51 protein-coding genes and 1 other RNA gene (1 of these 52 running past the window's edge) are annotated in these 55635 nt (G+C 64.6%); 30 read left to right on the plus strand and 22 right to left on the minus strand.

The window, feature by feature from the left end; genetic code table 11:
- The 3 genes from der to D3880_RS06030 all read left to right on the plus strand — a co-directional run.
- Positions 1-819 carry the 3' portion of a ribosome biogenesis GTPase Der gene (der, locus tag D3880_RS06020; protein ID WP_119892583.1) on the plus strand. 651 nt of this gene lie to the left of the window's left edge, so 819 of the gene's 1470 nt are visible here — the last part of the coding sequence; the start codon falls outside the window, past its left edge; its stop codon occupies positions 817-819.
- Positions 820-982: 163 nt separating this feature from the next.
- Complete coding sequence (locus D3880_RS06025; protein WP_119892584.1) at positions 983-2131, plus strand: pyridoxal phosphate-dependent aminotransferase; 1149 nt, start codon at positions 983-985, stop codon at positions 2129-2131.
- A 92-nt stretch (positions 2132-2223) separates the two neighbouring features.
- Positions 2224-3009, plus strand: coding sequence for an amidohydrolase (locus D3880_RS06030; protein ID WP_119892585.1), 786 nt, complete (start codon positions 2224-2226; stop codon positions 3007-3009).
- A gap of 125 nt (positions 3010-3134) precedes the next feature.
- Here D3880_RS06030 and leuA read toward each other — a convergent pair whose 3' ends face one another.
- The 3 genes from leuA to xseA all read right to left on the minus strand — a co-directional run bounded on the left by leuA (position 3135) and on the right by xseA (position 7399).
- Positions 3135-4805: a 2-isopropylmalate synthase gene (leuA, locus tag D3880_RS06035; protein ID WP_119892586.1), complete on the minus strand. Its 1671-nt coding sequence runs from the start codon at positions 4803-4805 to the stop codon at positions 3135-3137.
- A gap of 329 nt (positions 4806-5134) precedes the next feature.
- A complete protein-coding gene (locus D3880_RS06040) occupies positions 5135-5965 on the minus strand; it encodes a peptidoglycan DD-metalloendopeptidase family protein (protein WP_119892587.1) in 831 nt (276 codons plus the stop codon).
- Between the two features lie 54 nt (positions 5966-6019).
- Positions 6020-7399 (minus strand): exodeoxyribonuclease VII large subunit, encoded by a 1380-nt coding sequence (gene xseA / locus D3880_RS06045; protein ID WP_119892588.1) that lies wholly within the window; start codon positions 7397-7399, stop codon positions 6020-6022.
- Positions 7400-7499: 100 nt separating this feature from the next.
- On the opposite strand from xseA, the gene D3880_RS06050 reads away from it, so the two are divergent.
- From D3880_RS06050 to tadA, 5 genes are all read left to right on the plus strand, one after another.
- Positions 7500-8069, plus strand: coding sequence for a sugar ABC transporter ATPase (locus D3880_RS06050; protein ID WP_119892589.1), 570 nt, complete (start codon positions 7500-7502; stop codon positions 8067-8069).
- A 259-nt stretch (positions 8070-8328) separates the two neighbouring features.
- Positions 8329-9798, plus strand: a complete 1470-nt coding sequence (gene guaB / locus D3880_RS06060; protein WP_119892590.1) for an IMP dehydrogenase — start codon at positions 8329-8331, stop codon at positions 9796-9798.
- Positions 9799-9878: 80 nt separating this feature from the next.
- On the plus strand, positions 9879-11459 hold the full coding sequence (gene guaA / locus D3880_RS06065; protein WP_119892591.1) for a glutamine-hydrolyzing GMP synthase: 1581 nt from the start codon (positions 9879-9881) through the stop codon (positions 11457-11459).
- Between the two features lie 204 nt (positions 11460-11663).
- On the plus strand, positions 11664-13034 hold the full coding sequence (locus D3880_RS06070; protein WP_119892592.1) for a multicopper oxidase family protein: 1371 nt from the start codon (positions 11664-11666) through the stop codon (positions 13032-13034).
- A 78-nt stretch (positions 13035-13112) separates the two neighbouring features.
- The gene (gene tadA, locus D3880_RS06075; RefSeq protein ID WP_119892593.1) at positions 13113-13592 is read left to right on the plus strand and encodes a tRNA adenosine(34) deaminase TadA; all 480 of its coding nucleotides are present in this window, start codon (positions 13113-13115) and stop codon (positions 13590-13592) included.
- 5 nt (positions 13593-13597) lie between these two features.
- On the opposite strand, the gene mltF is transcribed toward tadA, so the two are convergent.
- Positions 13598-15061 (minus strand): membrane-bound lytic murein transglycosylase MltF, encoded by a 1464-nt coding sequence (gene mltF, locus D3880_RS06080; protein WP_119892594.1) that lies wholly within the window; start codon positions 15059-15061, stop codon positions 13598-13600.
- 163 nt (positions 15062-15224) lie between these two features.
- On the opposite strand from mltF, the gene purL reads away from it, so the two are divergent.
- The 3 genes from purL to D3880_RS06095 all read left to right on the plus strand — a co-directional run bounded on the left by purL (position 15225) and on the right by D3880_RS06095 (position 20039).
- Positions 15225-19121 (plus strand): phosphoribosylformylglycinamidine synthase, encoded by a 3897-nt coding sequence (gene purL / locus D3880_RS06085; RefSeq protein WP_119892595.1) that lies wholly within the window; start codon positions 15225-15227, stop codon positions 19119-19121.
- Between the two features lie 178 nt (positions 19122-19299).
- Complete coding sequence (locus tag D3880_RS06090; protein ID WP_119892596.1) at positions 19300-19548, plus strand: CDGSH iron-sulfur domain-containing protein; 249 nt, start codon at positions 19300-19302, stop codon at positions 19546-19548.
- A 173-nt stretch (positions 19549-19721) separates the two neighbouring features.
- Complete coding sequence (locus tag D3880_RS06095; protein ID WP_119892597.1) at positions 19722-20039, plus strand: YqfO family protein; 318 nt, start codon at positions 19722-19724, stop codon at positions 20037-20039.
- Positions 20040-20092: 53 nt separating this feature from the next.
- On the opposite strand, the gene D3880_RS06100 is transcribed toward D3880_RS06095, so the two are convergent.
- Positions 20093-20596, minus strand: coding sequence for a L,D-transpeptidase family protein (locus tag D3880_RS06100; protein WP_119892598.1), 504 nt, complete (start codon positions 20594-20596; stop codon positions 20093-20095).
- 39 nt (positions 20597-20635) lie between these two features.
- Positions 20636-21190, minus strand: a complete 555-nt coding sequence (locus D3880_RS06105; protein WP_119892599.1) for an NUDIX hydrolase — start codon at positions 21188-21190, stop codon at positions 20636-20638.
- A 170-nt stretch (positions 21191-21360) separates the two neighbouring features.
- Between D3880_RS06105 and D3880_RS06110 the strand changes: the two genes are divergently transcribed.
- The 5 genes from D3880_RS06110 to D3880_RS06130 all read left to right on the plus strand — a co-directional run bounded on the left by D3880_RS06110 (position 21361) and on the right by D3880_RS06130 (position 24684).
- Entirely contained in the window at positions 21361-21963 is a 603-nt protein-coding gene (locus D3880_RS06110) for a CoA pyrophosphatase (protein WP_119895679.1), read from the plus strand.
- Positions 21964-22000: 37 nt separating this feature from the next.
- Entirely contained in the window at positions 22001-22525 is a 525-nt protein-coding gene (locus D3880_RS06115) for a gamma carbonic anhydrase family protein (RefSeq protein WP_119892600.1), read from the plus strand.
- Positions 22525-22713, plus strand: a complete 189-nt coding sequence (locus D3880_RS06120; RefSeq protein WP_119892601.1) for a DUF1289 domain-containing protein — start codon at positions 22525-22527, stop codon at positions 22711-22713. The genes D3880_RS06115 and D3880_RS06120 overlap by 1 nt, the downstream gene beginning before the upstream one ends.
- A 70-nt stretch (positions 22714-22783) precedes the next feature.
- A complete protein-coding gene (gene purT, locus D3880_RS06125) occupies positions 22784-23965 on the plus strand; it encodes a formate-dependent phosphoribosylglycinamide formyltransferase (protein ID WP_119892602.1) in 1182 nt (393 codons plus the stop codon).
- A complete protein-coding gene (locus tag D3880_RS06130; protein WP_119892603.1) occupies positions 23962-24684 on the plus strand; it encodes an SGNH/GDSL hydrolase family protein in 723 nt (240 codons plus the stop codon). The genes purT and D3880_RS06130 overlap by 4 nt, the downstream gene beginning before the upstream one ends.
- 15 nt (positions 24685-24699) lie before the next feature.
- Here the strand turns inward: D3880_RS06130 and D3880_RS06135 are convergent, their stop codons facing one another.
- Both D3880_RS06135 and D3880_RS06140 read right to left on the minus strand, forming a co-directional pair.
- Positions 24700-25533 carry a transporter associated domain-containing protein gene (locus tag D3880_RS06135; protein WP_119892604.1) on the minus strand — a complete coding sequence of 278 codons (834 nt, stop codon included), beginning with the start codon at positions 25531-25533 and terminating at the stop codon, positions 24700-24702.
- On the minus strand, positions 25530-26330 hold the full coding sequence (locus D3880_RS06140) for a cytochrome C assembly family protein (protein ID WP_119892605.1): 801 nt from the start codon (positions 26328-26330) through the stop codon (positions 25530-25532). The genes D3880_RS06135 and D3880_RS06140 overlap by 4 nt, the downstream gene beginning before the upstream one ends.
- A gap of 157 nt (positions 26331-26487) precedes the next feature.
- On the opposite strand from D3880_RS06140, the gene ffh reads away from it, so the two are divergent.
- The 5 genes from ffh (at position 26488) to rplS (ending at position 29937) form a co-directional block, all read left to right on the plus strand.
- On the plus strand, positions 26488-27861 hold the full coding sequence (ffh, locus tag D3880_RS06145) for a signal recognition particle protein (protein ID WP_119892606.1): 1374 nt from the start codon (positions 26488-26490) through the stop codon (positions 27859-27861).
- Between the two features lie 116 nt (positions 27862-27977).
- A complete protein-coding gene (rpsP, locus tag D3880_RS06150) occupies positions 27978-28229 on the plus strand; it encodes a 30S ribosomal protein S16 (protein WP_119892607.1) in 252 nt (83 codons plus the stop codon).
- 5 nt (positions 28230-28234) lie between these two features.
- Complete coding sequence (gene rimM, locus D3880_RS06155; protein ID WP_119892608.1) at positions 28235-28771, plus strand: ribosome maturation factor RimM; 537 nt, start codon at positions 28235-28237, stop codon at positions 28769-28771.
- Positions 28772-28791: 20 nt separating this feature from the next.
- Positions 28792-29544 (plus strand): tRNA (guanosine(37)-N1)-methyltransferase TrmD, encoded by a 753-nt coding sequence (gene trmD, locus D3880_RS06160; protein ID WP_119892609.1) that lies wholly within the window; start codon positions 28792-28794, stop codon positions 29542-29544.
- A 42-nt stretch (positions 29545-29586) separates the two neighbouring features.
- Positions 29587-29937 carry a 50S ribosomal protein L19 gene (rplS, locus tag D3880_RS06165; RefSeq protein ID WP_119892610.1) on the plus strand — a complete coding sequence of 117 codons (351 nt, stop codon included), beginning with the start codon at positions 29587-29589 and terminating at the stop codon, positions 29935-29937.
- Between the two features lie 102 nt (positions 29938-30039).
- Here rplS and D3880_RS06170 read toward each other — a convergent pair whose 3' ends face one another.
- Together D3880_RS06170 and D3880_RS06175 are read right to left on the minus strand one after the other, a co-directional pair.
- Positions 30040-30720, minus strand: a complete 681-nt coding sequence (locus D3880_RS06170) for a cyclic di-GMP-binding domain-containing protein, MshE-related (RefSeq protein WP_119892611.1) — start codon at positions 30718-30720, stop codon at positions 30040-30042.
- A 116-nt stretch (positions 30721-30836) separates the two neighbouring features.
- Positions 30837-32669: a cation:proton antiporter gene (locus tag D3880_RS06175; RefSeq protein WP_119892612.1), complete on the minus strand. Its 1833-nt coding sequence runs from the start codon at positions 32667-32669 to the stop codon at positions 30837-30839.
- An 84-nt stretch (positions 32670-32753) separates the two neighbouring features.
- Between D3880_RS06175 and xerD the strand changes: the two genes are divergently transcribed.
- The 4 genes from xerD to thrC all read left to right on the plus strand — a co-directional run bounded on the left by xerD (position 32754) and on the right by thrC (position 37340).
- Positions 32754-33650, plus strand: a complete 897-nt coding sequence (xerD, locus tag D3880_RS06180) for a site-specific tyrosine recombinase XerD (RefSeq protein WP_119892613.1) — start codon at positions 32754-32756, stop codon at positions 33648-33650.
- Between the two features lie 122 nt (positions 33651-33772).
- Complete coding sequence (locus D3880_RS06185; protein ID WP_119892614.1) at positions 33773-34498, plus strand: DsbC family protein; 726 nt, start codon at positions 33773-33775, stop codon at positions 34496-34498.
- Positions 34499-34614: 116 nt separating this feature from the next.
- Positions 34615-35919, plus strand: a complete 1305-nt coding sequence (locus D3880_RS06190; RefSeq protein WP_119892615.1) for a homoserine dehydrogenase — start codon at positions 34615-34617, stop codon at positions 35917-35919.
- A gap of 11 nt (positions 35920-35930) precedes the next feature.
- Positions 35931-37340, plus strand: a complete 1410-nt coding sequence (thrC, locus tag D3880_RS06195; RefSeq protein WP_119892616.1) for a threonine synthase — start codon at positions 35931-35933, stop codon at positions 37338-37340.
- Positions 37341-37403: 63 nt separating this feature from the next.
- Here the strand turns inward: thrC and D3880_RS06200 are convergent, their stop codons facing one another.
- The 3 genes from D3880_RS06200 to D3880_RS06210 all read right to left on the minus strand — a co-directional run bounded on the left by D3880_RS06200 (position 37404) and on the right by D3880_RS06210 (position 40433).
- Positions 37404-38204: a substrate-binding periplasmic protein gene (locus D3880_RS06200; RefSeq protein WP_119892617.1), complete on the minus strand. Its 801-nt coding sequence runs from the start codon at positions 38202-38204 to the stop codon at positions 37404-37406.
- A 222-nt stretch (positions 38205-38426) separates the two neighbouring features.
- On the minus strand, positions 38427-39122 hold the full coding sequence (locus D3880_RS06205; protein WP_119892618.1) for an endonuclease: 696 nt from the start codon (positions 39120-39122) through the stop codon (positions 38427-38429).
- Positions 39123-39236: 114 nt separating this feature from the next.
- Positions 39237-40433, minus strand: a complete 1197-nt coding sequence (locus D3880_RS06210) for a CaiB/BaiF CoA transferase family protein (protein WP_119892619.1) — start codon at positions 40431-40433, stop codon at positions 39237-39239.
- 216 nt (positions 40434-40649) lie between these two features.
- Here D3880_RS06210 and D3880_RS06215 point away from each other — a divergent pair, with 216 nt between their 5' ends.
- The 4 genes from D3880_RS06215 (at position 40650) to D3880_RS06230 (ending at position 45192) form a co-directional block, all read left to right on the plus strand.
- Positions 40650-41795, plus strand: coding sequence for a GGDEF domain-containing protein (locus D3880_RS06215; RefSeq protein WP_119892620.1), 1146 nt, complete (start codon positions 40650-40652; stop codon positions 41793-41795).
- A gap of 118 nt (positions 41796-41913) precedes the next feature.
- On the plus strand, positions 41914-42453 hold the full coding sequence (locus D3880_RS06220; RefSeq protein ID WP_119892621.1) for a YaeQ family protein: 540 nt from the start codon (positions 41914-41916) through the stop codon (positions 42451-42453).
- A gap of 147 nt (positions 42454-42600) precedes the next feature.
- On the plus strand, positions 42601-44316 hold the full coding sequence (gene recJ / locus D3880_RS06225; RefSeq protein WP_119892622.1) for a single-stranded-DNA-specific exonuclease RecJ: 1716 nt from the start codon (positions 42601-42603) through the stop codon (positions 44314-44316).
- A 78-nt stretch (positions 44317-44394) separates the two neighbouring features.
- Positions 44395-45192, plus strand: coding sequence for an NUDIX hydrolase (locus tag D3880_RS06230; protein WP_119892623.1), 798 nt, complete (start codon positions 44395-44397; stop codon positions 45190-45192).
- Positions 45193-45465: 273 nt separating this feature from the next.
- On the opposite strand, the gene D3880_RS06235 is transcribed toward D3880_RS06230, so the two are convergent.
- Complete coding sequence (locus D3880_RS06235; protein WP_119892624.1) at positions 45466-45942, minus strand: ester cyclase; 477 nt, start codon at positions 45940-45942, stop codon at positions 45466-45468.
- Between the two features lie 211 nt (positions 45943-46153).
- On the opposite strand from D3880_RS06235, the gene D3880_RS06240 reads away from it, so the two are divergent.
- Positions 46154-46954, plus strand: a complete 801-nt coding sequence (locus tag D3880_RS06240) for an SDR family oxidoreductase (protein WP_119892625.1) — start codon at positions 46154-46156, stop codon at positions 46952-46954.
- Between the two features lie 314 nt (positions 46955-47268).
- On the opposite strand, the gene D3880_RS06245 is transcribed toward D3880_RS06240, so the two are convergent.
- The 8 genes from D3880_RS06245 to D3880_RS06280 all read right to left on the minus strand — a co-directional run bounded on the left by D3880_RS06245 (position 47269) and on the right by D3880_RS06280 (position 55621).
- Positions 47269-48693 carry a gamma-aminobutyraldehyde dehydrogenase gene (locus tag D3880_RS06245; protein WP_119892626.1) on the minus strand — a complete coding sequence of 475 codons (1425 nt, stop codon included), beginning with the start codon at positions 48691-48693 and terminating at the stop codon, positions 47269-47271.
- A 162-nt stretch (positions 48694-48855) separates the two neighbouring features.
- Complete coding sequence (locus D3880_RS06250) at positions 48856-49662, minus strand: ABC transporter permease (protein ID WP_119892627.1); 807 nt, start codon at positions 49660-49662, stop codon at positions 48856-48858.
- Positions 49652-50599 carry an ABC transporter permease gene (locus D3880_RS06255; protein WP_119892628.1) on the minus strand — a complete coding sequence of 316 codons (948 nt, stop codon included), beginning with the start codon at positions 50597-50599 and terminating at the stop codon, positions 49652-49654. The genes D3880_RS06250 and D3880_RS06255 overlap by 11 nt, the downstream gene beginning before the upstream one ends.
- Position 50600: 1 nt before the next feature.
- Positions 50601-51641: an ABC transporter ATP-binding protein gene (locus D3880_RS06260; protein ID WP_119892629.1), complete on the minus strand. Its 1041-nt coding sequence runs from the start codon at positions 51639-51641 to the stop codon at positions 50601-50603.
- 87 nt (positions 51642-51728) lie between these two features.
- Positions 51729-51803, minus strand: a non-coding RNA gene (locus D3880_RS06265) — sX9 sRNA.
- A 61-nt stretch (positions 51804-51864) separates the two neighbouring features.
- Positions 51865-53025, minus strand: coding sequence for a putative ABC transporter substrate-binding protein YdcS (gene ydcS, locus D3880_RS06270; RefSeq protein ID WP_119892630.1), 1161 nt, complete (start codon positions 53023-53025; stop codon positions 51865-51867).
- Positions 53026-53105: 80 nt separating this feature from the next.
- Positions 53106-54572, minus strand: coding sequence for a gamma-aminobutyraldehyde dehydrogenase (locus D3880_RS06275; protein WP_119892631.1), 1467 nt, complete (start codon positions 54570-54572; stop codon positions 53106-53108).
- 137 nt (positions 54573-54709) lie between these two features.
- Positions 54710-55621: a LysR family transcriptional regulator gene (locus tag D3880_RS06280; protein WP_119892632.1), complete on the minus strand. Its 912-nt coding sequence runs from the start codon at positions 55619-55621 to the stop codon at positions 54710-54712.
- Positions 55622-55635 lie beyond the last annotated feature (14 nt).

A 55635-nucleotide genomic window follows, 5' to 3' on the forward strand; every position in this document is an offset into this window, starting at 1 on the left:
GAGCGGGTGATCGTTTATGACCATCCCGGTACCACCCGCGACAGCATCTACATCCCCTTCGAGCGCGAGGGCGAGAAATACACCCTGATCGATACCGCCGGTGTGCGCCGGCGCGGCAAGATCAACGAGGCGGTTGAGAAGTTCTCGGTAGTCAAGACGCTGCAGGCGATCCAGGACGCCAACGTGGTGATCTTCGTCATGGATGCCCGTGAAGGGGTGGTCGACCACGACCTCAACCTGCTCGGTTTCGCCCTGGAAACCGGCCGCTCGCTGGTCATCGCCCTGAACAAGTGGGACGGCATGGAACCGGGTGAGCGCGATTACGTGAAGACCGAGCTGGAGCGCCGGCTGTTCTTCGTCGACTTCGCCGATATCCACTTCATTTCCGCGCTGCACGGCACCGGCGTCGGCCATCTGTACAAGTCGGTGCAGGCTGCGTTCAAGTCGGCGATCACCCGCTGGCCGACCAGCCGCCTGACCCAGATCCTCGAGGACGCGGTGCAGGAGCACCAGCCGCCGCTGGTCAATGGCCGGCGCATCAAGCTGCGCTACGCCCACCTCGGCGGTGCCAACCCGCCGCTGATCGTGATCCACGGCAATCAGGTCGAGGCGGTGCCCAAGTCCTACTCGCGCTACCTGGAGAACACCTACCGGCGCGTGCTCAAGCTGGTCGGCACGCCGATCCGCATCGAGTACAAGGGCGGCGATAACCCCTACGAGGGCAAGAAGAACACCCTCACCGACCGCCAGGTGAACAAGAAGCGCCGGCTGATGAGCCACCACAAGAAGGCCGAGAAGAAGCGCCGCGACAAACGCTGAGCCGCACGCGGCGACACCTGAAAAGGCGCAGAGGCTTAAGCTTCTGCGCCTTTTTCATATCCGTTGTGGTGCCGGCGGATGAGCCGATCGGCTATCCTCCGGCTTCGTGCCAGCCGCTGCCATGCGGCTCCGTCGTGGCGCGCGTCAGTGCAGGAAGGCCACCATGATTCGCAGCAAACTCCCCAACGTCGGCACCACCATCTTCACCCGCATGTCCCAGCTCGCCGCCGAAACCGGCGCGCTGAACTTGTCCCAGGGCTTCCCCGACTTCGACAGCCCGGCGGCGCTGCGCGAGGCGGTGAGCCGGCATATCGCCGCCGGCCACAACCAATATGCGCCGATGAGCGGCTTGCCCGGCTTGCGCCAGCAGGTGGCGGCCAAGGTGCAGGCCTTGTATGGCCGTGCTGCCGATGCCGACAGCGAGGTGACCATAGTGCCGGGCGCCACCGAGGCGATCTTCTGTGCGGTGCAGGCACTGATCCATGCCGGCGACGAGGCCATCGTCCTCGATCCCTGCTATGACAGCTACGAACCCTCGGTGGAGTTGGCCGGCGGCCGCTGCGTGCATGTGCCGCTGGCCCTGCCGGACTTCAGCATCGACTGGCAGCGCCTGGCCGATGCCATCACCCCGCGCACCCGGCTGATCTTCATCAACTCGCCGCACAACCCCAGCGGCGCGCTGCTCAGTCGTGCCGATCTGGATCGCCTGGCGGCGCTGATCCGCGACCGCGATATCCACCTGATCAGCGACGAGGTTTACGAGCATCTGGTGTTCGATGGCGTGCAGCACGCCAGCGTGTTGGCTCACGAGGAACTGTACCGGCGCGCCTTCGTGGTCAGCTCGTTCGGCAAGACCTACCACGTCACCGGTTGGAAGACCGGCTATGTGGTGGCGCCGCCGGCGCTGACCGCCGAGCTGCGCAAGATCCACCAGTACGTGACCTTCTGTGGAGTGACGCCGCTGCAATACGCGCTGGCCGACTTCATGGCCGAGCACCCCGAGCACATCCGCGAGCTGCCGGGCTTCTACCAGAGCAAGCGCGACCTGTTTTGCGACCTGCTGCGAGGCTCGCGTTTTCGCTTCACCCGCGCCGCCGGCACCTATTTCCAGCTGGCCGATTACTCGGCGATCCGCGCCGACCTCAACGACGTCGAGATGGCCGAATGGCTGACCCGCGAGCATGGCGTGGCGGCGATTCCGGTGTCAGTCTTCTATCAGAGCGCGCCGCAGGACCTGCGCCTGGTGCGCTTCTGTTTCGCTAAGCGCGAGGAGACGCTGCGTCAGGCGGCGGAGAAACTCTGCGCGATATAGCGCTATAGGGTGGAAAACCGCGAAGCGTTTTCCACCAGAAGTCGGTGGATGTGAAAAGCGACATCCACCCTACGACTTGCAATGGAGTCGAGATGAGCGACAAATCTGACCTCGAACTGGCCTTGGTGCAGACCACCCTGACCTGGCACGATCCGGCGGCCAACCACGCGCACTTCCATGTGCTGCTCGAGCAGGCGCGCGGCGCCGATCTGATCGTTCTACCGGAAATGTTCACCACCGGCTTTTCCATGGATTCGGCGGCCCTGGCCGAGCCGGAGGATGGGCCGACCTATGCCTGGTTGCGCGAACAGGCGCGCCGGCTCGATGCGGTGGTGACCGGCAGCATCATCATCCAGGCCGCCGATGGCAGCCATCGCAACCGCCTGCTGTGGGCGCGCCCGGATGGCGAAGTGCTGCACTACGATAAGCGCCACCTGTTCCGCATGGCCGGTGAGCACAAGCATTACACCCCGGGTGAGCGCCAGGTGCTGCTGGAGGTCAAGGGTTGGCGGGTGCGCCCGCTGATCTGCTACGACTTGCGCTTTCCAGTGTGGAGCCGCGATCCGCACGATACCGACCTGCTCTTATACACCGCCAACTGGCCGGCCGCGCGCCGCCATCACTGGAACAGGCTGCTGCCTGCGCGGGCGATCGAGAACCTCTGTTATGTGGCGGCGGTGAACCGGGTCGGCACCGATGGCAAGGGCTATCCCTATAGCGGCGACAGCCAGGTGCTGGATTTCCAGGGCGAGACCCTGCTGAACGCCGGCGAGGGCGACGGGGTGTTCCGCATTTGCCTCGAAGCGCGGGGACTGACGGACTATCGCGAGCGTTTCCCGGCGCACCTCGACGCCGACGGCTTCACGCTGAAACCGTAGGATGGGTTGGGCCTGCGTACCCATCAATCCGTACCGCATGGGTATCGCTGTGCTCAACCCATCCTACAAAAGCAAAAAGCCGCTTACCCGAAAGGTAAGCGGCTTTTTCGTTGCCAGGAATCGGCTTAGGCGGCTTGCGCCTCGCCCTGGCTGAGGGCGCGGTTCAGCGCGCTGAACAGGGCGCGGAAACTCGCCGTGGTGATGTTTTCGTCGATGCCAATGCCGTGCAGGGCACGACCGCCGTCGACGCGCAGCTCGATGTAGGCCGCGGCCTTGGCATTGGTGCCGGCGCCGATGGAATGCTCGGAGTAGTCCATGATCTCGACTTTCTCCGGCAGGCTGGCCACCAGTGCTTCCAGCGGACCGTTGCCCATGCCGCGCCAGTGCTGGGTTTCACCCTGGACACTGACTTCGATATCCACCGCGCTAGTGCCGTTCTCTTCCTGCAGGCGATGCCCCTTCAGGGCGTACGGCGCGGTGGCCTTCAGGTACTCGTTCTCCAGCAATTCGTAGATCTGCTTGGCGCTCATTTCCAGGCCGAGACGGTCGGTTTCGCGCTGGACCACCTGGCTGAACTCGATCTGCGTGCGCCGCGGCAGGCTGATGCCGTATTCCTGTTCGAGCAGGAAGGTGATGCCGCCCTTGCCGGACTGGCTGTTGACGCGGATCACCGCCTCGTAGCTGCGGCCGATGTCGGCCGGGTCGATCGGCAGGTACGGCACTTCCCAGATGCCATCGTCTTTCTGCTGGGCGAAGCCCTTGCGGATCGCATCCTGGTGCGAGCCGGAGAAGGCGGTGTGCACCAAGTCGCCGACGTACGGATGACGCGGATGTACCGGCAGCTGGTTGCATTCCTCGACCACCTTGCGTACGCCGTCGATGTCGGAGAAGTCCAGTTGCGGGTGCAGGCCCTGGGTGTACATGTTCAAAGCGACGGTCACCAAGTCGACGTTGCCGGTGCGCTCGCCGTTACCGAACAGGCAGCCCTCGACACGGTCGGCGCCGGCCATCAGGCCCAATTCTGTGGCGGCCACGCCGGTGCCACGGTCGTTGTGGGTGTGCAGGCTGATGATCACGCTGTCGCGGCGGCTGATATGGCGACCGAACCACTCGATCTGGTCGGCGTAGATATTCGGCGTGGAAACTTCCACGGTCGCCGGCAGGTTGAGGATTACCTTGTTCTGCGGGGTCGGTTGCCAGACGTTGAGCACGGCGTCGCAGACCTGCACGGCGAACTCCAGCTCGGTGGAGGTGAAGATTTCCGGCGAGTACTGGAAGGTCCACTGGGTTTCCGGCTGCTGCGCGGCGAGCTTCTTGATCAGCTTGGCGGCGTTCACCGCGATATCGACCACGCCCTGCTTGTCCTGGTTGAAGACGATGCGGCGGAATGACGGCGCGGTGGCGTTGTAGACGTGAACGATGGCCTTCTTGGCGCCTTTCAGCGACTCGAAGGTACGGGTGATCAGGTCGTCACGGGCCTGGGTCAGCACCTGGATGGTGGTGTCGTCGGGGATATGGTTGCCTTCGATCAGCTCGCGGACGAAATCGAAGTCGGTCTGCGATGCGGATGGGAAGGCCACCTCGATTTCCTTCACACCCACCTGCACCAGGGTCTTGAAGAAGCGCATCTTCTTTTCGGCATCCATCGGCTCGATCAGCGACTGGTTGCCATCACGCAGGTCGGAGCTGCACCAGATCGGCACTTCGGTGATGGTCTTCGATGGCCAGGTGCGGTCCGGCAGGTTGATGGCCGGGAAGGCGCGGTATTTGGTCGACGGGTCGTTCAACATGCTCATGGGGGAATCCTTTTCTTCGGGCCGTACGGGTGGCCAGCCGGGTATAGGGCGACGGTAGGCGATGAAGTGTGCGTTCAGCTTCGCAGTCGCGGGCTGACCAAGGTCAGGCAAGCGTACTGGCGCAACAAAATCAGGGTATGGGTGATAGTCATGGGTAAACCCTAAGCTGTGAGGTTAAAGCTGGCAAGCATTGCGATAAAATTGGCAGGAGTACGCAGGTTTTAATTATTGATGAGCTTTTATTGCGCATAAGCCCGGTTGGCTTTGTATTTGTTGCGGCGGTTTTTGCTCTCATGTCTCGCTGTTTAACCCGATTGCCCGCCAGCGCATTAGGGCTGGAACGCGCCGATAAAGATCGCCGGATCGACCCGGGCGTCGTTGAGGCTGACGTTCCAGTGCATGTGCGGCCCGGTGGCGCGGCCGGTGGCGCCGACGCGGCCGAGCACGGTGCCGCGCGGCAGTTGCTGGCCGAGTCGCACATCGACCTTCGACAGATGGCAGAACATGCTGATCAGGCCCTGGCCGTGGTCGACGAACACCGTCCGGCCGTTGAAGAAGTAGTTGCCGATCAGGATCACCTTGCCGGCGGCCGGCGCCTTGACTGGCGTGCCGGCCGGCACGGCGAAGTCCAGCCCGGCGTGCGGGTTACGCTCCTCGCCGTTGAAGAAACGGCGCACGCCGAAGCGGCTGGACAGCGGGCCGCTGACCGGTTTGTCGAACAGTAGATTGCTTGGCGTGGCGGGGCTGAAGGTTTGGTAGGCGCGGGTCTGCTCGGCCAGTTCGCGTTCGATGCGCTTGAGGTCTGCGGGCAGCGGGTTGACCTGGCGCTGGTTGGCCAGGCGGATGTGCTGCTCCGGGTAGTGCTTCGCTTTGACCATGAAGCTCAGCTGCTGGCGTCCACTCGCCGAGTCGACCGCCAGCTGTTGCTGACCGGGTTTGATCGTGAGCGGAATGCCGACGATGGCGATCCAGCGCTGGCCGTCTTCCTTGACCACCAGCACCGGCTTGTCCTGATAGCGCGCCTGGGGCGCGGCTTGGTCGCTGCCAAGCGGCAGCACGGCGACGCCGCCCGGCACCGGCTGGTTCAGCAGGCGGCTGAGAAAGCCTTCGGCGTGGGCGGGCAGGACGAGGCAGAGCAACAGGGCGGCGAACAGGCGCATTGAGGGTTCCGATATAAACGTAGGGTGGATGACGCTTCACCCATCCACCTTGGGTTAATCCAGCAGAGAAAGAGTCACCGGCGCCAGATGGTTGTCTTCGACGCGCACGTCCAGCTCGCCTTCGCCGAGCTTGGCGGTGAGCTTCTGCCCGGGGCGGGTCTGGGCGGCGCGGCGGATCGCCTGGCCGCGTTCATCGAGAAGGATGCTGTAGCCACGTCCGAGGGTCGCCAGCGGGCTGACCACGTGTAGCGTCTGCATCTGGCTGTGCAGCTGCAATCGGCGCGCCTTGAGGCCTTCGCGCATGGCCCGCGGCAGGCGTTCGCCGAGGCTGTCGAGGCGCTGGCGCAGGAGGGCGAGGAGGCGCCCCGGATGCTGGGCGGCGAGGCGGCTGTCGAGGCGCATCAACAGTTCGCGGCGCTGGCTGTGCTGGCGCTCGAAGGCGCGGCGCAGACGCATGTCCAGATCGTCGAGGCGCTGCGCGTGCTGGCGCAGGCGCTCGCCGGGGTGACGCAGGCGGCGGCTCAGGCCCTCCAGGCGCAGGCGCTCGCGGGCCAGGCGGTCCTGAATGCGCAGCCGCAGGCGGCGGTGCAGGCCGTCCAGGCGTTGCTGCAGGTCGCCGCTGTCCGGCGCCAGCAGTTCGGCGGCGGCGGAGGGCGTCGGCGCGCGCACGTCGGCGACGAAGTCGCTGATTGACACGTCGGTTTCATGGCCGACGGCGCTGACGATCGGCGTCTTACAGGCGGCCACGGCACGGGCCACGGCTTCCTCGTTGAAGCACCAGAGGTCCTCCAGCGAGCCGCCGCCGCGGGCCAGGATCAGCGCATCGAAGCCACGCGCGTCGGCCAGTTGCAGGGCGCGGACGATCTGCGCCGTGGCCTCGCGGCCCTGCACGGCGGTGGGGATCAGGGTCAGGCGCACCTGCGGGGCGCGGCGGCGGAACACGCTGATGATGTCGCGGATCACCGCGCCGGTCGGCGAGCTGACGATGCCGATATGTCGTGGATGGGCGGGCAGGGCGCGCTTGCGCTCGGCGGCGAACAGGCCCTCGGCGGCGAGTTTGTCCTTCAGCGCCTCGAACGCCAGGCGCAGGGCGCCGTCGCCGGCGGGTTCGACACTGTCGAGAATCAGCTGGTAGTCGCCGCGGCCCTCGAACAACGAGACCTTGCCGCGCACGCGCACGGCCAGGCCGTCTCTCAGGGCCTGGCGTACGCGGGTGGCGTTCTGCCGGAACAGCGCGCAGCGCACCTGGGCCTGGCTGTCCTTCAAGGTGAAATAGATGTGCCCGGAGGCGGGGCGGGCGAGGTTGGAGATCTCGCCTTCGACCCACACCTGGGCGAACACGTCCTCCAGCAGCACGCGGGCACGGCCGTTGAGCTGGCTGACGGTGAGGACCTCGCGTTCGAGGCCGAGTCTTTCAAAGGAGTCCTTGCGCATGGCGGCATGATAAAGGCTTTACCGGCCGAGCCAAAGGACGCATCCACTGGAGAGGCGGTTTAAGCTACACGCCTGTCCCGGCAAAAGTTGTGTGCACACCATGAGTCAGCAGCAGAGCATCATCGTCCCGCAAATCTCCACTTTCCCTGGGCACGAAGCCAAGGCGCGGGCCATTCTGCGCTGGCTGGTGCAGCAGGCGATCGTGCAGCCGCAGTTGAGCCATTGTGGCCGCGGGGGCGATGGGCTGGGCTATGGCATCGCCGTGGGTGCCAGCAAGGTGATGCATGTGCCGGCCGGCGCCGCAGTGGCCGACTACCTACCGTTTGGCCAGGCGTGCAATGGTCTGGAGGTCGTCACCAAGCGTTGCATCTTCACCCCGATGCAGGGCTTCGACGGTCTGGCGCGCTGCCCGGAATGCCGGACGGAGATTGGCGAGGTGCTGCTAGACCACCTGGAGAACTGGATGCCGGCGGATACCGACAACTTCATCTGCCCCGAGTGCGGGCATGAGGACGATATCAACGGTTTTCCGTTCAGCCAGCCCTGCGGATTTTCCAACCTGGGGTTCATCTTCAACAACTGGCCGGCGGCGTCGTTCAAGCAGAGCTTCCTCGACGAGTTCGCCCAGCGTCTGGGTCGGCCGATCGTGCTGGTGCAGGTCACGCTTTAGGTTCTGTACGAAAACTGCCTGCGCTTGGTGATGCTGCGTTAAAAAGCGGCTCGGAATGCTCATTTACAGCTCGTAAACTCCGCTTCCTCGCCACTTTTTGCCTTGCCTGACCTTCGCTCGGCGACTTTTCGTACAAAACCTAGCGCTCTGAGTGTCGGCAACTGCGCGGGTGCAACTGAGCCGACGGTTTGCGTTGAGCCAGCAGGCTTGCATGGGTATAATGGCGCGCTTCCATTTTTCCCGTCTGGGAGCCCCCGCCATGCTGCGTATCAGTCAAGAAGCCCTAACCTTCGACGACGTTCTTCTCATCCCCGGTTACTCCAACGTTCTGCCCAAAGACGTCAGTCTCAAGACCCAGTTGACTCGCGGCATTTCGCTGAATATCCCGCTGGTTTCCGCGGCGATGGACACCGTGACCGAGGCCCGTCTGGCCATCGCCATGGCCCAGGAAGGCGGCATCGGCATCATCCACAAGAACATGAGCGTCGAGCAGCAGGCCGCCGAAGTGCGCAAGGTCAAGCGCTTCGAGGCCGGCGTGGTGAAGGACCCGATCACCATCGAAGCCGACGCCACCGTGCGCGATCTGTTCGAGCTGACCCGGCAGAACAACATTTCCGGTGTACCGGTGCTCGCCAATGGCGATCTGGTCGGCATCGTCACCTCGCGTGACGTGCGTTTCGAGACCCGCCTGGACGCCAAGGTGCATGAGGTGATGACGCCTAAAGAGCGTCTGGTCACCATCAAGGAAGGTGCCGACAAGCAAGAAGCCCGCGAGCTGCTGCACAAGCACCGCATCGAGCGGGTGCTGATCGTCGATAACGCCTTCAACCTGAAAGGCATGATGACTGTCAACGACATCGAGAAGGCCAAGGCCTATCCGCTGGCCAGCAAGGACGACCAGGGTCGCCTGCGCGTCGGTGCGGCCGTCGGTACCGGTGCCGATACCCATGATCGCGTCACCGCGCTGGTCGCCGCCGGGGTCGACGTAATCATCGTCGACACCGCCCACGGTCACTCCCAGGGCGTGATCGATCGGGTGCGCTGGGTCAAGCAGACCTATCCGCAGGTCCAGGTGATCGGCGGCAACATCGCCACCGGTGAGGCGGCCAAGGCGCTGGCCGAAGCCGGCGCGGATGGCGTCAAGGTCGGTATCGGTCCGGGCTCGATCTGCACCACGCGGATCGTCGCCGGCGTCGGTGTGCCGCAGATTTCCGCCGTCGCCAACGTCGCCGCGGCGCTGGCCGGCTCCGGCATCCCGCTGATCGCCGACGGTGGCATCCGCTTCTCCGGTGACCTGGCCAAGGCCGTGGTCGCCGGTGCCTATTGCGTGATGATCGGCTCGATGCTGGCCGGTACCGAAGAGGCGCCGGGCGAGGTCGAGCTGTTCCAGGGCCGTTCCTACAAGGCCTATCGCGGCATGGGTTCGCTGGGGGCCATGGCGCAGGCGCAGGGCTCGTCCGACCGTTACTTCCAGGACTCCTCGGCCGGCGCCGAGAAGCTGGTGCCGGAAGGCATCGAAGGCCGCGTGCCGTACAAGGGCGCGATGAGCGCCATCGTCCACCAGCTGATGGGCGGCCTGCGCGCCTCCATGGGCTACACCGGCTGCGCCAGTGTCGAAGAGATGCGCACCAAGCCGGAGTTTGTGCGCATCACCGGCGCCGGCATGGCCGAGTCGCATGTGCATGACGTGCAGATCACCAAGGAAGCCCCGAACTACCGCGTTGGTTGATTCCAGGCAGTTGAGATAAAGAGACACGGGGCTGCTATTCAGCCCCGTGTCATTTGTGAATTCCGCTACGAGAGACGGCCATGGTTCATCACGACATCCACGCCCACCGCATCCTGATCCTCGACTTCGGTTCCCAGTACACCCAGCTGATCGCCCGCCGTGTGCGCGAGATTGGCGTGTATTGCGAGCTGCACCCGTACGACATGAGCGACGAAGAGATCCGCGCCTTCGCCCCGCGCGGGATCATCCTCGCCGGTGGTCCGGAATCGGTGCACGAGGCCAATAGCCCGCGCGCGCCGAAGGCGGTGTTCGATCTCGGCGTGCCGCTGCTGGGCATCTGCTACGGGATGCAGACCATGGCCGAGCAATTGGGCGGCAAGGTCGAAGGCTCCAATTTGCGTGAGTTCGGCTATGCCCGCGTCGATGTGGTCGGCAAGTCGCGCCTGCTCGACGGCATCGAAGACCACGTCGACGCCGACGGCCTGTTCGGCCTCGACGTGTGGATGAGCCACGGCGACAAGGTCACCACCTTGCCGCACGGCTTCCACATCCTCGCCAGCACCCCGAGCTGCCCGATCGCCGCAATGGCCGACGACGGGCGCGGCTACTACGGCGTGCAGTTCCACCCGGAAGTGACCCACACCAAGCAGGGCGGGCGCATCCTTTCGCGCTTCGTGCTGGATATCTGCGGCTGCCAGGCGCTGTGGACTCCGTCCAACATCGTCGAAGACGCCATTGCCCAGGTGCGCGCTCAGGTTGGTTCGGCCAACGTCCTGCTCGGCCTGTCCGGCGGCGTCGACTCCTCGGTGGTCGCGGCGCTGCTGCACAAGGCGATCGGCGACCAGCTGACCTGCGTGTTCGTCGACAACGGCCTGCTGCGCCTGCACGAAGGCGAGCAGGTGATGGCCATGTTCGCCGAGAACATGGGCGTCAAGGTGATCCGCGCCAATGCCGAAGAACAGTTCCTCGGCAACCTCGCCGGCGTCAGTGATCCGGAGCAGAAGCGCAAGATCATCGGTCGCACCTTTATCGATGTGTTCGATGCCGAGGCGTCCAAGCTGGAGAACATCAAGTTTCTCGCCCAGGGTACCATCTACCCCGACGTGATCGAGTCGGCCGGCGCCAAGAGCGGCAAGGCCCATGTGATCAAGTCGCACCACAACGTCGGCGGCCTGCCGGAGGATATGAACCTCAAGCTGGTCGAGCCGTTGCGCGAGCTGTTCAAGGACGAGGTGCGCAAGCTCGGCCTGGAATTGGGCTTGCCCTACGACATGGTCTACCGCCACCCGTTCCCGGGCCCGGGCCTGGGCGTGCGCATCCTCGGCGAGGTGAAGAAGGAATACGCCGACCTGCTGCGTCGCGCCGACCACATCTTCATCGAAGAGCTGCACAAGGCCGACTGGTACCACAAGACCAGCCAGGCCTTCGTGGTGTTCCAGCCGGTGAAGTCGGTCGGCGTGGTCGGTGACGGCCGTCGCTACGCTTGGGTCGTGGCCCTGCGCGCGGTGGAAACCGTGGATTTCATGACTGCCCGCTGGGCGCATCTGCCCTACGAGCTGCTGGAAACCGTCAGTGGTCGGATCATCAACGAGATCGACGGCATCTCCCGCGTCACCTACGACGTGTCGAGCAAGCCGCCGGCCACCATCGAGTGGGAATGATCTGAACGACAAGGGCAGCCATGGCTGCCCTTGTCGTAGGGTGGATGTCGCTTTTCACATCCCCCGGTTTTTTGTGGTGGAAAACGCTTCGCGGTTTTCCACCCTACGTCGTTCCCGCCCTCGGTGCGGCGATCTGTCGGCTCGCCTGTATCGGCTTTAAGTGAGAAGATCTCTCATCCTTGCGGCTCATCCTCGGAAGTACATATGGCGTTCACCCGCAGACAGATTCTTGCCGGCCTGGCCGGCCTCGGCGTGGTCGGTCTCGGTGCCGGAGGCGCCCGTTACTGGCTGGGGCGGCCGCTGCACGCCACGACTCACGACTACGAGCTGATCGCCGCGCCGCTCGATCTCGAACTGGTGCCCGGGCACGCCACCCCGGCCTGGAGCTACGGCGGCCAGGCGCCGGGCGTCGAATTGCGTTCGCGCCAGGGCGACTGGCTGCGCGTGCGCTTCATCAACAAGCTGGACGAGCCGACCACCATCCACTGGCATGGCATCCGTCTGCCGCTGGAGATGGACGGCGTGCCCTATGTCTCGCAGTTGCCGGTGCTGCCGGGCGAGTACTTCGACTATCAGTTCAGGACCGAGGATGCCGGCAGCTTCTGGTACCACCCGCACCTCTCCAGCGCCCACCAGCTCGGCCGCGGGCTGGTCGGTCCGCTGGTGGTCGAGGAGCGTGAGCCGAGCGGCTTCCGCCATGAGCGCTCGCTGTGCCTGAAGACCTGGCATGTCGATGAGCTGGGCGCCTTCACCGCTTTCAGTGTGCCGCGCGAGGCGGCGCGCGAGGGCACGCGTGGGCGGCTGTCGACGATCAACGGCCAGCCGCTGCCGACCCTCGAGCTGCCGGCCGGGCAGGTGGTGCGTCTGCGCCTGTTCAACCTCGACAGCACGGTGACCTACCGCCTCAACCTGCCGGGTGCCGAGGCGCGCATCTATGCCCTCGACGGCCACCCGGTGCAGCCGCGGCCGCTGGGTAAGGACTACTGGCTGGGGCCGGGGATGCGTCTCGAGCTGGCGCTCAGGGTGCCCGAGGCCGGCCGCGAGCTGCCGCTGCGCAACGGTCCGCTGCGTCTGGCGACGATCAGAAGCGTGGCCTCCAGCGAGGCGCCCGGCGGCTGGCCGGTGGCGCTGCCGGCCAATCCGGTGGCCGAGCCGGATCTGGCGAGCGCCGAAACCCTGAGTTTCCGCTTCGAGTGGGCGGCGACCCTGGTGGACAACGTCGCCCAGGGGGCTAGCTACCAGTACTGGCAGATCAACGGCCAGGCCTGGGACATCAACGACAAGACCTGCGCCGAGCGGCCGATCGCCACCCTCAAGCGGGGCGGCCACTACATCTTCGAGCTGCGCAACATGGCCCAGTACCAGCATCCGATCCACCTGCACGGCATGGCCTTCAAGGTGCTCGATTCGGATCGCAAGGACATCATTCCGTACTTCACCGACACCTACCTGCTGGGCAAGAACGAGACCGCGCGGATTGCTCTGGTGGCGGATAACCCGGGGGTGTGGATGTTCCACTGCCACGTCATCGACCATATGGAAACCGGCCTGATGGCCGCGATTGCGGTGGTGTAGGGTGGATGGCGCTTTTCACATCCACCGGGTTTTCTGGTGGAAAACGCTTCGCGGTTTTCCACCCTACGGATGGTGGCAATGAGCAGAGTACAGATCATCGACCGTAGCCAGGACGAGCGTTTCATGCGCGAGGCGCTGGCCATGGCCACGCAAGGGGCGGAACTGGGCGAGGTGCCGGTGGGTGCGGTGCTGGTGTATGAGGGCGAGATAGTCGGGCGCGGCTTCAACTGCCCAATCTCCAGTCGCGATCCCAGCGCCCATGCGGAAATGGTCGCCATTCGCGGCGCCGCCGAGGCCCTCGACAACTACCGCCTGCCCGGCAGCACGCTGTACGTGACCCTGGAGCCCTGCAGCATGTGCGCCGGGCTGATCGTCCATGCGCGTATCCAGCGCGTGGTCTACGGCGCCAGCGAGCCGAAGGCCGGGGTGGTGGAGAGTCGCGGGGAGTTCTTCGCCCAGGAGTTTCTCAACCACCGGGTACTGGTCGAGGGCGGCTTGCTCGCGGCGGAGTGCGGGGCGACGCTCAGTGCCTTCTTCAAGGCCCGTCGCGGCGCTTGAGCCGCTCAGAGCTGCGGCGCTGCCTCTGCGGGTGGTTTGCGTTTGTCGATGGCGGGTAGATGCAGGCCGCTTTCGGCAATCTTGCTGCCTTCCAGCTGCGGCTGGGTGACCCAGGTGAGGATGTCGTAGTAGCGGCGGATGTTCTGCACGAAGTGCACGGTCTCGCCGCCACGCGCATAGCCGTAACGGGTCTTGCTATACCACTGCTTCTGCGACAGGCGCGGCAGCATCTTCTTCACATCCAGCCACTTGTTCGGGTCGAGGCCCTCGGCCTCGGCCAGCTTGCGCGCGTCGCCCAGGTGGGCGATGCCGATGTTGTAGGCGGCCAGGGCGAGCCAGGTGCGATCCGGCTCCTTCAGTTCTGCGGCCAGGCCGTCCTTGATTAGGGCGAAATATTTGCTGCCGCCGACGATGCTCTGCTTGGCGTCCAGGCGGTTGGCCACGCCCATGGCCTGGGCGGTGTTCTGGGTCAGCATCATCAGGCCGCGCACGCCGGTTTTCGAGGTCGCCTCGGGTTGCCACAGCGACTCCTGATAGCCCACTGCGGCGAGCAGGCGCCAGTCCTGCTGGCCATTCTGGGCGGCGGCGCGGAAGTGCTTCTCGTAGCGTGGCAGGCGCTGCTGCAGGTGTTTGGCGAAGGTGTAGGCGCCGACATAGCCGAGGACGTCGACATGGCCGTAGTAGCGGTCCTTCAGGCGCTGCAGGGTGCCGTTCTGCTCGGCGCGCTGGAGAAACGCATTGGCTTCCTTGAGCAGGCTGTCGTCTTCGCCGGAAGCCACCGCCCAACTCAGACTGCTGGCGTCGCCGACGTCGAAGGCCACCCGCACGTTGGGAAAGTACACCTGGTTCATGGCCAGTTCGTTGGAGTCGACCAGGGTCAGGTCGATCTGCCCCTCGTCGACCATGTTCAGCAGGTCGACCACCTCCACCGCGTCGGATTCTTCGAATTGCAATGCCGGCAACTGGTTCTGCAGTTCGCGCAGTTGCTCGGCATGGCTGCTGCCCTTGAGCACCAGGATGCGCTGCCCGACCAACCCCTCCGGGCGAGTCGGGCGGCGCTGGCCGTTGCGGTAGACGACTTGCGGAGTGACTTCCAGGTAGGAGGCGGAGAAGCGCGCCTGGGTCTGCCGGCCATGACTGGCGGTCAGGCCGGCGGCCGCCAGTTGCGGGCCGTCGAGCTGGCCCAGGCGGGCATAGAGCTCGTCGAGGTTGTCGGCGGTTTCGATCTGCAGCTTGACGCCCAGGTCGTCGGCGAAGCGCTTGACCAGTTCATATTCGAAGCCGGTTTCGCCGTTGCGATCCTGGAAGTAGGTGGCCGGGCTGTTGCGGGTGATCACCCGTAGCACGCCATCTTTCTTGACCCGCTCGAGGCTGCTGGACTCGTCGACGCAGCCGGAGACTGGCAGAAGGAGTCCGACCGCCAGCAGCCAGAGCGCGCAGCGCTTGCGGAACAGGGTGTGTGCGAACATCGGCGCAGTATACGCAAAGCGCCTCTGTCGCCATATCTCGACAGCCATGAGCATCTCTGTTAGTGAAAGCGCGGCCGCCAACGCCCGTCACGGGTGTCTTGGCATGCGCTTTAAGCTAGAATGCACCGCCTCAAAGCTCCCCTTCTCCGAGGCTGTCCCGAAGATGTTGATCCTGCGCGGCGCTCCCGCCCTTTCTGCCTTCCGCCACGGCAAATTACTCGCGCAACTGACCCAGAAGGTCACCACCGTCAGCGGTGTGTACGCCGAGTTTGCCCACTTCGCCGAGGTCACCGGTGTCCTCACCGAGGAAGAGCATAGCGTCCTGGTACGTTTGCTCCAGTATGGTCCAAGTGTGCCGGTGCAAGAGCCAAGCGGTCGGCTGTTCCTGGTGGTGCCGCGTACCGGCACCATCTCGCCGTGGTCGAGCAAGGCCACCGACATCGCCACCAACTGCGGTTTGGCCAAGATCGAGCGTCTCGAGCGCGGCATTGCCTTTTACGTTAGCGGAGAATTCGACGACGCCGAGGCCGAGTTGATCGCCGCCGGCCTGCATGACCGCATGACCCAACAAGTGCTGGCGGCCATGGAGCAGGCCGCAGCCTTGTTCAGCCATGCGCAGCCCGCGCCGCTGACCGCCGTGGACGTGCTCGGCGGCGGCCGTGCGGCGCTGGTGCAGGCCAACATCGAGTTGGGCCTGGCGCTGGCCGAAGACGAGATCGACTACCTGGTGGCGAGCTTCACCGAACTGGGGCGCAACCCGCACGACATCGAACTGATGATGTTCGCCCAGGCCAACTCCGAGCATTGCCGGCACAAGATCTTCAACGCCAGCTGGGACATCGATGGCGAAAGCCAGGAAAAATCCCTGTTCGGCATGATCAAGAACACCCACGAGCTGCACCGCGAGGGCGTGCTGTCGGCCTACAAGGACAACGCCGCGGTGATCGTCGGCAACGTCGCCGGGCGTTTCTACCCGAATCCTGAGACCCGCGAGTACGTGGCCAGCCAGGAGCCGGTGCACATCCTGATGAAGGTGGAAACCCACAACCACCCGACTGCCATCGCCCCGTTCCCCGGCGCCTCCACCGGCTCCGGCGGCGAGATCCGTGACGAAGGCGCCACGGGCCGCGGCGCCAAGCCGAAGGCCGGGCTGACCGGCTTCACCGTCTCCAACCTGCAGATCCCCGGCTTCCAGCAGCCTTGGGAAGTGCCCTACGGCAAACCCGAGCGCATCGTCACCGCGCTGGACATCATGATCGAAGGCCCGCTGGGCGGCGCGGCGTTCAACAACGAGTTCGGCCGGCCCAATCTGACCGGCTACTTCCGTACCTTCGAGCAGGCAGTGAGCTCGCCGCGCGGCGAAGAGGTGCGCGGCTACCACAAGCCGATCATGCTCGCCGGCGGCATGGGTAACATCCGCGATGAGCATGTGCAGAAGGCCGAGATCAGCGTCGGCGCCAAGCTCATCGTGCTCGGCGGCCCGGCCATGCTGATCGGTCTGGGCGGCGGTGCGGCGTCCTCGATGGCCACCGGTACCAGTTCCGCCGACCTGGATTTCGCCTCGGTGCAGCGCGAGAACCCGGAGATGGAGCGCCGTTGCCAGGAAGTCATCGACCGCTGCTGGCAGCTGGGCGAGCACAACCCGATCAAGTTCATCCATGACGTCGGCGCCGGCGGCCTGTCCAACGCCTTCCCGGAACTGGTCAATGATGGCGGTCGCGGCGGCCGTTTCGAGCTGCGCGCGGTGCCCAACGACGAGCCGGGCATGAGTCCGCTGGCCATCTGGTGCAACGAATCGCAGGAGCGCTACGTGCTGTCGGTGGATGCCGCCGATTTCGAGCGTTTCAAGGCCATCTGCGAACGTGAGCGCTGCCCCTTCGCGGTGGTCGGCGAGGCCACCGAAGAGCGCCATCTGACCGTCGCCGACAGCCACTTCGGCAACAAGGCGGTGGACATGCCGCTCAATGTCCTCCTCGGCAAGGCGCCGCGCATGCACCGTTCGGCGCTGCGCGAGGCCGAGCAGGGCGACGACTTCGCCGCAGCCAGCGTCGACATCGCCGAAGCGGTGAGTCGCGTGCTGCGCCATCCGGCGGTGGCCAGCAAGAACTTCCTGATCACCATCGGCGACCGCACCATCACCGGCCTGGTCGCCCGCGACCAGATGGTCGGTCCCTGGCAGGTGCCGGTGGCCGACTGCGCCGTCACCGCCACCAGCTTCGACGTCTACAGCGGCGAAGCCATGGCCATGGGCGAGCGCACCCCGCTGGCGCTGCTCGATGCGCCGGCCTCGGGGCGCATGGCGATCGGCGAGACCATCACCAACCTGGCCGCCGCGCATATCGGCAAGCTGTCCGACATCAAGCTGTCGGCCAACTGGATGGCCGCCGCCGGCCACCCCGGTGAAGACGCGCGCCTGTATGACACGGTGAAAGCGGTCGGCATGGACCTGTGCCCGGCGCTGGGCATCACCATCCCGGTCGGCAAGGACTCGATGTCGATGAAGACCCGCTGGCAGGAGCAGGGCGCCGAGAAGAGCGTCACCTCGCCGCTGTCGCTGATCGTCAGCGGCTTTGCCCCGGTGGTCGACATTCGCAAGACTCTGACCCCGCAACTGCGCATGGATCGCGGCGAGACCGACCTGATCCTCATCGACCTCGGCCGTGGCCAGAACCGCATGGGCGGCTCGATCCTCGCCCAGGTCTACGGCAAGATCGGCAAGCAGGGCCCGGACGTCGACGACGCCGAAGACCTCAAGGCCTTCTTCGCCGTGATCCAGGGCCTCAGCGCCGACGGCCACCTGCTGGCCTACCACGACCGTTCCGACGGCGGCCTGCTGGCCACCGCACTGGAAATGGCGTTCGCCGGCCACTGTGGCCTCGACCTGCAACTCGATGCCCTCGCCGACGGTCGCGCGGATGTCGCCGCGGTGCTGTTCAACGAAGAACTCGGTGCGCTGATCCAGGTGCATCAGGACGTCACCCCGGAAGTCCTGGCACAGTTCAGTGCCGCCGGTCTGGGCGACTGCGTGGCGGTGATCGGTCAGCCGGTCAACAACGCCGAAGTGCTGATCAGCTTCGAAAGCCAGCCGGTGTTCAGTGGCGAGCGGCGCCTGCTGCAGCGCCAATGGAGCGAAACCAGCTACCAGATCCAGCGTCTGCGCGACAACGTCGAGTGCGCCGAGCAGGAGTTCGACCTGCTGCTGGACGAGGACAACCCCGGTCTTAACGTCAAGCTCGGCTTCGACGTCAACCAGGATATCGCTGCGCCTTACATCAAGAAGGGTGTGCGGCCACAGGTGGCGGTGCTGCGCGAGCAGGGCGTCAACGGCCAGGTGGAAATGGCCGCCGCCTTCGACCGCGCCGGCTTTGCCGCCATCGACGTGCACATGAGCGACATCCTCGCCGGGCGCGTCAGCCTGGAGGAGTTCAAGGGCCTGGTGGCCTGTGGCGGCTTCTCCTATGGCGACGTGCTCGGCGCCGGCGAAGGCTGGGCCAAGTCGATTCTGTTCAACAGCCGCGCACGGGATGCCTTTAGCGCCTTCTTCGCACGCAAGGACAGCTTCACCCTCGGTGTGTGCAACGGTTGCCAGATGCTCTCCAACCTGCATGAGCTGGTGCCCGGCAGTGAATTCTGGCCGCACTTCGTGCGCAACCGCTCGGAGCAGTTCGAGGCGCGTGTGGCGATGGTCCAGGTGCAGGAATCGGCGTCGATCTTCCTTCGCGGCATGGCCGGTTCGCGCCTGCCGATCGCCATCGCCCACGGAGAAGGGCATGCTGAGTTTGAGAGTGAAGAGGCGTTGCTCGAGTCCGATCTGTCCGGCTGCGTGGCGATGCGCTTCGTCGACAACCACGGCAAGGTCACCGAAACCTATCCGGCCAACCCCAACGGTTCGCCGCGCGGGATCACCGGCCTGACCAGTCGCGACGGCCGGGTGACCATCATGATGCCGCACCCGGAACGGGTATTCCGTGCCGTGCAGAACTCCTGGCGCCCGGACGAGTGGCAGGAAGACGGCGGCTGGATGCGCATGTTCCGCAACGCCCGCGTGTGGGTCGACTAAGAGCCGGCCAGAGGCCGTTCTGCTGACCCTCTCCCGCTTGCGGGAGAGGGTGCCCGAAGGGCGGGAGAGGGTGCGCCGATCCAGGCGGTCCTTTCTCCACGAAAGAGAACTGCTCGGTTCCATACCGCGACTCCTTACTGGGACTGTTGCCGTGGCAGATGCCGATCAGGCGCTCCCCATGCTTCCCGAGGTGCGCCAAGTCCAGCCTGGCGACACCGTGCATCTGTGTGTCTGCGGTCGCTCGCCACAGGCGCCGGACTGTCCCGATACCTGTCCACAAGGCACAAGCCTGACAATCGTCCGCGAGCAGCGTTTGCTGCTGTGTCGCTGCGGGCGCTCGCGCGACTTGCCATATTGCGACGGCAGTCACAACCCGCCCGCGCCGGGTTGGCGGGGCAAGTGGCAGCGTTTCTGGCTAGGCCATTAACTGCCGGTTGGTTATGCCAAACTGCTCTATGTGGTCGGCAAACAGCTGGGAGTTTTTTCAGTCCAATGCCCGAGTTGTGAACCACTTACAGTAGATCCAAGGCAATGTGCCATTACGCTGTTCGTGGCATTCTAAACGCCTGCGATGGGCTGTCTTTTGTTGCGGAGATCTTGATGTACAAGCTGTGTTTTTATGTCCCGGAATCCCATCTGGACGTGGTTAAGAACGCTATTTTTGCCGTGGGTGCCGGCCGCATCGGCAACTATGACAGCTGCTGCTGGCAGGTGCTGGGGCAGGGACAATTTCGCCCCTTGTCGGGCAGTCAGCCGTTTCTCGGGCAGGCCGGGCGGGTCGAGCAGGTGGCGGAGTGGAAGGTCGAACTGGTGGTCGCCGATGAGCTGATCCACGACTCGGTCAAGGCGCTACGCAAGGCGCATCCTTATGAAGCGCCGGCCTTCGAGGTTTGGCGCTTGTCGGATCTGCAGTTCTGAACGGCTTGCAGAAAAAAGGCGCCAAGCGGCGCCTTTTTTGTCGCTCGCCCCGGTCAGGGGCGAATCTCGATCAGCGTGCCGTCTTTGACCAGGGTCCAGATCTCCTGCATGTCGGCGTTCTTCATGGCGATGCAGCCTTCGGTCCAGTCCAGGCTGCTGAAGTACCACTCCGGGTATTCCTCGTCGATCGGGGTGCCGTGGATCATGATCATGCCACCGGCCGGCACCCCTTCCTTGCGGGCGTTTTGCTGGTCGCGAATGTTGGGGTAGGAGATATGCATGGCCAGGTTGTAGTTGTCGCTGGTTTTGCGCCAGTCGATCCAGTAGAAGCCTTCCGGGGTGCGCTGGTCGCCTTCGCGTTGCTTGGCGCCTTGCGGCTTTTTACCCAGGGAAACCTTGTAGGACTTGAGCACGCTGCCTTTGCCCATCAGGTGCAACTTGCGCTCGGATTTGATCACCAGCACTTTGTCCACGGTCTGACCGGCCAGCGTCGGTGCGGCGTTGGCGTGAGAGAGTGCGGCAAAAGACAAACATAGAGCGGCTAGCAACCAGCGCATCGGAACAATTTCCCCGGGTCGACAGGACCGCCTTGGCGGTCAGGTTTTTTTATAGTGCGCACGCAAGGCCTCGAGTGGCTCATTGCGCACGGGGTAGGTCTGCGCTACCCGGTCGGCAAAGTAGCATTCTAAGGTACGCCCGACAGTCGGAAAAGCCAGCTCGGACCAAGGGATGTCGTCCTCACGGAACAATTGTACTTCCAGGCTCTCGTCGCCGGCGGCGAAGTCCAGATCCACCAGCTGGGCGCGGAAGAACACATACACCTGGCTGATGTGCGGTAGATCGAACAGGGTGTAGAGCTTCAGGTGCTGGACGCGGGCGTGGGCCTCTTCGAGGGTTTCGCGCATTGCGGCCTGCGCCATGGTTTCGCTGTTTTCCATGAAGCCGGCCGGCAGGGTCCAGTAGCCGCGCCGCGGCTCGATGGCGCGGCGGCAGAGCAGCACCCGGTCTTCCCATACCGGCAAGCACCCCGCAACGATGCGCGGGTTCTGGTAGTGAATGGTCTGGCATTGGGAGCAGACATAGCGCAAGCGATTGTCGCCGGGCGGAATGTACTGGCTCACCGGGCTGCCGCACAGGCTGCAGAATTTCATGCCGATTCCTCGTGGTTCATGACGCATCTTGGCGCGATCCAGGCTGTGCCAGCAAGTCGCCAGCGTCTGCTGATTAGTGTGACGAATGATGCGAGCAACGGGCGCAGGGCTTGGGCGGGCCGTTGCTTTCGTGCCATGATGCCTAACAGAAGAAAAGACCGAGAATGTTCATGCTGGATGAGCTGCTCCACCGTGTGCGCAGCTATACGCCGCGCGTTCTGGAGACCGAACAAGGCTTTCCCGAAGCGGCGGTGCTGGTGCCGATTACCCGTTCCGACCAACCCGAGCTGGTGCTGACCCTGCGCGCCAGCGGCTTGTCGACCCACGGCGGCGAGGTGGCGTTCCCTGGTGGGCGGCGCGACCCTGAGGATCGCGACCTGATCCACACTGCGTTGCGGGAAGCGGAGGAAGAAGTCGGCCTGCCGCCAGGGCTGGTCGAGGTGATCGGGCCGCTGAGCCCTCTGGTGTCGCGCTATGGCATCAGGGTCACGCCGATCGTCGGCATCGTCCCGGATTACGTCGAGTATCAGCCCAACGATGGCGAGATCGCCGCGGTGTTCACGGTGCCCTTGGAATTCTTCCGCAAAGATCCGCGTGAGGTCACCCATCGCATCGATTATCAGGGGCGCAACTGGTATGTGCCGAGCTACCGCTACGGCGAGTTCAGGATCTGGGGGCTGACGGCGATCATGGTGGTCGAGTTAGTCAACTTGCTGTTTGACGCCGAGATCCCGCTGCACGAGCCGCCGGCGTCCTTCATCAAACTCAGCTGAATTCGCGACACCCCCAAAAAATGCCAAGGAATCCTCGATGAAATACCGTCTGGGCGATGCCCGCGTCGAAACCCATCCGGACAGCTGGATCGCCCCCGACGCCGCGGTGATCGGCAAGGTCAAGCTGGAGGCCGGCGCCAGTGTCTGGTTTGGCGCCGTGCTGCGCGGCGACAACGAGCTGATCCATATCGGCGAGAACAGTAACGTGCAGGACGGCACAGTGATGCACACCGACATGGGTTTCCCGCTGACCTTGGGCCAGGGCGTCACCGTCGGCCATAACGTGATGATGCACGGCTGTACGGTCGACGATTACAGTCTGATCGGCATCAACGCGGTGATCCTCAACGGCGCCAAGATTGGCAAGTACTGCATCATCGGCGCCAACAGCCTGATCGGCGAGGGCAAGGAGATTCCCGACGGCTCGCTGGTGATGGGCTCGCCCGGCAAGGTGGTGCGCGAGTTGAACGAGGCGCAGAAGAAGATGCTCGAGGCCAGCGCCGCCCACTACGTGCACAACGCCAAGCGTTATGCCCGTGACTTGCAGCCGCAGGACGATTGATGCAACGCGAACGCCCGGTCGCCTCGCCCTGCGTGTCGGTATGCGCGCTGGACGAGGAGGACATTTGTACCGGTTGCCAGCGCTCGGCGGCGGAAATCACCCGCTGGGGGCTCATGGACAACCCGGAACGGCGCCAGGTCCTGCGCCTCTGTCATGAGCGGGCCAAGGTCAAAGGCCTGTTGCTCTAGCGGCGAACAATTTCTCCCGATTCACACTCCAGCGGCGACAGCGCGCCGCCGACTCTTCGAGGAAACCCCCATGCCCCGTATCGGAACCCCATTATCGCCGAGCGCGACCCGTGTGCTGTTGTGCGGCTCAGGCGAGTTGGGCAAGGAGCTGGTGATCGAGCTACAGCGTCTGGGCGTCGAGGTGATCGCCGTTGATCGCTACGTCAACGCCCCGGCCATGCAGGTGGCGCACCGCAGCCATGTGGTCGACATGCTCGACGGCGCCGCCCTGCGCGCGGTGATCGAGGCCGAGCGGCCGCACTATATAGTCCCGGAAATCGAGGCCATCGCCACCGCCACCCTGGTCGAACTGGAGGCCGAAGGCTTCACCGTGATCCCTAGCGCCCGCGCCGCGCAGCTGACCATGAACCGCGAGGGCATCCGCCGGCTGGCGGCCGAGGAGTTGGACCTGCCGACCTCGCCCTACCACTTCGCCGATTCTTTCGAAGAGTGTCAGGCGGCGGTTGAAGCACTCGGTTTTCCATGCCTTATCAAGCCGATCATGAGCTCCTCGGGCAAGGGGCAGTCGGTGCTGAAAAGCTTGGACGATCTGCAATCCGCTTGGGATTACGCCCAGGCCGGTGGGCGTGCGGGCAAGGGGCGGGTGATAGTCGAAGGCTTCATCGATTTCGACTACGAAATCACTTTGCTCACCGTCCGCCATGTCGGCGGTACGACCTTCTGCGCGCCGGTCGGTCATCGGCAGGAGAAGGGCGATTACCAGGAGTCCTGGCAGCCGCAGGTGATGAGTCCTAAGGCGCGGGCCGAGGCTGAGCGGATTGCCCTTGCAGTCACTGGATCGTTGGGCGGGCGGGGATTGTTCGGCGTCGAGCTGTTCGTTAAAGGTGATCGGGTGTGGTTCTGTGAAATTTCGCCACGTCCGCACGACACCGGGCTGGTCACCCTGATTTCCCAGGACCTGTCCGAATTCGCCCTGCATGCGCGAGCGATCCTCGGCCTGCCGATCCCGGCAATCCGTCAGTTCGGCCCCTCGGCTTCGGCGGTGATCCTGGTCGAGGGCCATTCGCAGCAGGCCGCGTTCGCCAACCTCGGCGCCGCCCTGAGCGAGCCGGACACCGCGCTGCGCCTGTTCGGCAAGCCCGAGGTCGCCGGTCAGCGGCGCATGGGCGTAGCCCTGGCGCGCGACGAGTCGATTGAGCAGGCGCGGGCCAAGGCCACGCGTGCGGCACAAGCGGTGACCGTCGAGTTATGAGCGGCTGGCGCGGCCTGGCCTGGTGGGCGGTCGCGTTACCTCTGCTGCCATTGCTGTTGCCGCTGGCGTTGCGCACCCGGCGCAATGCCCTGCGCCTGACACCCGCGGCCGGTGCCGAGCAGGGCTTGGTTGGCGCCACGGCGGGTGGCGAACCCCTGCGTGTATTGCTGCTCGGCGAATCGACCGTCGCCGGGGTTGGTGCTTCCTGCCTGGATTACGCCCTGGCTGGGCAGCTGGCGACGGCTCTCGCTGGGCGCCTACGGCGTCCAGTGTGCTGGCGTGCGTTGGGCGAGAACGGTATCGCCGCGGGTGAAGCCGGCCAGCGTTTGCTGCCGCAGGCGCAGGAGCCGGTCGATGTGGTCGTGCTGGTATTCGGCGTCAACGACACCACCCATTTCACTACGCTAGCGGCCTGGCGCGCAGCCTTGCAGCAGATGATCGAGTACTTTCAGCGGCGCGGAGCCCGGGTGCTCTGCACGGCGGTGCCGCCGCTGCAGCATTTCAGTGCCTTGCCCTGGCTGCTGCGGCAACTGCTGGGCTGGCGCGCCAGCTTGCTGGATGAGCAGTTGCGAGTTTTGGCCGGGCAACTGGGCGCGCACTACTGTGGCGCGGCGCTGACCATGCAGAAAGATTATCTGGCCATCGATGGCTATCACCCGTCGACGCTGGGTTATCGGGTCTGGGGCGCGAGTCTGGCCGAGGCGCTCTGCTTGGCATAAGGCTGGGTGCTGTGGCTAGGCGCTGGTCTTGGGCGGTGGGCCGACACGCCACGCGCGCACCTGCTGTACACGGTTTTCCCCGGCGGCCAGGGTTTCCAGGCGGTAGGGGCCGATTTTCAGGCATACGCCGTTGTCCGGGATTTGCTCCAGGGCTTCGGTGATCAGGCCGTTGAGGGTTTTCGGTCCGTCGCAGGGCAGTTGCCAGCCCAGCGCGCGGTTCAATTCGCGCAGGTGCAGGGAGCCGTCGAGGCGGTAGCAGCCTTCCTCCTCGCTCTGGATGGCCGGATTGGGGGCGAGCTCATCGAGATTCCCGAACTCGCCCACCAGTTCCTCGAAAATATCCTCCAGGCTGACCAGGCCCAGCACTTCGCCGTACTCGTCCACCACGATGGCCAGGCGGCGCTTTTCCTTCTGGAAGTTCGCCAGCTGAGTCAGTAGCGGAGTGCTTTCCGGAATGAAGTACGGCTCCTTGCTGGCGGCCAGCAACGCCGCGCCATCCAGATCGTCGCGGCCGAGCAGTTGCGCCACTTGGCGCACATGCAGCAGCCCCTCGATGTTGTTGATGTCGCCGCGATAGAGCGGCAAGCGGGTATGCGTGGCGCGCTGCAGTTGCTCGAGGATCTGCGCCGGCGGGGCGTCCAGGTCGATGCCCTGGATTTCACTGCGCGGCAGCATGATCGCCTTGATGCTGATCTGCTGCAGGGCTTGCAGCAGCGAGGCGGACTGCTCGCTCCGCGGTGCTGGCTCGAATGGCTGCACCAGGCGCTTGCGGCTCAGGCTCCAGACCGTCAGGGCGGTGGCCAGGGCAAGCAGAAGGCCGGCGAGTAGACCGCTAGCGAAGGTGTTCATATATGCAGGATGAATTCTCGCACCAGCTTGCTACCGAAGTAGGCGAGCATCAGTAGGCAGAAGCCTGCCAGCGTCCAGCGGATCGCCTGGTGCCCGCGCCAGCCACGCTGATGGCGGCCCCAGAGCAGCATGGCAAAGATCACCCAGGCCAGGCAGGCCAGCAGGGTCTTATGCACCAGGTGTTGGGCGAACAAGTCGTCGAGGAACAGCCAGCCGGAGAGCAGCGAGAGCGACAGCAGCAGCCAGCCGGCCCAGAGGAAGCCAAACAGCAGACTCTCCATGGTTTGCAGCGGCGGGAAGTTCTTGATCAGCCCGGAGGGGTGCTTGTGCTTGAGCTGGTGGTCCTGCAGCAACAGCAGCAGCGACTGGAAGGCGGCGATGGTGAGCATGCCGTAGGCCAGGATCGACAGCAGGATGTGGGCGAGGATTCCGGGTTCTTCGTCAATCGGCTGCACCGTGCCGGCCGGCATGAACTGCGCCAACAGCACGGTCAGGCAGCCGAGCGGGAATAGCAGCAGCAACAGGTTTTCCACCGGAATCCGGGTGCAGGCCAGGAGCGTCAGGGCAATCACGGCGGCGGCGATCAGGCTGGCGGCGTTGAAGAAGTCGAGGCTGAGGCCGCCCGGAGTGATCAGCTGCATAAATAGACTGAAGGCATGGGCGAGCAGGGCGAGCAGCCCTAGCGAGAGGGTGATGCGCGTGTCCGGAGCCTGGCGCTTGGCCAGGCGCAGCGCCTGATAGGCGGTGGTGCCGGCATAGAGGGCGGCGGCCGTGAGGCTGGGCAACAGAGGGTGCATAAGTCCTTGCATGACGGGCCCGAAAGGGCGTGAGTGTGGCATAAAACCGCCATTTCACGAAAGACCGCTGGCGGTGTCGGGCGCGGGGACTCTTCGCTATAATCCGCCGCCTGCCGCAAGCTCAAGCTTGGCTCCGTGGAGTCTGAAAGGAACGCGCATGTTTGAAAATTTGACCGATCGCCTCTCGCATACCCTGCGTACCGTCACCGGTAAAGCCAAGCTGACCGAAGACAACATCAAGGATACTCTGCGTGAAGTGCGCATGGCCCTGCTTGAGGCCGATGTCGCCTTGCCGGTGGTCAAGGACTTCGTCAGCAAGGTCAAGGAGCGTGCGGTCGGCACCGAGGTGTCGAAAAGCCTGACCCCAGGGCAGGCCTTCGTGAAAATCGTACGCGCCGAGCTCGAAGAGCTGATGGGCGCGGCCAACGAAGACCTTGCGCTGAATGCTGTCCCACCGGCAGTGGTGTTGATGGCTGGCCTGCAGGGCGCCGGTAAGACCACTACGGTCGGCAAGCTGGCGCGCTTCCTCAAGGAGCGCAAGAAGAAGAGCGTGCTGGTGGTGTCGGCAGACGTCTACCGCCCGGCGGCAATCAAGCAGCTGGAAACCCTGGCCAACGATATCGGCGTCACCTTCTTCCCGTCGGATCTCAGTCAGCAGCCGGTCGCCATCGCCGAGGCGGCGATCAAGGAGGCCAAGCTCAAATTCATCGATGTGGTGATCGTCGATACCGCTGGTCGGCTGCACATCGATGCCGAAATGATGGCCGAGATTCAGGCGGTGCACGCGGCGGTCAAGCCGGTGGAAACCCTGTTCGTGGTCGATGCCATGACCGGTCAGGACGCTGCCAATACCGCCAAGGCCTTCGGTGATGCGCTGCCGTTGACCGGCGTGGTGTTGACCAAGGTGGATGGTGACGCGCGTGGTGGGGCGGCGCTGTCGGTGCGCGCCATCACCGGTAAACCGATCAAGTTCATCGGTATGGGTGAAAAGAGCGACGCGCTCGAACCTTTCCACCCAGACCGCATTGCCTCGCGCATCCTCGGTATGGGCGACGTGCTCAGTCTGATCGAGCAGGCCGAGCAGACCCTCGATCGCGAGAAGGCTGAGAAACTCACCAAGAAGCTGAAGAAAGGCAAGGGCTTCGATCTCGAAGACTTCCGCGATCAGTTGCATCAGATGAAAAACATGGGTGGCCTCGGCGGCCTGATGGACAAGTTGCCACAGCTGGGTGGCGTCAATCTGGCGCAGATGGGCAATGCCCAGGGGGCGGCGGAAAAGCAGTTCAAGCAAATGGAGGCGATGATCAACTCCATGACCCCGGCCGAGCGTCGTGATCCGGAGATCATCAGCGGTTCGCGTAAACGCCGCATTGCGCTTGGCTCCGGTACCCAGGTGCAGGACGTCGGGCGGCTGATCAAGCAACACAAACAGATGCAAAAGATGATGAAGAAGTTCACTGCCAAGGGCGGCATGGCCAAGATGATGCGCGGGATGGGTGGCATGATGCCGCGCGGCATGCCCAAGCTGTGAGCTTAAAAAGAGCTTTGCAAGAGCCTTGATAATCCTTAGAATATGCGGCCTTTCGGGCCTAGTGTCCGGCATGATTTATCAGATTTGCTAGTACCGACTACAGGAACGATGTTCACATGGTAACTATCCGTCTTGCTCGTGGCGGCTCCAAGAAGCGCCCGTTTTACCACCTGACCGTGACCAACAGCCGCAACGCGCGCGACGGTCGCTTCGTTGAACGTATCGGCTTCTTCAACCCGGTCGCCGCCGGTGGTGAAGTGCGTCTGTCCGTTGATCAAGAGCGTGTGACCTACTGGCTTGGCCAGGGCGCCCAGCCGTCTGAGCGCGTTGCTCAGCTGCTCAAGGACGCTGCTAAGGCTGCTGCCTAAGCCACATGAGTGAGACGCCCACCTCCGTCGATGATTTGGTCGTCATCGGCAAGATTGTTTCGGTGCATGGCGTCCGTGGCGAGGTAAAGGTCTATTCCTTTACCGATCCGATCGACAACCTGCTGAGTTACCGCCATTGGACGCTCCGGCGCGACGGCGAAATTCGACAGGTTGAACTGCTCAAGGGGCGCTCCCAGAACAAGGTTCTGGTGGCAAAGCTCAAGGGGCTCGATGACCGTGATCAGGCACGAACTCTTGCAGGCTTTGAAATTTGCGTTCTCAGAAGTCTGTTGCCGCAACTTACCGATGGCGACTACTACTGGTTTCAGCTGGAAGGCCTCAAGGTCATCGATCAGGCCGGGCAATTGCTCGGACGCATCGACCACCTGCTGGAGACTGGCGCGAACGATGTAATGGTGGTCAAACCCTGCACGGATAGCCTGGATGATCGCGAACGTTTGCTGCCCTATACGGCGCAATGTGTTCTCAGTGTCGATCTGGCGGCCGGTGAAATGCAGGTTGATTGGGATGCGGACTTCTAAATCACGGGTTAGAGCGAAACATGGCTAGCCTGCGCGTTGAAGTCATTACGCTGTTCCCAGAGATGTTTGCCGCCATCAGCGAATATGGCATTACCAGCCGCGCGGTGAAGCAGGGGTTGTTGCAACTGACCTGCTGGAACCCCCGGAACTACACCACGGACCGCCACCACACGGTGGATGATCGGCCCTTCGGTGGTGGACCGGGCATGGTGATGAAGATCAAGCCGCTCGAAGATGCGCTGCTGGATGCCAAGCAAGCGATCGGCAGGTCGGCGAAAGTGATCTACCTGTCCCCCCAGGGTCGTCAACTGAAACAGTCGGCGGTTCGGGAGCTGGCGAATGAGGAAGCTTTGATTCTCATCGCCGGACGTTATGAAGGCATCGATGAGCGCTTTATCGAAGCGCATGTCGATGAAGAGTGGTCGATTGGCGACTATGTATTGTCTGGCGGGGAACTGCCGGCAATGGTGCTGATCGATGCGGTGACACGTCTGCTGCCCGGTGCATTGGGTCATGCAGATTCGGCCGAGGAAGACTCCTTCACGGATGGCTTGCTCGACTGTCCGCACTACACCCGACCGGAGGTGTATGCGGGGAAGCGTGTTCCCGACGTGTTGCTCAGTGGCAATCATGCACATATCCGGCGTTGGCGTTTGCAGCAAGCCTTGGGGCGGACCTACGAACGACGCGTCGATCTTCTGGATAGCCGCTCGCTTTCTGGAGAAGAGAAGAAGCTGCTGGCGGAGTACCTTCACCAGCAGGACGATAGTTAACGTATCGATGGCGGGCCCAATGGCCGGTCTTAGGAGCACAGCATGACCAACAAAATTATTCAGCAGCTCGAAGCTGAGCAGATGACCAAAGAAATCCCGGCCTTCGCCCCGGGCGACACCGTTGTCGTTCAGGTGAAAGTGAAGGAAGGTGATCGCCAGCGTCTGCAGGCCTTCGAGGGCGTCGTGATTGCCAAGCGCAACCGTGGTCTGAACAGTGCTTTCACTGTTCGTAAGATCTCCAACGGCGTTGGCGTTGAGCGTACTTTCCAGACCTACAGCCCGCTGGTCGACAGCCTGGCTGTCAAGCGTCGCGGTGACGTGCGCAAAGCCAAGCTGTACTACCTGCGCGACCTGTCCGGCAAGGCAGCACGCATCAAGGAAAAGCTGGCCTAATCGCCATTTCCGCAATGAAAAAAGCAGCCTTCTGGCTGCTTTTTTCATTTCTGCTGCGAGTAAATCAAAAGGTGCCCGAGGGCGCCTTTTGACGTCTTGCCCTCAGGGGCGCAGGCTGATTTTCAGGCTGGCTTGCGATAGGTCGATGTTGTTCAGCGTCAAACTGCCGAAGTTCTGCTGTGGCGCGGTGCCGGTGACGCGGATGTTGTCGAAGCGCAATTCGCCAATGGAACTGGGCAGGCGCACATTGACCGAGCCATCGGAGTTCATCAGCGAGCTCAGCTGATGGGTGTCATAGCGCACATCTTGCAACGAGGTTGCTGCCTCCAGGCTGTTCAGTACGGGCATGACCAACTTGGCCAGTTGGCTGACGGTAGCTACTCCGGTGCCTTGTTCAGCTTGCAGAAACAGCCCTTGCAGCGCTTCGTCCAGGCCTTGGGCGTTGACGTTGCGCATTTCGCGGTCGTTAAGCGGCTTGAGTCCGCTCGGCGTTTCCTCGCGGCTTGCGCTGTTGCTCGGTTGCATGCGCTGGATGTCCGCCGCGGCAAGCTGGAACGGGCTGAGCAGCGCGGCAACCAGGGTGGCGGCCAGGCGCAGATTGCTTTGCTTCTTCAGGGCTTTGCTGAGTTGCCGTTCGCTTAGCAGACCCTGTTCGACGAGGATCTCGCCCAGGCGCTTGTGGTGGGTAAGTTGCAGCCGGATGGCTTGGTCCAACTGGGCGCGGCTGATCAAGCCCTTGTTGATGAGGATCAGGCCAAGGCGGGAATGCTGTTGGCTGGGCATGGGAAGGAGTCCGTGGTGCATTGATGGCTATGTGCAATCATGATGCGTGTAGCCGGCGCGGCTGTCACCAGACCAAAGATAGGGTGACGAGCCGTTTCATCGCCCTCTAACGCTCACTACGACGGATGGTGGTCGATCGGCGTCGAGCCGCCATCTGCGGGCTCGATCAGCGCGACCAGCACCCAGCCCGGCTGTGGGGTGGCGGTGACGTCCGGGCTTACCACATGCACCCAGCCATCCGGCCCACGGGCGAACAGCAGCGCCGCGCGATTGCCATGCAGCGCTTGATAATCTGCCCAGTCGAAACCGCTGGTCAGCGTCGTGGTGTACAGCTCGGCACCCTTGCTCAGGCGGTTGGCCAGTTGTGCATAGGTCAGCGGCTGGCTGCCGAAGGTTTGGCCGCGGTGTTCGTGGCTGGCCCGATGTTTGTCACTGCGATGGTTCTCCAGGCCGCTGGCCAGCGAAAACAGCCGTTGCCTGCCGAATTCGTGGCGGTAACGCATGCACGCCAGGGTGTTGAGTTCGCCGCCCGGTGACAGCGCCAGCAGACGGCCGAGGCCGACCAGATCGAGATTAGCGTCGGCATGTTGTGAGGCCGGGTTGCCGAAATAGGTCGGCAAGCCTTCCATGCGCGCGGCACTGATGTTCTCCCAGCTGGAGTCGGTCAGCAGCACGCGGCTGCCAAGCTGTTGCAGGGTTTTGGCTAGCTCGCGAGCGGGCGGATGGGCGCCGACGATCAGGAAGCCGCTGGGCGCCGGCTCGGCAACTTTTAGCAGGCGCGCCAGCGGCCGGGAGGTGGCGCTTTGCAGGACCACGGTGCCGATGATCACGGCGAAGGTCAGTGGCGCCAGTAAGTCGGAGCCGGCGTGCCCAGCTTCACTCAGGCGCTCGGCGAAAATCGCCGAAACCGCGGCGGCGACTATACCGCGCGGGGCAACCCAGGAGAGCAGGAAGCGTTCGCGCCAGTGCAGGCTGGAGCCCCAGGTGGACAGACCGACATTGAGCGGCCGGGCGACGAACTGGATGATCGCCAGCAACAGCAGCACCGCCGGGCCGAGCGCCAGCAGGGCCTGCAGGTCGAGGCGGGCGGCGAGGAGAATGAACAAACCGGAAATCAGCAGCACACTGAGGTTTTCCTTGAAGTGCAGAATCGGCCGCACATCCACGCCTTTCATATTCGCCAGGCCCATGCCCATCAGTGTCACGGCCAGCAGGCCGGATTCGTGCATGGTCTGGTTGGCGGCGATGAACACGCCAAGTACGGCGGTTAGGGCGGCGAGGTTGTGCAGGTATTCCGGCAGCCAATGGCGGCGCAGCAGTTGCCCAAACAGCCAGCCGCCGACAAGGCCGAAGGCGCAGCCGCAGAAAATCACACCGACGAAGGTCTCCAGACTGTTCAGCAGCCCTTGGCCTTTGTCCTGGGTGACGATGTAGGTGTAAACCACCACCGCCAGCAGCGCGCCGATCGGGTCGATGACGATGCCCTCCCAGCGCAGGATGTTGGCGATCGAAGCTTTCGGCCGGATCACCCGCAGCATCGGCACGATCACGGTCGGCCCGGTGACCAGGGTCAGGGTGCCGAACAGCAGGGCCATCTCCCAGGAAAAGTCCAACAGGTAGTGGGTGGCCAGCGCGATCACCGCCCAGGTGGCTAGGGCGCCGAGGGTGACCATGCGCCTTACTACAGTGCCGATCTCCTGCCATTCGCTGAAGCGCAGGGTCAGGCTGCCTTCGAACAGGATCAGCGCAACCGCCAGGGACACCAGGGGGAACAGCAGCGGGCCGAACAGGGCTTGCGGGTCGAGCCAGCCGAGCAGCGGGCCGACGAGGATGCCGCAGAGCAGGAGAAAGAGGATTGCCGGGAGTCGCAGGCGCCACGCCAGCCACTGACAGGCGAGGGCCGCGCCGCCGATACCGCCGATGGCGAGGAGGATCTGTTGTTCGTTCATGGAGCGTCCTGAGGTCGGAATCCTGGCCGTACATGGCCACGCTATGAAAGACTAACGTTGCCCCGCTCGCAGATATAGCCCCTTATGCCCGCTCTGGACCATCCGCTGATCGACCGTTTCCTCGATGCCCTCTGGCTGGAGAAGGGCTTGTCCGAGCACACCCGCGCGGCTTATCGCAGCGACCTCGCGCATTTCAACGGCTGGCTGCAGGAACGTGGCCTGGAACTGCCCGAGGCCGGGCGCGAGGTGATCCTCGATCACCTCGCCTGGCGCCTGAGCGAAGGCTATGTGGCGCGCTCCACCGCGCGCTTTCTCTCCGGTTTGCGCGGCTTCTATCGCTATCTGCTGCGCGAGGGGCTGATCGTCAACGATCCGACCTTGCAGGTGGATTTGCCGCAGATCGGCCGGCCGCTGCCCAAGTCGCTCTCCGAAGCGGATGTCGAGGCACTGCTGGCTGCCCCCGAGCTGGGCGAGCCGATCGGCTTGCGCGACCGCGCCATGCTCGAAGTGCTGTACGCCTGCGGGCTGCGGGTGACCGAACTGGTCAGCCTGACCCTGGAACAGGTCAACCTGCGCCAGGGCGTGCTGCGGGTGTTCGGCAAGGGCAGCAAGGAGCGTCTGGTGCCCTTGGGTGAAGAGGCGATGGTCTGGATAGAGCGTTACATGCGCGAGGCGCGGCCCTTTCTGCTCGACGGCAAGCCCAGCGACGTGCTGTTTCCCAGTCTGCGTGGCGGGCAGATGACCCGGCAGACCTTCTGGCACCGGATCAAGCATCAGGCCGGTGTCGCCGGGATCGGCAAGGCGTTGTCGCCGCATACCCTGCGGCATGCCTTCGCCACCCATTTGCTCAACCACGGCGCCGACCTGCGGGTGGTGCAGATGCTGCTGGGGCATAGCGACCTGTCGACCACGCAGATCTACACCCATATCGCCAAGGCGCGCTTGCAGGAGTTGCATGCCCAACACCATCCGCGCGGCTGAGAACTCGTCCACGCATTGGGGCCGGTGAAACGCCCGTCCGACCTGCTGTGATCGGCCAATCCGGGCATCTGTGGTAGGCTGCATCGATCCGCAACATCGTCCGCCGCTCGACAGGAGTACCCATGCGCGTGACCCGAATTTTAGCTGCCGCCGCCTTTGGCCTGGTCAGCAGTGCCGCTCTGGCCGCCGATCCCGACCAGGCGATCCGCAGCACCTTGAAAGCCCTGCAACCTGACCTGCCGATCGAAGCCATCGCCGAGAGCCCGATGAGCGGCATCTACCAGGTGCACCTGAAAGGCGGTCGCCAGCTGTATGCCAGCGCCGATGGCCAGTTCCTCATGCAGGGCTACCTCTATCAGTTCAAGAATGGCCAGGCGGTCAACCTCACCGAACAGGCCGAGAGCCACGGGGTGGCCAAGGAAATTAACGCCATTCCCACCAGTGAGATGGTGGTGTTCGCGCCCAAAGAGCCGAAGACCCATATCACCGTGTTTACCGACACCGACTGCGGTTACTGCCAGAAACTGCACAGCGAAGTGGCCGAGCTCAACCGCCGCGGCGTCGAAGTGCGCTATGTGGCCTTCCCGCGTCAGGGCATCGGCAGCCACGGTTACAACACCCTGGTCAGCGTCTGGTGCTCGAAGGATCGCCAGGCAGCGATGAACCAGGCCAAGTCCCGCGAGGAGCTGCCGGCGGCCAAGTGCGATAACCCGGTGGCCAAGCAGTTCGAGCTGGGGCAGATGATTGGCGTGCAGGGCACTCCGGCGATCGTCCTGGCCAACGGGCAGATGATTCCCGGCTATCAGCCGGCGCCGCAACTGGCCAAACTGGCTCTCGAGGCCAAGTAATCCGGGGCTTGTGGCAGATTGACTAATAGCCAGCCGCTTCGTAAGGTGCGGCTCCTTGAATATTCACGGCCGAGCATCGCTCGGCCGTTTTACGCAGTGCAGATGGGGAGTTCAGTGTGAAACCGGTCAAAGTTGGCATCTGTGGGCTGGGTACCGTCGGTGGCGGTACGTTCAACGTGCTCAAGCGCAACGCCGAGGAAATCGCGCGGCGTGCCGGGCGTGGCATCGAAGTGGCGCAGATTGCCCTGCGCTCGCAGAACCCGCAGTGCGACATTACCGGTACTCCGATTACCAACGACGTGTTCGCGGTGGCCAGCAACCCGGACATCGACGTGGTCATCGAGCTGATCGGCGGCTACACCATCGCCCGTGATCTGGTGCTCAAGGCCATCGACAATGGCAAGCACGTGGTCACCGCCAACAAGGCGCTGATCGCCGTGCACGGCAACGAGATCTTCGCCAAGGCCCGCGAGAAGGGCGTCATCGTCGCCTTCGAGGCCGCCGTCGCCGGCGGTATCCCGGTGATCAAGGCGATCCGCGAGGGTCTGGCCGGCAACCGCATCAACTGGCTGGCCGGCATCATCAACGGCACCGGCAACTTCATCCTGAGCGAAATGCGCGAGAAGGGTCGTGCCTTCGACGACGTGCTCAAGGAAGCCCAGGCGCTCGGTTATGCCGAAGCCGATCCGACCTTCGACGTCGAAGGCATCGACGCCGCGCACAAGTTGACCATCCTCGCCTCCATCGCCTTCGGCATCCCGCTGCAATTCGACAAGGCCTACACCGAAGGCATCACCCAGCTGACCACCGCCGACGTCAACTACGCCGAAGCGCTGGGCTATCGCATCAAGCACCTCGGCGTGGCGCGCCGCACTGACAAGGGCATCGAGCTGCGTGTGCATCCGACCCTGATCCCGGCCGATCGCCTGATCGCCAACGTCAACGGCGTGATGAACGCGGTGATGGTCAACGGCGACGCCGCCGGTTCGACCCTGTTCTACGGCGCCGGCGCCGGCATGGAACCGACCGCCTCCTCGGTGGTCGCCGATCTGGTCGACGTGGTTCGCGCGCTGACCACCGACCCGGAAAACCGCGTGCCGCACCTGGCCTTCCAGCCGGATGCGCTGTCCGATCATCCGATCCTGCCGATCGAGGCCTGCGAGAGCGCCTATTACCTGCGCATCCAGGCCAAGGATCACCCGGGCGTGCTGGCCCAGGTGGCGAGCATCCTCTCCGCGCGCGGCATCAACATCGAGTCGATCATGCAGAAGGAAGCCGAGGAGCACGACGGCCTGGTGCCGATGATCTTGGTCACCCATCGCGTGCTCGAGACGCAAATCAACGAAGCGATCGGCGCCCTCGAAGCGCTCAGCGACGTGGTCGGCAATGTCGTGCGTATCCGCGTCGAGCAACTGGTCTGAGGTAGAAAGTCATGCGTTATATCAGTACCCGCGGCCAGGCTCCGGCCCTGAATTTTGAAGATGTGCTGCTGGCCGGTCTGGCCAGCGATGGCGGCCTGTATGTGCCGGAAAACCTGCCGCGTTTCACCCAGGAAGAGATCGCCTCCTGGGCCGGCCTGCCGTACCACGAACTGGCCTTCCGGGTGATGCGTCCGTTCGTCACCGGCAGTATCCCGGATGCCGAGTTCAAGAAGATCCTCGAAGAAACCTACGGCGTGTTCGCCCACAACGCCGTGGCGCCGCTGCGCCAGCTGAACGACAACGAGTGGGTACTGGAGCTGTTCCACGGCCCGACCCTGGCGTTCAAGGACTTCGCCCTGCAACTGCTCGGCCGCCTGCTCGATTATGTGCTGACCAAGCGCAATGAGCGCGTGGTGATCATGGGCGCCACCTCCGGCGACACCGGTTCGGCGGCGATCGAAGGCTGCAAGGCGTGCGAGAACGTCGACATCTTCATCATGCACCCGCACAACCGCGTGTCCGAGGTGCAGCGCCGGCAGATGACCACCATCCTCGGCGACAACATCCACAACATCGCCGTGCAAGGCAACTTCGACGACTGCCAGGAAATGGTCAAGGCCAGCTTCGCCGACCAGGGCTTCCTCAAGGACACCCGCCTGGTGGCAGTCAACTCGATCAACTGGGCGCGGATCATGGCCCAGATCGTCTACTACTTCCATGCGGCCCTGCAGCTCGGTGGCCCGGCTCGTTCGGTGGCATTCTCGGTGCCGACCGGTAACTTTGGCGACATCTTCGCCGGCTACCTGGCGCGCAACATGGGCCTGCCGATCAGCCAGCTGATCGTCGCGACCAACCGTAACGACATCCTGCACCGCTTCATGAGCGGCAATCAGTACGTCAAGGACACCCTGCACCCGACCCTGTCGCCGTCGATGGACATCATGGTCTCGTCCAACTTCGAGCGCCTGCTGTTCGACCTGCACGGCCGCAACGGCGCGGCGATCGCCGGCCTGATGGACACCTTCAAGCAGGGCGGCGGTTTCAGCGTCGAGGCAGAGCGCTGGACCGAGGCGCGCAAGCTGTTCGATTCGCTGGCGGTAAACGACGAAGAAACCTGCGAGACCATCGCCCAGGTGTACGAGGAGTGCGGCGAGTTGCTCGACCCGCACACCGCCATCGGCGTACGCGCCGCGCGCGAATGCCGCCGTAGCCTGGCCATCCCGATGGTCATCCTCGGCACCGCGCACCCGGTCAAGTTCCCCGAGGCGGTGGAGAAGGCCGGTGTCGGTCAGGCTCCGGCGCTGCCGGCGCATTTGGCCGATCTGTTCCAGCGCGAAGAGCGTTGCACCGTGCTGGCCAACGACCTGAAGGCGATTCAGGCCTTCGTCAGCCAGCATGGCAGTCGCGGCAAGCCGCTGTAAGATGCAGAGGTAACCCAACAAAAAGGCCAGCTATCAAGCTGGCCTTTTTGTTTGTGCGGGCGGCTAGTTCGGGATGCCGTAGCGCTGCAGCAGGGCTGGCAGCTCGCCGCTGGCCTTCAGCCCGGCAATCGCCTGGTCGATCTGCGGGAGCAACTCAATCGTCGCCGATTTACGCGAGAGGCCGATGAAATACGGGGCTTCGTAGTAGGGCCGGGCGGCGCGGACGATCACGTCCTTGAACTCGGGGTGTTGCGTGAGCTCGAGGGCGGTCAGGTCGATGGCCAGGAAGGCATCGATGCGCCCGAGCTTGGCCATCTGGAACAGCTGCTGCACGGATACCACCTCGACCACCTGCAACGGCAGCTCGCGGCGTGCCCGGTCGAAGTTCGCGCCGTAGTTGTGGCCGATGACGATGCCGATCAGCAGTCCTTGCAGGTCGCGCCAATCGCTGAACTCGATGGGCAACGGGCGCTTGACGTTGTAGTAGAGGTAGCCGCGCTTTTGCAGGATGGGCGCGGAAAAGGCCAGAAAGCCGGCGCGCTCGGCGTTGTAGCTGACCATGCTGACGCCGTCTTTGTCGCCCTGACGCAGCTTCTGCATCATGCGCTGCTGTGGCAGCAATTCGATTTCCACCCGACGGCCCAGGCGGCCGGCGATCAAGTGCAGCAGTTCGTAGGACAGGCCTTTGCTGGCCAGACCGTGGGTTTCCTCGGTGAAGGGCGGCCAGTTGGCTTCTTCGACGAAGTGCAGGGCGGCGCCGCTGGCGGGCTGTTGCCCGGAGTCCGCGAGGGCAGGAAGGCTCATGCTGCCGGCCAGAGCCAGGAGCAGCAGAAGCAGCCGGCAAGCCAGGGCGGTCTTGTTCACAGGTGCTTTCTTCGGGAGCGGTTCAGAGTAGCGACCTCACTCAGCCTATGGGGTCCAGCCGAGCGGATGCTTTCACTCGGCAGCATGCACTTTCACCGCCGCATCAAAGCGCATCTGACGGACGGAATCCAGCCATCCTTGAATCATCATCCCCTCGGCTGATGATGGTTTGACGACTGTGAGATGGTTAAGGCGAGGGTTTGTGCTTGCCTGCTGCGCGAGTCAGCTCCCGCAGGCGCGCTTGTTGAAGCCGTCGACGTAGGGATTGCCCCAACCCATCACGCAGCCGACCCGTTGGTTGCGCTGGCGTTCCCAGGTTTTTACCGGGTACTGCTTGTTCCAGGCGCTGTACAGCTGCCGGCTCTGCTTCGACAGCCGCAGCTGGTAGCGGTCGCTCATGTACAGGTAGGTGCGGGCGATCATGCCGCGGGTTTCCTTGCGCGGCATGGCGATTCGCGCCTTGAAGTCCACCACCATCGGGCAGGCACCGTATTGACTGGGTGGCTGCGGCAGCCAGCCGTAGGCGAAGTTGCCGCGGTCGCCGTTGATCTCGCCGATGCCCGGCACCAGGTTGTGCAGGTCGGCCTCGGCGCGCTGGTAGACCTTGTCGTTCTTCGCACAGTTCTTGCGCCCGCCGTTTTGCCAGCACTGGCGCTGATGGCCGATCTGCCAGGCAGGGACTATGTGTTCCCACTCGATGCGCGCGGCGCGCTTGGGATTCTTGCGCGGCTGGTAGCCACAGCTCTTCAGGTCGACGCGGTTGCCGCGAAATTTGCAGCCGCAATAGAACTCGATGGATTGCCGGCCATACAGCTTCCAGCCGATTTTCTTGGCTTCGCTGAAGGTGCGTGGCGGGTTGGCGAGGGCGGTGGCGCAGAGGCACAGGAGCAGGACGGCGAGGGTACAGCGGGCGCGCATGCGGCAACTTCCAAAAGTGCCGCATCATACCGGCCTAGAGCGCTTTGCCAAGGCTGGCAAGGTGCTGGCCAAGGCGGGAAGGCCGGCAACTCTAATGGTCGCCGGCACCCGCATTCACAGGGCGCCGCTGGCCTGTAGCGCGGCGATCTGCTCGGCGCTGTAGCCGAGCGCGCTGAGCACTTCGCGGTTGTGCTCGCCCAGCGCCGGGCCGGTCCAGGCCACTTCTCCCGGGGTGTCCGACAGCTTGGGCACGATCCCCGGCATCTTGAATGGCTTGCCGTCCGGCAGCTTGGCGGAGAGGAACATCTCGCGGGCCAGAAATTGCGGGTCGGTGAACATGTCCGCGGCCGAATAGATGCGGCTGGCCGGCACCTCGGCGCGGGTCAGCAGGGCCTCCACCTCGACCAGTGGCAGGCTGGCGGCCCAGCGGTCTATCACCCCGTAGAGCTCGTCGCGGCGCGCATCGCGGCCGTCGTTGCCGGCCAGGCTCGGATCATCAGCCAGATCAGCCCGGCCGATGGCGTGCATGAAGCGCTTGAAGATCGCATCGCCGTTGGCGCCGATCTGGATATGTCTGCCATCGGCGCAGGTATGGATGGAGGAGGGGGTGATGCCGGGCATGATGTTGCCGCTGCGCTCGCGGATGAAGCCGAACACGTCGAACTCCGGGACCATGCTCTCCATCATGGCGAAGATCGCCTCGTACAGCGCCACGTCCACCACCTGGCCCTGGCCGCCGTTGACCTCGCGGTGGCGCAGCGCCATCAGCGCGCCGATCACGCCCCACAGCGAAGCGATCGAGTCGCCGATGGAGATGCCGGTGCGCACCGGAGGGCGATCCTCAAAGCCGGTGATGTAGCGCAGCCCGCCCATCGACTCGCCGACCGCGCCGAAGCCCGGTTGGTCCTTCAGTGGCCCGCTCTGGCCGAAGCCGGACAGGCGCACCATCACCAGCTTGGGATTCAGCGCATGCAGCACCTCCCAGCCGAAACCGAGCTTCTCCAGCACGCCGGGGCGGAAGTTCTCGATCAGGATGTCGGCGCCTGCCAGCAGCTTCTTCAGCACCTCGCGCCCCTGCTCGTGCTTGAGGTTGAGGGTGATCGACTTCTTGTTGCGCGCCTGCACGAACCACCACAGCGAGGTGCCCTCGTAGAGCTTGCGCCACTTGCGCAGCGGGTCGCCGCCATCGGGCGACTCGACCTTGATCACCTCGGCGCCGAATTCGGCGCAGATGCGCGCGGCGAAGGGACCGGCGATCAGAGTACCGAGTTCGACCACTTTCAGGCCGGCGAGGGGTTTGACGCTGTCCATCTCTTCAATTCCATCCAGCGAAACAGGTCCGGCGACTCTAACCCGCGCTTCTCGGTGAGAACAGCGCGTCAGGTGATGTCTTTTTAAAGGCGCTGCTGGCGGCGGCAGAACAGGCCACGTAGAGTGAGGCCCTCTGCTTAGTGCCATTCGTTTCGCATTTCTCATGCCCACGCGCATCGCCATTTCCTGCTTCCGCTCCGTCGACCGTGCCCAGCCATGCAGCTGAGTATCCCGACGCTGATGGTCATGGATATCTACATCCTGCTGTTGGTCGGTGTGCTGATGCTGCACGCGTGGAGCCGCGGCCGGCGCGACGCGACCCTGGGTTACCTGGCGACGGCGCTGCTGCTGGGCACCCTGGGCACGGTGCTGGTTAGCCTGCGCGGCCAGGGCGTCGACTTCGTGTCGATCCTGGCCGGCAACGTCGTTCTCCATTTGAGCGCCGCGTTGAACTGGACCGCGCTGCGGGTCTTCACCGGGCGGCGTATCCATCCGCCGGGCGCGCTGGCCGGCGCGGTGCTCTGGCTGCTGCTCTGCCTGTTGCCGATGTTCTACCAGTCGCTGGCTCTGCGGGTGCTGGTCGGGTCGCTGACCATGGCGGCCTATGCCGGTCTCGGCGCTTTCGAGTTGTGGCGCAGTCGGCGGCAGTTGGAGGTGGATTTCCGTCCGGCGCTGGCGCTGCTGCTGTTCCACGCCGCGTTCTATTCCGTGCGTGCGGTGGTGGATCGCGGTATGCCGTTCGATACCCTGGACCAGGGCAACGCCTTCTTCGCCCTGCTGGTGCTGGAGACGCTGCTGTATGCAATCGGCATCGCCTTCGTCACCCTGGCGATGGTCAAGGAGCGCGCCGAGTTGCGTTACAAGAGCGCCGCGCTGCGCGATCCGCTGACCGGCATCGGCAACCGCCGGGCGTTCATCCACGGTGCCGGGCAACTGCTCGCCGAAAGCAAGCGGATGCAGCGGCCGGCGGTGGTACTGCTGTGCGACCTCGACTACTTCAAGCGCCTCAACGACAGTTTCGGCCATGCCGTCGGCGACCAGGCGCTGGCCGCCTTCAGTCAGATTCTCAGCAGCCGTACCCGGCAGCAGGATGTCTGCGCGCGGATCGGCGGCGAGGAGTTCGCCTGCCTGCTGGCCGATGCGGATCATGGGGTGAGCCTGGTGCTGGCCGAGCGGGTGCGCCGGGAGTTTGCCGAGCTGCCGTTCGTCGCCGGTGCGCAACTCAGCGTGAGCATCGGCATCGCCGATGCCGCCCAGGCCAACCACGAGCTGACCCGCCTGCTGTCGCTCGCCGACCAAGCGCTCTACGCGGCCAAGGCGGCGGGGCGCAACCGGGTTGAGGTTTACCGGGAGACGTCCTGAGCGGCTGTTGGCGATCTGCGGCGTGTCGCCGAGATGGCGTCAAGCAAGATCGTGACAGGCTTCGGGAGGTGAATTCGGGGTAGACTGGCGCCCCTCTGAATCGCCAAGAAACCCGCCCATGGCCCTGCAAGCGACACCCTACAAAGTCGACCTCAACCTCACCGACCTGGATCGCAACGTCTACGAGAACCTGCGTTTCACCGTGGCCAAGCACCCCTCGGAGACCGAAGAGCGCCTGGCCGTGCGCCTGATCGGCTATGCGCTGTGGTACCACGAGCAGCTGGCCTTCGGTCGCGGTCTGTCGGATGTCGACGAGCCGGCGCTGTGGGAGAAGAGCCTGGACGACCGCGTGCTGCACTGGATCGAAGTCGGCCAGCCGGATGCCGAGCGCATCACCTGGTGCTCGCGGCGCACCGAGCGCTTCAGCCTGCTGGCCTATGGCAGCCTGCGGGTGTGGCAGACCAAGGTGCTCGACAGCGTGCGCAGCCTGAAGAACATCAACGTGGTGGCGGTGGAGCAGGAGGCGCTGGAGAACCTGGCCCGTGACCTGCCGCGCTCGATCGGCTGGAGCGTGATGATCAGCGATGGCCACCTGTACGTCACCGATGAGCGCGGCCAGCACGAGATTCCCTTGGAGTGGCTGCACGGCGAGCGTTGAGGCGCTTTGATCGTTCCCACGCTCCGCGTGGGAATGCAGCCCTGGACGCTCCGCGTCCGTCTGGGCTTGCCGGGACGCGGAGCGTCCCTGGAGGGGTTCCCACGCGGGAGCGTGGGAACCATCAATAAACCCGACTAAAGAATCCGCATGCGCATCGAATCCCGCCCGCTTCCCGCCACACTGCCCGATCTGGGTAATCTACCGCCGCTGTTGACCCGCCTCTACGCCGCTCGCGGCGTGCAGTCCGCCGCCGAGCTGGACAAGGGCCTGGCGCGCTTGATCCCCTATCAGCAGCTGAAAGGCATCGACGCCGCGGTGGAGCTGCTGGTGCAGGCCCTGGAGCAGCGTCAGCGCATCCTCATTGTCGGCGACTTCGATGCCGACGGTGCCACCGCCAGTTCGGTCGGTACCCTCGGCCTGCGTATGCTCGGTGCGGCATCTGTCGATTATCTGGTGCCGAACCGCTTCGAGTACGGCTACGGCCTGACTCCGGAGATCGTCGCCGTGGCCCTGCAACGTCAGCCGAAGTTGCTGATCACCGTCGACAACGGCATCTCCAGTGTCGACGGCGTAGCGGCGGCCAAGGCGGCTGGCCTGCAAGTGCTGGTCACCGACCACCACTTGCCCGGCCCGGAGCTGCCGGCGGCGGATGCCATCGTCAACCCCAACCAGCCGGGCTGCGACTTCCCGAGCAAGGCGCTGGCCGGTGTCGGGGTGATCTTCTACGTGCTGCTGGCGCTGCGTGCGCGCCTGCGTGAGCTGGGCTGGTTCGCCCGTCGTGGGCTGGCCGAGCCGAATCTGGCCGAGCTGCTCGACCTGGTGGCGCTGGGCAGCGTCGCCGACGTGGTGCCGCTGGACGCTAACAACCGCATCCTCGTCCACCAGGGCCTGGCGCGCATCCGCGCCGGCCGTGCCCGCGCCGGGCTGCGGGCGATTCTCGAAGTGGCGGGCAAGCAACACGGACGCATCAGCTCCACCGACCTCGGCTTCATCCTCGGCCCGCGCCTGAATGCCGCGGGCAGGCTGGACGACATGAGCCTGGGCATCGAATGCCTGCTCTGCGACGACGAGGCGCTGGCCCGCGACATGGCGGTGCAGCTGGATCAGCTCAACCAGGACCGCAAGGCCATCGAGCAGGGCATGCAGCGCGAGGCGCTGGCGCAGCTCAAGGATCTGCCGCTGGACGAGCTGCCGTTCGGCCTGTGCCTGTTCGAGGCGGACTGGCACCAGGGCGTGATCGGCATCCTCGCCTCGCGCCTGAAGGAGCGTTACCACCGCCCGGCGATCGCCTTCGCCGATGCCGGCGACGGGGTGCTCAAGGGCTCGGCGCGCTCGGTTCCCGGCCTGCATATCCGCGACGCACTGGATGCGGTGGCGGCTAAGCATCCGGGGCTGATCAGCAAGTTCGGCGGCCATGCCATGGCCGCCGGCCTGTCGTTGCCGACCGAACATTTCGGCGCCTTCGCCGCTGCCTTCGATGCCGAGGTGCGCCGGCAATTGAGCGAGGACGACCTGACCGGCCGCCTGCTGTCGGATGGTGCGCTGGCGGTCGAGGAGTTCCATCTGCCGCTGGCCAAGGAGCTGCGCAATGCCGGCCCCTGGGGTCAGCACTTCCCCGAGCCGCTGTTCCATGGCGTGTTCCAACTGGTGCAGCAGCGCATCGTCGGCGAGCGGCATCTGAAGGTGGTGCTCAAGAGCGAGTGCGGCTCGCTGCAACTGGACGGCATCGCCTTCGGCGTCGACCGCGAGCTGTGGCCGAACCCGACGGTGCGCTGGGTCGAACTGGCCTACAAGCTCGACGTCAACGAGTACCGCGGCCAGGAGTCGGTGCAGTTGCTGATCGCCCATATCGCTGCACGATAAGGCTTAAATCCCCTGCGCCGGGCCGCGGCCCTTCCTGTACCTTTGGGAAAGCCCGATAACAACAAGAAAGGCCAGGCCATGATCGATTCACCTTCCTCGTGCCAACCCCGGCCCGCCACCACCGTGCTCCTGCTGCGCCCCAGCCCTACCGGCGACGCAGCGCTGGAGGTGTTCATGGTGCTGCGCAACCATCAGATCGATTCCTTCTCCGGCGCCCTGGTGTTCCCCGGCGGCAAGCTGGAAAGCGCCGACGCCGCTCCGGCCCTGCGTGCCCGCTGCCCGGGTGCCGAGGGCTGCTCCGACGAGGAACTGGCGTTTCGCATCGCCGGGGTGCGTGAGGCGTTCGAGGAGTGCGGCATCCTGCTCGCCTGCAAACGTGGCGAAAACGAGTTATTGAGCGCGGCGCAGCTGGCACCCATCGAGGCACGCTGGCGGGCGAAGCTGAACAGCGACGCGGCGAGCATCGCCGAGTTGGTCGAGGCCGAGGACTTGCTGCTGGCGGTCGATCGCATGGTGCCCTTCGCCCACTGGATCACCCCGGACTTCGTCCCCAAGCGCTTCGATACCTGGTTCTTCGCCGCTGTGGCGCCGGCCGATCAGATGGCCCTGCACGATGGTTCGGAGACGGTCGATTCGCGCTGGGTCGCACCCGCCACTGTGCTGGCCGAAGCCAAGGCCGGGCGGCATACCCTGGTGTTCGCCACCGAGCAGAACCTGCACCTGCTCAGTCAGGCCGGCAATGTGGAGCAGGCGCTGGAGGCGGCGCGCAACCGACGCATCGTCGCGGTGCAACCGTGGCTGGAAGAGATCGACGGCGTGCGCCACCTGCGCATTCCGGCTGATGCCGGCTACGCGCGGACCAGCGTGGCGCGTTGAGGCGGTGAGGTAGATCCGGATGCAATCCGGGAAGCGGAGTTGCCTGGTACCCCCGGATTCCATCCGGGCTACGGATTGCTTCGTAGGATGGGTTGAGCCTGCGACACCCATCGAATCGCAATGATGGCTATCGTTACGCTCAACCCATCCTCCGGACTGGCGCTGGTCCGCAGGGGCGACAATCCCAAAAAACGCTAGAGCGCTTGCGCTGCTCCTGCTCCGCAGCATCTGCGGCCTGCCGTACCGAGGCAGGCCCCAGAGCTTGGCGCGGCCTTACCAGCCCAACTGCTTGTTGAAGCCCAGGGCGTCGTAATAGTCGCCCTGGTAGGCGATCTTGCCGTCCTTGACCCGCACGAAACTGACCCCCTCGAACTTCAGCGGTTTGTTGGTGGCCGGGGTTTCCGCGCTCCAGGCGCCGCTGTTGATGCCGCTGAATTCCCACTGGAAGGCGATGCCGTCGGCGCTGACGATGGGTTTGCTGGTCATCAGCCACTTGAGGTCCGGTACCGCGCCGATGAACACCTTGATCACGTTGTCGCGGGCGGCGGCCTTGCCGTTCTGCGGGGTGCCGACGGTGGCATCGAAATACACCGCATCTTCGGCAAGGAAGCTGGCGGCCTTGTCGACGTCATGGGCGTTCCAGGCGGCCATGTAAGCGTCGACGACGGCCTTGGGATCGTCCGCTGCCTGGGTCAGGCCGGCTAAAGCGCAGAGCAGGACAAAGCTGAAACTACGCAGGGCGTGTCGCATTTTTCTTCTCCTGTAGGGTGTGAGTGCGCGCCCGGGGCGGCAGACATCGGGCCTGGCGGCCTGATGAGTCTAGTTAGTAAATGACCGCTGCGGCTAAGCCGTGGGGCTAGCTTGCCCCTACAATCGAACGGCAAGCGCACGCGCGGACGTGTCGGCTGAAATCGGCCTGCACCTCGATGTGACCAACAGTTCAACTGTCAGGACAACAACCATGAATGCATTCAGAGACGATGTATTGGCCGGCAAGGTGGTGTTCGTCGCCGGTGGCTCGAGCGGCATCAACTTAGGCATCGCCGAGCATTTCGCCCGCCATGGCGCCAAGCTGGCCCTGCTCAGCCGCAGTCAGGACAAGCTCGATATGGCGGTGGCGGGGATCGTCGCTGCGGGCGGCGAGGCCATCGGAATCGCCGCCGACGTGCGCGACTTCGCCGCGGTGGACGCCGCGCTGATCCAGGTGCAGCAGCACTTCGGCAATATCGACGTGGTGATTTCCGGCGCCGCCGGCAACTTCGTCGCGGCGGCCAAGGATATGTCGGCCAATGGCTTCAAGACGGTGATCGATATCGACCTGATCGGCACCTTCAACGTGTTGCGTGCGGCCTATCCGTACCTCAACAAGCCGGGCGCTTCGCTGATCTCCATCACCGCGCCGCAGGCGGTCAAAGCGGCGGTCTATCAGGCGCATGTCTGCGCGGCCAAGGCTGGGATCAATATGCTGACTCAGTGCCTGGCGATGGAGTGGGGGGCCGAGGGCATACGCGTCAACGCCATCTCCCCGGGGCCGATCGCCGATACCGAAGGCATGGCGCGCCTGGCGCCGACCCCGGAGATGGAGCAAAAGGTCAAGGCGCGCCTGGCCCTGCGTGACTACGGCAGCAAGCGCGACATCGCCGATGTTGCGCTGTTCCTGGCCTCGGACAATGCCCGCTACATCACCGGGACGATCATCGACTGCGACGGCGGCAGCAAGCTGGGCGATGCCACGCTGCCCGAATTGCCGCCGCGCCGTTGAGTCTGTTGGTGGGTTACGCCGCTTTGCGGCTAACCCACCCTAAGGTGCTGCCGGAGCTGCCACCGCGGCGGCGAGCCTGTGTAGGGGCGTACGGCGGGTAAAGCCTGGTCGGGTAGGATGGGTTGAGCTTTGCGATACCCATCGGAGGCTGCATGGGTATCGCGGAGCTCAACCCATCCTACGAACTGTGAGTATCTGAGCGTCGCGAGCGAAGGTTGGGCTAGGCGGCAAGCGCCGAGAAAGCGGAATGTACCGCAGTACATGAGCATTCGAGGTGCTTGCCAACCACGCCCAGCCGAGCGCAGCCGCTCAGATCAGTGCTTGAACATCACATGGCGAACCGCCGTGTAGTCCTCCAGCCCGTATATCGACAGGTCCTTGCCGTAGCCGGACAGCTTCATGCCGCCGTGGGGCATTTCGCTGACCAGCATGAAGTGGGTGTTGACCCAGGTGCAGCCGTACTGCAGGCGTGCCGACAGGCGATGGGCGCGGCCGACGTCGCCGGTCCACAGCGAGGAAGCCAGACCGTAGTCGGAGTCGTTGGCCCAGGTCAGGGCCTGGTCTTCGTCGCTGAACGGCGTCACCGAAACCACCGGGGCGAACACTTCGCGGCGGACGATCTCGTCGTCCTGCCGGGCGCCGGCCAGCACGGTCGGCTCGAAGAAGAAGCCGGCGCCGGCCACCACCTTGCCGCCGGTGACCACTTCGATATGCGCCTGCTGGCTGGCGCGCTCGACGAAGCCGCTGACCCGCTCGCGGTGCTGGGCGGTGATCAGCGGGCCGAGTTCGGTGCTGGGGTCGTCCTGCAGGCCGTACTTGATGCTGCCGACCGCGGCGCCCAGTTCGGCGACGAACTTGTCGTAGATGCCTTTCTGCGCATAGATGCGGCAGGCGGCGGTGCAGTCCTGGCCGGCGTTGTAGAAGCCGAAGGTGCGGATACCTTCCACCGCGGCGGCGATGTCGGCGTCGTTGAAGATGATCACCGGCGCCTTGCCGCCCAGCTCCATGTGCATGCGCTTCACCGTGCCGGCGGTGCTGGAGATGATGTTCGAGCCGGTGGCCACCGAACCGGTCAGCGACACCATGCGCACCTTCGGGTGGGTGACCAGCGGCGAGCCGACGCTGGCGCCGCGGCCGAAGACGATATTGACCACCCCGGCGGGGAAGATTTCGGCGAGGAATTCGCCCAGCTTCAGCGCGGTCAGCGGGGTCTGCTCGGAGGGCTTGAGCACCACGCAGTTGCCGGCGGCCAGCGCCGGGGCGAGCTTCCAGGCGGCCATCATCAGCGGGTAGTTCCACGGCGCGATGGAGGCGACCACGCCGATCGGGTCGCGGCGGATCATCGAGGTGTGTCCCGGCAGATATTCGCCGGCGGCGGAGCCGCTCAGGCAACGGCTGGCACCGGCGAAGTAGCGGAACACGTCGGCGATCGCCGGGATCTCGTCGTTCAGCGCGGCGGCGAAGGGCTTGCCGCAGTTCTGCGACTCCAGGCGCGCGAGTTCCTCGGCGTGTGCCTCGATCTTGTCGGCCAGGCGCAGCAACAACAGGGCGCGGTCTTTTGGCGCGGTCTGCGACCAGCCGACGAAGGCGGCATCGGCGGCGCGCACGGCGGCGTCGACCTGCGACTCGCTGGCCTCGTTGACATGAATCAGCGGCGCGCCGAGCGCCGGGTTGAGCACCGGCTGGCTGGCGCCTTCGCCGGCGACCAGTTGGCCATTGATCAGCAGTTTGGTTTGCATGGCTGGAACCTCGTTGACGGGGGCTGTCGGTGGTCAGTCCGTAGGATGGGTTGAGCTCCGTGATACCCATGCTGCCCTCGATGGGTATCGCTTCGCTCAACCCATCCTACGAAGCTGCGATTGTTCTCTCTCCCACTCATGGGAGAGGGTTAGGGCTTTGCGTCACTTGCCGCTGCCAGCCACGCCCTCGCCACCCTTGGTCAGGTAGTAGGCGGCGAGGATCGGCAGCATGGTCACCAGCATCACCAGCATGGCCACCACGTTGGTCACCGGCACGTCGCGCGGGCGCGCCAGCTGGTTGAGCAGCCACAGTGGCAGGGTGCGCTCGTGGCCGGCGGTGAAGGTGGTGACGATGATCTCGTCGAACGACAGGGCGAAGGCCAGCATGCCGCCGGCCAACAGCGCCGAGCCGAGGTTGGGCAGGATGATGTAGCGGAAGGTCTGCCAGCCGTCGGCGCCCAGATCCATGCTCGCCTCGATCAGGCTGTAGCTGGTGCGGCGGAAGCGGGCGATGACGTTGTTGTAGACGATCACCACGCAGAAGGTGGCGTGGCCGATGACGATGGTCAGCACCCCGGGTTCGATGCCGAGGGTCTTGAACGCCGCCAGCAGGGCGATGCCGGTGATGATGCCGGGCAGGGCGATCGGCAGGATCAGCATCAGCGAGATGCTTTCCTTGCCGAAGAAGTCGCGGCGGTACAGCGCGGCGGCGGCCAGGGTGCCGAGGATCAGGGCGATCAGGGTGGCCAGGCAGGCGATCTGCACCGACAGCTTGATCGCCTCGAGCACGTCGGCGCGGGCGAAGGCGACGCTGAGCCAGCGCAGGGTGAAGCCCTGCGGCGGGAAGCTGAACGCCGCGTCCTCGGTGTTGAAGGCGTAGACGAAGATGATCAGGATCGGGAAGTGGAGGAACACCAGCCCGCCCCAGGCGGCCAGCTTGAGGCCCCAGGAAGCTCGCTCAGAGTGCATCGAAGGCCCCCAGACGTTTGACGATGGACAGGTAGATGGCGATCAGTACGATCGGCACCAGGGTGAAGGCGGCGGCCATCGGCATGTTGCCGATCGAACCCTGCTGGGAATACACCATGCTGCCGATGAAGAAGCCGGGCGGGCCGATCAGCTGCGGCACGATAAAGTCGCCCAACGTCAGCGAGAAGGTGAAGATCGAGCCGGCGGCGATGCCGGGAATCGACAGCGGCAGGATCACCTGGGTGAAGGTCTGCTGCGGTCGGGCGCCGAGGTCGGCCGAGGCCTGCAGCAGGGACGGCGGCAAGCGCTCCAGCGAAGCCTGGATCGGCAGGATCATGAACGGCAGCCAGATATAGACGAACACCAGGAAGCGCCCGAGGTGCGAGGTCGACAGGGTGCTGCCGCCGACCCCGGGAATGCCGAGGATGACCTGCAGCAGCGGAGCCAGACCGAGGTGGTCGACGAACCACTGCGCCACCCCGCCCTTGGCCAGCAAGAGGGTCCAAGCGTAGGTCTTGACGATGTAGCTGGCCCACATCGGCAGCATCACCGCGATGTAGAAGAACGCCTTGGTCTTGCCGTTGGTGTAGCGCGCCATGTAGTAGGCAATCGGGAAGGCCAGTACCGCGCTGGCGATGGACACGGCGACAGCCATGCTCAGGGTGCGCAGGATGATGTCGAAGTTGGCGGCCTGGAACAGCGCGGCGAAGTTGGCCAGGGTCAAGTCCGGGGTCACCGCCATGGTGAAGTCGTCGAAGGTGTAGAAACCTTGCCACAGCAGGGTCAGCAGCGAGCCGAGGTAGATCGCGCCGAACCACAGCAGCGGCGGGATCAGCAGCAGCGCCAGGTACAGGTTGGGCTTGCGGTACAGCAGGCTAGACAGGCGGCGCAGCGGGCCGTCGGCACGGCCGGCTGGAAGGTTCAGCGCGGTGGCCATCTCACACACCCTCGGCCGGGGTTTCGCGCAACGGCACCATCGCCTCGCGCGGCCAGCGCGCGGTGACCTGCTGGCCGGGCTGGTACTGATTGGCGCTGCCGCGTTGCCATTGATTGTTGGCCTGGCTGACGGCGAGGGTCTGGCCGTTGTCCAGCTGGATCTCGTAGCGGGTGGCGGCGCCCTGGTACTGGATATCGTGGAGCAGGCCGCCGACCAGAATATCGTCGCCGCTCGCCGCGCCGTCGGCGAAACGGATGTGCTCCGGGCGGATCGAGAAAGGCGCGCTGCTGCCGGCGATGCGCTGGGCCAGTTCGCCACGCAACACGTTGGAGGTGCCGACGAACTCGGCGACGAAGGCGGTCGCCGGCTGCATGTACAGGTTGCGCGGGGTATCGACCTGCTCGATGCGGCCCTTGTTGAACACCGCCACGCGGTCGGACATCGACAGCGCCTCGGTCTGGTCGTGGGTGACGAAGATGAAGGTGATGCCGAGCTGACGCTGCAGCTTCTTCAGCTCGCTCTGCATCTGCTCGCGCAGCTTGAGATCGAGCGCACCGAGCGGTTCGTCGAGCAGCAGCACCCGCGGCCGATTGACCAGCGCGCGGGCCAGGGCCACGCGCTGACGCTGGCCGCCGGACAGCTGCGCCGGCTTGCGCTCGCCATAGCCGGTCAAGGCGACCATGGCCAGCGCTTCCTCGGCACGCTTGAGGCGTTCGTCCTTGCCGACGCCCTTGACCTTGAGGCCGTAGGCGACGTTGTCGCGCACGTTCATGTGCGGGAACAGCGCGTAGTCCTGGAACACGGTGTTGACGTCGCGCTGGTAGGGCGCCAGACCGACGGCCTCGGCGCCGTGGATGCGAATGGAGCCGGCGCTGGGTTGCTCGAACCCGGCGATCAGACGCAGGCAGGTGGTCTTGCCCGAACCGGACGGGCCGAGCATGGAAAAGAACTCACCGTCCTTGATGGCCAGGGATACCCGGTCGACGGCCTTCACTTCGCCGAACACGCGGGAGACTTCGGTGAATTCAACTGCGATGGTCATGTGTTGCTCCAGAGAAAACGATGTTCGGGGCAGACGCTTGCCTCTCCCGTGAACGGGAGAGGGAACTGGCGTGTGCGCTTCGAAAGTGGCTCAGAGGGCGTAGCGAGCAGGCCTCAGCCGTGTCCGGCCAGCGCGCAGGAACCGCAGCGTACTGAAGTACGTGAGGATTCCGAGCACTGCCCGGGCGCGGATCAGGCCTGCGCAGTAGCCATCTGGGCCACTTTTACCGACCGCCCATGATCGCGATGTAGTCCTGCGTCCAGCGGCTGTATGGCACGCACTGGCCCTGGGTCTTGCACTTGGCCTGCGGGGTTTTCCAGAAGGCGATGCGGTCGAACTGGTCGTAGCCGTTGGTGGCGCAGCCGCCGGCGCCGAGCAGTTCACTGGCCTTGCAACCGGCCGGTACCGCCGGCAGCGAGCCGAACCATGCGGCCAGGTCGCCCTGCACCTTGGGCTCCAGCGACCAGTCCATCCACTTGTAGGCGCAGTTCGGGTGCTTGGCGTCGGCATGCAGCATGGTGGTGTCGGCCCAGCCGGTGACCCCTTCTTTCGGGAACACGGTGGCCACCGGCTGCCCTTCGGCCTTCAGGGTATTGGCCATGTAGCCCCAGGTGCTGGAGGCGACCACGCCTTCGTTCTTGAAGTCGCTCATCTGTACCGTGGCGTCGTGCCAGTAGCGGTGGACCAGCGTGTGTTGCTTGCGCAGCAGCTCGAGCACGGCGGCGTACTGTTTTTCGTTGAGCTCGTAGGGGTCGTTGATGGCCAGATCCGGCTGGGCGGATTTCAGGTACAGCGCCGCGTCGGCGATATAGATCGGCCCGTCGTAGGCCTGCACGCGGCCCTTGTTCGGCTTGCCGTCGGCCAGCTGCTGCGCCTCGAACACCGCACTCCAGCTGTCCGGCGCCTTGCTGAACGCCTTGGTGTTGTACATCAGCAGGTTCGGGCCCCACTGGTAGGGCGTACCGTAGGTCTTGCCATCGACGGTATACCAGTCGCCGCCTCCCAGGCGCGGGTCGAGGTTCTTCCAGTTGGGCACCAGTTTCGGATCGATCGGCTGCACGCGCTTGCCGTAGATCAGGCGCAGCGAGGCGTCGCCGGAGGCGGTGACCAGGTCGTAGCCGCCCTTGTTCATCAGGCTGACCATCTCGTCGGAGGTCGCCGCGGTCTTGATGTTGACCTTGCAGCCGGTGTCCTTCTCGAACTGGGTGACCCAGTCGTAGTTCTTGTCGGTTTCGCCGCGCTCGATGTAGCCCGGCCAGGCGACGATATCCAGACGCCCTTCGCCGGCGCCCACGGCTTTCAACGCTTCGGCGGCCTGCAGGCTGGTGCTGGCCAGCAGGGCGGTGGCGAGCGCACTGAGCAAAGCAGTCTTGTGCACGAACATTGGAATTCCCTCTTCTTGATTTATGGTCGGGGCAGTGGAACGTCGTGGTGCTACGCCCGGATCGGGCGACTTCTTGTACTTCAGTAAAGCTGCTCGCCGTGGCGCGCCATGATGTGGCGCACCACGCTGTAGTCCTGCAGCGAGTCGCTGGACAAATCCTTGCCGTAGCCGGAGCGCTTGAGCCCGCCGTGGGGCATCTCGCTGACCAGCATGAAATGGCTGTTGATCCAGGTGCAGCCGTACTGCAGGCGGGCGGCGACCTGCATCGCCTTGTCCAGATTCTGCGTCCACACCGAGGAGGCCAGGCCGTATTCCGAATCGTTGGCCCAGTCCACCGCCTGGCTCAGCTCGTCGAAGCGGGTGACGCTGACCACCGGACCGAACACCTCGCGCTGGACGATCTCGTCGCTCTGCTTGCAACCGGCCAGCAGAGTCGGCTGGTAATAGAAGCCGGGGCCGGAGTGCACGGCGGCCCCGGTGACCCGTTCGATATGCGGCTGGCCGAGGGCGCGCTCGACGAAGCTGGCCACGCGGTCGCGCTGGCGCGGGCTGATCAGCGGGCCGAGTTCGTTGTCGGCATCGCGCTTGCGAGCGAAGCGCAGGCTGGCCACGGCGTCGCCCAGTTCGGCCACCAGGCGGTCATGGATACCAGTTTGAGCATAGATGCGGCAGGCGGCGGTGCAATCCTGGCCGGCGTTGTAGTAGCCGTAGCTGCGCACGCCCTCGACCACCGCGGCGAGGTCGGCGTCGTTGCAGACGATCACCGGCGCCTTGCCGCCGAGTTCCAGATGGGTGCGCTTGAGGCTCTTGGCGGCGGCCTGGAGGATCTTCTGCCCGGTGACGATATCGCCGGTCAGCGACACCATGCGCACCTTGGGGTGGCCGACCAGCAGGCCGCCGACGCTTTCGCCGCCGCCGCAGAGGATGTTCAGCACCCCAGGCGGCAGCAGCTCGGCCAGCACCGGGGCGAGGGCGAGGATCGACAGCGGGGTGTGCTCGGACGGCTTGAACACCAGGGTATTGCCGGCCGCCAGGGCCGGGGCGATCTTCCACGCCGCCATCATCAGCGGGTAGTTCCACGGTGCGATCGAGGCCACCACGCCGATTGGGTCGCGGCGCACCATGCTGGTGTAACCGGGCAGGTACTCGCCGGCCAGCTGGCCGGTCTGGCAGCGCACCGCGCCGGCGAAGAAGCGGAACACATCGATGCTCGCGACGAGGTCGTCCTGGCGGGCCAGATGCTGCGGCTTGCCGCAGTTCAGCGCTTCCAGGCAGGCGAGCGAGTCGGCGCGCTGGGCGATGGCGTCCGCAATTGCCAGCAGCAAGTTGGAACGCTGCGCCGGAGTGGTCCGCGACCAACTGGCGAAGGCGCGCTGCGCGGCCAGGATCGCCGCTTGCACCTGCTCGCCGGAGGCTTCGGCGACCTGGGTCAGCACTTCGCCGCTGGCGGGGTTGAGGATGGCCTCGGCGGAACCGGCGCCGGCGACCAACTGGCCGTCGATCAACAGCTCGGTGAGGAAGGGCGGGGGAGTCGCAGCGCCGGCCATCGTGCTCGCTCTTGGGCAGAGATTGTTATTCGCGCATGGCCGGCAGGTGTGTGCCCAGGGCATGGCGTCTTATTGCCAGCAAGACTAGAGCCGGGCTTGGAGGGCGACAAATTCTAAATACTGAATGTTGCGTTCGATTAAATAGATGGCCTGCGTCCGCTGGGTTGTTCGCGGGCGACGGTGAGGAACGGATCGACCAGTGCCGGCCGCGCCGTGCCACGGCGCCAGGCCAGGCCGACATCCAGGGTCTGGGTCAGGTCGACCAGGGCGCGAGCCTCGATGATGTCGCCTTCCAGCGACCAGGGCCGATAGGTCATGTCCGCCTGGATCGATAGGCCCAGGCCGGCGGCCACCAGGCTGCGCACCGCCTCGGTGGAACCGGTGCGCAGGGTGATGTGCGGCTGCAGTCCGGCGCGCGACCAGATGCGCTGGGCATTCAGGCCCATCTCGTCGACGTTCAGCTGGATCAGCGGTTCGCTGACGACATCCGCCAAGGCAATGCTGTCCAGTTCCAGCAGCGGATGCCGGGCCGGCAGCCACAGGCGCAGCGGCGAGTGGGTCAGCACCTCGGTTTGCAGGGCGTGGCGGTCTTCCAGGTTGGAGAGGATCAGCACGCCGACATCGATTTCACCGCTGATCAGCAGGTGCTCGATATAAGGGCGCTCGTCCTCCATCACGCGGATCTCCACGTTCGGGTAGGCGCGCTGGAAGCGGGTGACCAGATCGGCCAGGTAATAGCCGGCGACCAGGCTGGTGACGCCGACGGTGAGCTGGCCGGCGACCTGGTCGGTGCTCTGCTGCAGGCTGCGCTTGGCATTGTCGACTGTGGCCAGGATCAGGTGCGCCTGGCGCAGGAACTGGTGGCCCTGGTGGGTCAGGGTCATGCCCTTGGCGTGGCGGTTGAACAGGCTGACACCGATCTCCTGCTCCAGCTGCTGGATCGCCAGGGTCAGGGTCGATTGCGAGATGAACGCCGTCTGGGCGGCGGCGGAGATCGAGCCGGTCTCGGCGACGGCGATGAAGTGGCGGATCTGGCGCAGGGTCATCATGGGTCGGCTTACCG

This window comes from Pseudomonas cavernae (assembly GCF_003595175.1).
Lineage (GTDB): Bacteria > Pseudomonadota > Gammaproteobacteria > Pseudomonadales > Pseudomonadaceae > Aquipseudomonas > Aquipseudomonas cavernae.

What these genes read in the sequence shown, in the direction of transcription:
- D3880_RS06260 (WP_119892629.1), bottom strand. Translation starts at nt 51,641, where the DNA reads ATGACCATCGCAGTTGAATTCACCGAAGTCTCCCGCGTGTTCGGCGAA.
- D3880_RS06095 (WP_119892597.1), top strand. Translation starts at nt 19,722, where the DNA reads ATGTACAAGCTGTGTTTTTATGTCCCGGAATCCCATCTGGACGTGGTT.
- D3880_RS06240 (WP_119892625.1), top strand. Translation starts at nt 46,154, where the DNA reads ATGAATGCATTCAGAGACGATGTATTGGCCGGCAAGGTGGTGTTCGTC.
- recJ (WP_119892622.1), top strand. Translation starts at nt 42,601, where the DNA reads ATGCGCATCGAATCCCGCCCGCTTCCCGCCACACTGCCCGATCTGGGT.
- D3880_RS06230 (WP_119892623.1), top strand. Translation starts at nt 44,395, where the DNA reads ATGATCGATTCACCTTCCTCGTGCCAACCCCGGCCCGCCACCACCGTG.
- rpsP (WP_119892607.1), top strand. Translation starts at nt 27,978, where the DNA reads ATGGTAACTATCCGTCTTGCTCGTGGCGGCTCCAAGAAGCGCCCGTTT.
- trmD (WP_119892609.1), top strand. Translation starts at nt 28,792, where the DNA reads ATGGCTAGCCTGCGCGTTGAAGTCATTACGCTGTTCCCAGAGATGTTT.
- purT (WP_119892602.1), top strand. Translation starts at nt 22,784, where the DNA reads ATGCCCCGTATCGGAACCCCATTATCGCCGAGCGCGACCCGTGTGCTG.
- D3880_RS06120 (WP_119892601.1), top strand. Translation starts at nt 22,525, where the DNA reads ATGCAACGCGAACGCCCGGTCGCCTCGCCCTGCGTGTCGGTATGCGCG.
- D3880_RS06090 (WP_119892596.1), top strand. Translation starts at nt 19,300, where the DNA reads ATGCTTCCCGAGGTGCGCCAAGTCCAGCCTGGCGACACCGTGCATCTG.
- D3880_RS06140 (WP_119892605.1), bottom strand. Translation starts at nt 26,330, where the DNA reads ATGCACCCTCTGTTGCCCAGCCTCACGGCCGCCGCCCTCTATGCCGGC.
- D3880_RS06040 (WP_119892587.1), bottom strand. Translation starts at nt 5,965, where the DNA reads ATGCGCCTGTTCGCCGCCCTGTTGCTCTGCCTCGTCCTGCCCGCCCAC.
- D3880_RS06025 (WP_119892584.1), top strand. Translation starts at nt 983, where the DNA reads ATGATTCGCAGCAAACTCCCCAACGTCGGCACCACCATCTTCACCCGC.
- D3880_RS06130 (WP_119892603.1), top strand. Translation starts at nt 23,962, where the DNA reads ATGAGCGGCTGGCGCGGCCTGGCCTGGTGGGCGGTCGCGTTACCTCTG.
- D3880_RS06205 (WP_119892618.1), bottom strand. Translation starts at nt 39,122, where the DNA reads ATGCGCGCCCGCTGTACCCTCGCCGTCCTGCTCCTGTGCCTCTGCGCC.
- guaB (WP_119892590.1), top strand. Translation starts at nt 8,329, where the DNA reads ATGCTGCGTATCAGTCAAGAAGCCCTAACCTTCGACGACGTTCTTCTC.
- D3880_RS06185 (WP_119892614.1), top strand. Translation starts at nt 33,773, where the DNA reads ATGCGCGTGACCCGAATTTTAGCTGCCGCCGCCTTTGGCCTGGTCAGC.
- D3880_RS06250 (WP_119892627.1), bottom strand. Translation starts at nt 49,662, where the DNA reads ATGCACTCTGAGCGAGCTTCCTGGGGCCTCAAGCTGGCCGCCTGGGGC.
- D3880_RS06175 (WP_119892612.1), bottom strand. Translation starts at nt 32,669, where the DNA reads ATGAACGAACAACAGATCCTCCTCGCCATCGGCGGTATCGGCGGCGCG.
- D3880_RS06210 (WP_119892619.1), bottom strand. Translation starts at nt 40,433, where the DNA reads ATGGACAGCGTCAAACCCCTCGCCGGCCTGAAAGTGGTCGAACTCGGT.
- D3880_RS06030 (WP_119892585.1), top strand. Translation starts at nt 2,224, where the DNA reads ATGAGCGACAAATCTGACCTCGAACTGGCCTTGGTGCAGACCACCCTG.
- xseA (WP_119892588.1), bottom strand. Translation starts at nt 7,399, where the DNA reads ATGCGCAAGGACTCCTTTGAAAGACTCGGCCTCGAACGCGAGGTCCTC.
- D3880_RS06135 (WP_119892604.1), bottom strand. Translation starts at nt 25,533, where the DNA reads ATGAACACCTTCGCTAGCGGTCTACTCGCCGGCCTTCTGCTTGCCCTG.
- tadA (WP_119892593.1), top strand. Translation starts at nt 13,113, where the DNA reads ATGAGCAGAGTACAGATCATCGACCGTAGCCAGGACGAGCGTTTCATG.
- D3880_RS06070 (WP_119892592.1), top strand. Translation starts at nt 11,664, where the DNA reads ATGGCGTTCACCCGCAGACAGATTCTTGCCGGCCTGGCCGGCCTCGGC.
- D3880_RS06105 (WP_119892599.1), bottom strand. Translation starts at nt 21,190, where the DNA reads ATGAAATTCTGCAGCCTGTGCGGCAGCCCGGTGAGCCAGTACATTCCG.
- D3880_RS06255 (WP_119892628.1), bottom strand. Translation starts at nt 50,599, where the DNA reads ATGGCCACCGCGCTGAACCTTCCAGCCGGCCGTGCCGACGGCCCGCTG.
- rplS (WP_119892610.1), top strand. Translation starts at nt 29,587, where the DNA reads ATGACCAACAAAATTATTCAGCAGCTCGAAGCTGAGCAGATGACCAAA.
- D3880_RS06170 (WP_119892611.1), bottom strand. Translation starts at nt 30,720, where the DNA reads ATGCCCAGCCAACAGCATTCCCGCCTTGGCCTGATCCTCATCAACAAG.
- D3880_RS06050 (WP_119892589.1), top strand. Translation starts at nt 7,500, where the DNA reads ATGAGTCAGCAGCAGAGCATCATCGTCCCGCAAATCTCCACTTTCCCT.
- guaA (WP_119892591.1), top strand. Translation starts at nt 9,879, where the DNA reads ATGGTTCATCACGACATCCACGCCCACCGCATCCTGATCCTCGACTTC.
- D3880_RS06275 (WP_119892631.1), bottom strand. Translation starts at nt 54,572, where the DNA reads ATGGCCGGCGCTGCGACTCCCCCGCCCTTCCTCACCGAGCTGTTGATC.
- mltF (WP_119892594.1), bottom strand. Translation starts at nt 15,061, where the DNA reads ATGTTCGCACACACCCTGTTCCGCAAGCGCTGCGCGCTCTGGCTGCTG.
- thrC (WP_119892616.1), top strand. Translation starts at nt 35,931, where the DNA reads ATGCGTTATATCAGTACCCGCGGCCAGGCTCCGGCCCTGAATTTTGAA.
- D3880_RS06110 (WP_119895679.1), top strand. Translation starts at nt 21,361, where the DNA reads ATGCTGGATGAGCTGCTCCACCGTGTGCGCAGCTATACGCCGCGCGTT.
- ydcS (WP_119892630.1), bottom strand. Translation starts at nt 53,025, where the DNA reads ATGTTCGTGCACAAGACTGCTTTGCTCAGTGCGCTCGCCACCGCCCTG.
- D3880_RS06280 (WP_119892632.1), bottom strand. Translation starts at nt 55,621, where the DNA reads ATGATGACCCTGCGCCAGATCCGCCACTTCATCGCCGTCGCCGAGACC.
- purL (WP_119892595.1), top strand. Translation starts at nt 15,225, where the DNA reads ATGTTGATCCTGCGCGGCGCTCCCGCCCTTTCTGCCTTCCGCCACGGC.
- leuA (WP_119892586.1), bottom strand. Translation starts at nt 4,805, where the DNA reads ATGAGCATGTTGAACGACCCGTCGACCAAATACCGCGCCTTCCCGGCC.
- xerD (WP_119892613.1), top strand. Translation starts at nt 32,754, where the DNA reads ATGCCCGCTCTGGACCATCCGCTGATCGACCGTTTCCTCGATGCCCTC.
- D3880_RS06115 (WP_119892600.1), top strand. Translation starts at nt 22,001, where the DNA reads ATGAAATACCGTCTGGGCGATGCCCGCGTCGAAACCCATCCGGACAGC.
- ffh (WP_119892606.1), top strand. Translation starts at nt 26,488, where the DNA reads ATGTTTGAAAATTTGACCGATCGCCTCTCGCATACCCTGCGTACCGTC.
- D3880_RS06100 (WP_119892598.1), bottom strand. Translation starts at nt 20,596, where the DNA reads ATGCGCTGGTTGCTAGCCGCTCTATGTTTGTCTTTTGCCGCACTCTCT.
- D3880_RS06235 (WP_119892624.1), bottom strand. Translation starts at nt 45,942, where the DNA reads ATGCGACACGCCCTGCGTAGTTTCAGCTTTGTCCTGCTCTGCGCTTTA.
- rimM (WP_119892608.1), top strand. Translation starts at nt 28,235, where the DNA reads ATGAGTGAGACGCCCACCTCCGTCGATGATTTGGTCGTCATCGGCAAG.
- D3880_RS06215 (WP_119892620.1), top strand. Translation starts at nt 40,650, where the DNA reads ATGCAGCTGAGTATCCCGACGCTGATGGTCATGGATATCTACATCCTG.
- D3880_RS06245 (WP_119892626.1), bottom strand. Translation starts at nt 48,693, where the DNA reads ATGCAAACCAAACTGCTGATCAATGGCCAACTGGTCGCCGGCGAAGGC.
- D3880_RS06220 (WP_119892621.1), top strand. Translation starts at nt 41,914, where the DNA reads ATGGCCCTGCAAGCGACACCCTACAAAGTCGACCTCAACCTCACCGAC.